61 protein-coding genes (1 of these 61 cut by a window edge) are annotated in these 57384 nt (G+C 37.1%); 30 read left to right on the top strand and 31 right to left on the bottom strand.

All coding sequences use genetic code 11. From position 1 onward, the window contains the following. Positions 1-234: 234 nt before the first annotated feature. Together IQ247_RS03325 and nifB are read right to left on the bottom strand one after the other, a co-directional pair. Positions 235-585, bottom strand: coding sequence for a DUF362 domain-containing protein (locus IQ247_RS03325; RefSeq protein WP_193917016.1), 351 nt, complete (start codon positions 583-585; stop codon positions 235-237). 222 nt (positions 586-807) lie between these two features. After that, positions 808-2265: a nitrogenase cofactor biosynthesis protein NifB gene (gene nifB / locus IQ247_RS03320; protein WP_193917014.1), complete on the bottom strand. Its 1458-nt coding sequence runs from the start codon at positions 2263-2265 to the stop codon at positions 808-810. Between the two features lie 1043 nt (positions 2266-3308). Between nifB and IQ247_RS03315 the strand changes: the two genes are divergently transcribed. The 7 genes from IQ247_RS03315 (at position 3309) to IQ247_RS03285 (ending at position 8383) form a co-directional block, all read left to right on the top strand. Beyond that, on the top strand, positions 3309-4250 hold the full coding sequence (locus IQ247_RS03315; RefSeq protein WP_193917012.1) for an NAD(P)-dependent alcohol dehydrogenase: 942 nt from the start codon (positions 3309-3311) through the stop codon (positions 4248-4250). Between the two features lie 811 nt (positions 4251-5061). After that, the gene (locus tag IQ247_RS03310; RefSeq protein ID WP_193917010.1) at positions 5062-5304 is read left to right on the top strand and encodes an Asr1405/Asl0597 family protein; all 243 of its coding nucleotides are present in this window, start codon (positions 5062-5064) and stop codon (positions 5302-5304) included. Between the two features lie 183 nt (positions 5305-5487). Then, positions 5488-5688 (top strand): DUF2949 domain-containing protein, encoded by a 201-nt coding sequence (locus tag IQ247_RS03305; protein WP_228059435.1) that lies wholly within the window; start codon positions 5488-5490, stop codon positions 5686-5688. Between the two features lie 400 nt (positions 5689-6088). After that, positions 6089-7228: a homocitrate synthase gene (gene nifV / locus IQ247_RS03300; RefSeq protein ID WP_193917033.1), complete on the top strand. Its 1140-nt coding sequence runs from the start codon at positions 6089-6091 to the stop codon at positions 7226-7228. Further along, positions 7215-7490 carry a nitrogen fixation protein NifZ gene (locus IQ247_RS03295; RefSeq protein ID WP_193917008.1) on the top strand — a complete coding sequence of 92 codons (276 nt, stop codon included), beginning with the start codon at positions 7215-7217 and terminating at the stop codon, positions 7488-7490. Before nifV ends, IQ247_RS03295 begins: the two co-directional genes overlap by 14 nt. Continuing rightward, positions 7490-7696, top strand: a complete 207-nt coding sequence (gene nifT, locus IQ247_RS03290; protein ID WP_193917006.1) for a putative nitrogen fixation protein NifT — start codon at positions 7490-7492, stop codon at positions 7694-7696. Before IQ247_RS03295 ends, nifT begins: the two co-directional genes overlap by 1 nt. Before the next feature lie 150 nt (positions 7697-7846). Then, entirely contained in the window at positions 7847-8383 is a 537-nt protein-coding gene (locus IQ247_RS03285) for a (2Fe-2S) ferredoxin domain-containing protein (protein WP_193917004.1), read from the top strand. A gap of 113 nt (positions 8384-8496) precedes the next feature. Here IQ247_RS03285 and IQ247_RS03280 read toward each other — a convergent pair whose 3' ends face one another. From IQ247_RS03280 to IQ247_RS03270, 3 genes are all read right to left on the bottom strand, one after another. Next, positions 8497-9078 (bottom strand): Uma2 family endonuclease, encoded by a 582-nt coding sequence (locus IQ247_RS03280; RefSeq protein ID WP_193917002.1) that lies wholly within the window; start codon positions 9076-9078, stop codon positions 8497-8499. A 384-nt stretch (positions 9079-9462) separates the two neighbouring features. Further along, positions 9463-9630, bottom strand: a complete 168-nt coding sequence (locus IQ247_RS03275; RefSeq protein WP_193917000.1) for a hypothetical protein — start codon at positions 9628-9630, stop codon at positions 9463-9465. Positions 9631-9718: 88 nt separating this feature from the next. Further along, positions 9719-11134 (bottom strand): peptidoglycan-binding domain-containing protein, encoded by a 1416-nt coding sequence (locus tag IQ247_RS03270; RefSeq protein ID WP_193916998.1) that lies wholly within the window; start codon positions 11132-11134, stop codon positions 9719-9721. Between the two features lie 200 nt (positions 11135-11334). Here IQ247_RS03270 and IQ247_RS03265 point away from each other — a divergent pair, with 200 nt between their 5' ends. Next, positions 11335-12471: a peptidoglycan-binding domain-containing protein gene (locus IQ247_RS03265; RefSeq protein WP_193916996.1), complete on the top strand. Its 1137-nt coding sequence runs from the start codon at positions 11335-11337 to the stop codon at positions 12469-12471. A 361-nt stretch (positions 12472-12832) separates the two neighbouring features. Here the strand turns inward: IQ247_RS03265 and IQ247_RS03260 are convergent, their stop codons facing one another. The 4 genes from IQ247_RS03260 to IQ247_RS03245 form a co-directional block, all read right to left on the bottom strand. Then, the gene (locus IQ247_RS03260; protein ID WP_193916993.1) at positions 12833-13051 is read right to left on the bottom strand and encodes a toxin-antitoxin system HicB family antitoxin; all 219 of its coding nucleotides are present in this window, start codon (positions 13049-13051) and stop codon (positions 12833-12835) included. Between the two features lie 224 nt (positions 13052-13275). Further along, complete coding sequence (locus IQ247_RS32305; protein ID WP_228059434.1) at positions 13276-13452, bottom strand: hypothetical protein; 177 nt, start codon at positions 13450-13452, stop codon at positions 13276-13278. Positions 13453-13664: 212 nt separating this feature from the next. Continuing rightward, positions 13665-14042, bottom strand: a complete 378-nt coding sequence (locus tag IQ247_RS03250) for a type II toxin-antitoxin system VapC family toxin (protein ID WP_193916991.1) — start codon at positions 14040-14042, stop codon at positions 13665-13667. Beyond that, a complete protein-coding gene (locus tag IQ247_RS03245) occupies positions 14032-14256 on the bottom strand; it encodes a hypothetical protein (RefSeq protein WP_193916989.1) in 225 nt (74 codons plus the stop codon). Before IQ247_RS03245 ends, IQ247_RS03250 begins: the two co-directional genes overlap by 11 nt. A 207-nt stretch (positions 14257-14463) precedes the next feature. Between IQ247_RS03245 and IQ247_RS03240 the strand changes: the two genes are divergently transcribed. From IQ247_RS03240 to IQ247_RS03210, 7 genes are all read left to right on the top strand, one after another. After that, positions 14464-14694, top strand: coding sequence for a DUF433 domain-containing protein (locus tag IQ247_RS03240; RefSeq protein ID WP_193916987.1), 231 nt, complete (start codon positions 14464-14466; stop codon positions 14692-14694). A 2-nt stretch (positions 14695-14696) separates the two neighbouring features. Beyond that, positions 14697-15047 carry a DUF5615 family PIN-like protein gene (locus IQ247_RS03235; RefSeq protein ID WP_193916985.1) on the top strand — a complete coding sequence of 117 codons (351 nt, stop codon included), beginning with the start codon at positions 14697-14699 and terminating at the stop codon, positions 15045-15047. 294 nt (positions 15048-15341) lie between these two features. Then, positions 15342-15503 carry a hypothetical protein gene (locus IQ247_RS03230; protein WP_193916983.1) on the top strand — a complete coding sequence of 54 codons (162 nt, stop codon included), beginning with the start codon at positions 15342-15344 and terminating at the stop codon, positions 15501-15503. A 205-nt stretch (positions 15504-15708) separates the two neighbouring features. Then, complete coding sequence (locus IQ247_RS03225) at positions 15709-17454, top strand: fatty acyl-AMP ligase (protein WP_193916981.1); 1746 nt, start codon at positions 15709-15711, stop codon at positions 17452-17454. Then, entirely contained in the window at positions 17439-18428 is a 990-nt protein-coding gene (locus IQ247_RS03220) for an acyl-CoA desaturase (protein ID WP_193916979.1), read from the top strand. The genes IQ247_RS03225 and IQ247_RS03220 overlap by 16 nt, the downstream gene beginning before the upstream one ends. Before the next feature lie 94 nt (positions 18429-18522). Further along, positions 18523-18879, top strand: coding sequence for an acyl carrier protein (locus IQ247_RS03215; RefSeq protein WP_228059433.1), 357 nt, complete (start codon positions 18523-18525; stop codon positions 18877-18879). Then, on the top strand, positions 18851-19648 hold the full coding sequence (locus IQ247_RS03210; RefSeq protein WP_193916977.1) for an alpha/beta fold hydrolase: 798 nt from the start codon (positions 18851-18853) through the stop codon (positions 19646-19648). Before IQ247_RS03215 ends, IQ247_RS03210 begins: the two co-directional genes overlap by 29 nt. Positions 19649-19914: 266 nt before the next feature. On the opposite strand, the gene IQ247_RS03205 is transcribed toward IQ247_RS03210, so the two are convergent. Further along, positions 19915-20220: a helix-turn-helix domain-containing protein gene (locus tag IQ247_RS03205; RefSeq protein ID WP_193916975.1), complete on the bottom strand. Its 306-nt coding sequence runs from the start codon at positions 20218-20220 to the stop codon at positions 19915-19917. Then, the gene (locus IQ247_RS03200) at positions 20217-20576 is read right to left on the bottom strand and encodes a type II toxin-antitoxin system RelE/ParE family toxin (RefSeq protein WP_193916973.1); all 360 of its coding nucleotides are present in this window, start codon (positions 20574-20576) and stop codon (positions 20217-20219) included. Before IQ247_RS03200 ends, IQ247_RS03205 begins: the two co-directional genes overlap by 4 nt. A gap of 449 nt (positions 20577-21025) precedes the next feature. On the opposite strand from IQ247_RS03200, the gene IQ247_RS03195 reads away from it, so the two are divergent. The 4 genes from IQ247_RS03195 to IQ247_RS03180 all read left to right on the top strand — a co-directional run bounded on the left by IQ247_RS03195 (position 21026) and on the right by IQ247_RS03180 (position 24608). Next, entirely contained in the window at positions 21026-21913 is an 888-nt protein-coding gene (locus IQ247_RS03195; RefSeq protein WP_193916971.1) for a 4-hydroxybenzoate solanesyltransferase, read from the top strand. 54 nt (positions 21914-21967) lie between these two features. Further along, positions 21968-22570 (top strand): chorismate lyase, encoded by a 603-nt coding sequence (locus tag IQ247_RS03190; RefSeq protein WP_193916969.1) that lies wholly within the window; start codon positions 21968-21970, stop codon positions 22568-22570. Between the two features lie 461 nt (positions 22571-23031). Beyond that, the gene (locus IQ247_RS03185) at positions 23032-24198 is read left to right on the top strand and encodes a GTPase (RefSeq protein WP_193916967.1); all 1167 of its coding nucleotides are present in this window, start codon (positions 23032-23034) and stop codon (positions 24196-24198) included. A 53-nt stretch (positions 24199-24251) separates the two neighbouring features. Further along, positions 24252-24608 (top strand): hypothetical protein, encoded by a 357-nt coding sequence (locus IQ247_RS03180; RefSeq protein ID WP_193916965.1) that lies wholly within the window; start codon positions 24252-24254, stop codon positions 24606-24608. Positions 24609-24640: 32 nt separating this feature from the next. Here IQ247_RS03180 and IQ247_RS03175 read toward each other — a convergent pair whose 3' ends face one another. From IQ247_RS03175 to IQ247_RS03150, 7 genes are all read right to left on the bottom strand, one after another. Next, complete coding sequence (locus tag IQ247_RS03175) at positions 24641-24943, bottom strand: hypothetical protein (protein ID WP_193916963.1); 303 nt, start codon at positions 24941-24943, stop codon at positions 24641-24643. A gap of 55 nt (positions 24944-24998) precedes the next feature. Further along, positions 24999-25526: a hypothetical protein gene (locus IQ247_RS03170; protein ID WP_193916961.1), complete on the bottom strand. Its 528-nt coding sequence runs from the start codon at positions 25524-25526 to the stop codon at positions 24999-25001. Between the two features lie 32 nt (positions 25527-25558). Then, positions 25559-26002 (bottom strand): Tse2 family ADP-ribosyltransferase toxin, encoded by a 444-nt coding sequence (locus IQ247_RS03165; RefSeq protein ID WP_193916959.1) that lies wholly within the window; start codon positions 26000-26002, stop codon positions 25559-25561. A gap of 71 nt (positions 26003-26073) precedes the next feature. Continuing rightward, positions 26074-29703: a WD40 domain-containing protein gene (locus IQ247_RS03160; protein ID WP_228059432.1), complete on the bottom strand. Its 3630-nt coding sequence runs from the start codon at positions 29701-29703 to the stop codon at positions 26074-26076. Positions 29704-30364: 661 nt separating this feature from the next. Continuing rightward, positions 30365-30496: a hypothetical protein gene (locus tag IQ247_RS33045; RefSeq protein ID WP_265579658.1), complete on the bottom strand. Its 132-nt coding sequence runs from the start codon at positions 30494-30496 to the stop codon at positions 30365-30367. 208 nt (positions 30497-30704) lie between these two features. Next, positions 30705-31316 (bottom strand): MarC family protein, encoded by a 612-nt coding sequence (locus tag IQ247_RS03155; RefSeq protein WP_193916955.1) that lies wholly within the window; start codon positions 31314-31316, stop codon positions 30705-30707. Positions 31317-31466: 150 nt separating this feature from the next. Then, on the bottom strand, positions 31467-32858 hold the full coding sequence (locus IQ247_RS03150; RefSeq protein ID WP_193916953.1) for a lysophospholipid acyltransferase family protein: 1392 nt from the start codon (positions 32856-32858) through the stop codon (positions 31467-31469). A gap of 384 nt (positions 32859-33242) precedes the next feature. Here IQ247_RS03150 and proS point away from each other — a divergent pair, with 384 nt between their 5' ends. Together proS and IQ247_RS03140 are read left to right on the top strand one after the other, a co-directional pair. Next, the gene (gene proS / locus IQ247_RS03145; protein ID WP_193916951.1) at positions 33243-35060 is read left to right on the top strand and encodes a proline--tRNA ligase; all 1818 of its coding nucleotides are present in this window, start codon (positions 33243-33245) and stop codon (positions 35058-35060) included. A 409-nt stretch (positions 35061-35469) separates the two neighbouring features. Then, positions 35470-36096: a GerMN domain-containing protein gene (locus tag IQ247_RS03140; protein ID WP_193916949.1), complete on the top strand. Its 627-nt coding sequence runs from the start codon at positions 35470-35472 to the stop codon at positions 36094-36096. Between the two features lie 65 nt (positions 36097-36161). Here IQ247_RS03140 and IQ247_RS03135 read toward each other — a convergent pair whose 3' ends face one another. The 6 genes from IQ247_RS03135 to IQ247_RS03110 all read right to left on the bottom strand — a co-directional run bounded on the left by IQ247_RS03135 (position 36162) and on the right by IQ247_RS03110 (position 39243). After that, on the bottom strand, positions 36162-36506 hold the full coding sequence (locus IQ247_RS03135) for an ArsR/SmtB family transcription factor (protein WP_193916947.1): 345 nt from the start codon (positions 36504-36506) through the stop codon (positions 36162-36164). Between the two features lie 68 nt (positions 36507-36574). Further along, positions 36575-37075, bottom strand: a complete 501-nt coding sequence (accB, locus tag IQ247_RS03130) for an acetyl-CoA carboxylase biotin carboxyl carrier protein (RefSeq protein WP_193916945.1) — start codon at positions 37073-37075, stop codon at positions 36575-36577. A gap of 135 nt (positions 37076-37210) precedes the next feature. Further along, positions 37211-37768: an elongation factor P gene (efp, locus tag IQ247_RS03125; protein WP_193917030.1), complete on the bottom strand. Its 558-nt coding sequence runs from the start codon at positions 37766-37768 to the stop codon at positions 37211-37213. A 165-nt stretch (positions 37769-37933) separates the two neighbouring features. Further along, the gene (gene purN / locus IQ247_RS03120) at positions 37934-38563 is read right to left on the bottom strand and encodes a phosphoribosylglycinamide formyltransferase (RefSeq protein ID WP_193916943.1); all 630 of its coding nucleotides are present in this window, start codon (positions 38561-38563) and stop codon (positions 37934-37936) included. 237 nt (positions 38564-38800) lie between these two features. After that, on the bottom strand, positions 38801-39022 hold the full coding sequence (locus tag IQ247_RS03115; protein WP_193916941.1) for a type II toxin-antitoxin system HicA family toxin: 222 nt from the start codon (positions 39020-39022) through the stop codon (positions 38801-38803). Next, on the bottom strand, positions 39019-39243 hold the full coding sequence (locus IQ247_RS03110) for a type II toxin-antitoxin system HicB family antitoxin (RefSeq protein ID WP_193916939.1): 225 nt from the start codon (positions 39241-39243) through the stop codon (positions 39019-39021). Before IQ247_RS03110 ends, IQ247_RS03115 begins: the two co-directional genes overlap by 4 nt. Positions 39244-39483: 240 nt before the next feature. Between IQ247_RS03110 and IQ247_RS03105 the strand changes: the two genes are divergently transcribed. Both IQ247_RS03105 and IQ247_RS03100 read left to right on the top strand, forming a co-directional pair. Beyond that, positions 39484-40386 (top strand): carbohydrate ABC transporter permease, encoded by a 903-nt coding sequence (locus IQ247_RS03105; RefSeq protein WP_193916937.1) that lies wholly within the window; start codon positions 39484-39486, stop codon positions 40384-40386. Between the two features lie 507 nt (positions 40387-40893). Next, the gene (locus tag IQ247_RS03100) at positions 40894-41550 is read left to right on the top strand and encodes a pentapeptide repeat-containing protein (RefSeq protein WP_193916935.1); all 657 of its coding nucleotides are present in this window, start codon (positions 40894-40896) and stop codon (positions 41548-41550) included. A 183-nt stretch (positions 41551-41733) separates the two neighbouring features. Here IQ247_RS03100 and IQ247_RS03095 read toward each other — a convergent pair whose 3' ends face one another. The 3 genes from IQ247_RS03095 to fraC all read right to left on the bottom strand — a co-directional run bounded on the left by IQ247_RS03095 (position 41734) and on the right by fraC (position 44275). Beyond that, a complete protein-coding gene (locus IQ247_RS03095) occupies positions 41734-42513 on the bottom strand; it encodes an ABC transporter permease (RefSeq protein WP_193916933.1) in 780 nt (259 codons plus the stop codon). 63 nt (positions 42514-42576) lie between these two features. Beyond that, a complete protein-coding gene (fraD, locus tag IQ247_RS03090) occupies positions 42577-43650 on the bottom strand; it encodes a septal junction protein FraD (protein ID WP_193916931.1) in 1074 nt (357 codons plus the stop codon). A gap of 55 nt (positions 43651-43705) precedes the next feature. Further along, complete coding sequence (fraC, locus tag IQ247_RS03085; RefSeq protein WP_193916929.1) at positions 43706-44275, bottom strand: filament integrity protein FraC; 570 nt, start codon at positions 44273-44275, stop codon at positions 43706-43708. A 280-nt stretch (positions 44276-44555) separates the two neighbouring features. Here fraC and IQ247_RS03080 point away from each other — a divergent pair, with 280 nt between their 5' ends. The 3 genes from IQ247_RS03080 (at position 44556) to IQ247_RS03070 (ending at position 48668) form a co-directional block, all read left to right on the top strand. After that, entirely contained in the window at positions 44556-45686 is a 1131-nt protein-coding gene (locus IQ247_RS03080; protein WP_193916927.1) for a cob(I)yrinic acid a,c-diamide adenosyltransferase, read from the top strand. A 96-nt stretch (positions 45687-45782) separates the two neighbouring features. Beyond that, entirely contained in the window at positions 45783-46004 is a 222-nt protein-coding gene (locus tag IQ247_RS03075) for a hypothetical protein (RefSeq protein ID WP_193917038.1), read from the top strand. A 114-nt stretch (positions 46005-46118) separates the two neighbouring features. Beyond that, on the top strand, positions 46119-48668 hold the full coding sequence (locus IQ247_RS03070) for a penicillin acylase family protein (protein ID WP_193916925.1): 2550 nt from the start codon (positions 46119-46121) through the stop codon (positions 48666-48668). Between the two features lie 230 nt (positions 48669-48898). Here the strand turns inward: IQ247_RS03070 and IQ247_RS03065 are convergent, their stop codons facing one another. Further along, a complete protein-coding gene (locus IQ247_RS03065) occupies positions 48899-49510 on the bottom strand; it encodes a glutathione S-transferase family protein (RefSeq protein WP_193916923.1) in 612 nt (203 codons plus the stop codon). A gap of 620 nt (positions 49511-50130) precedes the next feature. Between IQ247_RS03065 and IQ247_RS03060 the strand changes: the two genes are divergently transcribed. Both IQ247_RS03060 and IQ247_RS03055 read left to right on the top strand, forming a co-directional pair. Then, complete coding sequence (locus tag IQ247_RS03060) at positions 50131-51855, top strand: cation:proton antiporter (protein ID WP_193916921.1); 1725 nt, start codon at positions 50131-50133, stop codon at positions 51853-51855. A 67-nt stretch (positions 51856-51922) separates the two neighbouring features. Further along, positions 51923-52651, top strand: a complete 729-nt coding sequence (locus IQ247_RS03055; protein ID WP_193916919.1) for a Uma2 family endonuclease — start codon at positions 51923-51925, stop codon at positions 52649-52651. A 188-nt stretch (positions 52652-52839) separates the two neighbouring features. On the opposite strand, the gene IQ247_RS03050 is transcribed toward IQ247_RS03055, so the two are convergent. Together IQ247_RS03050 and IQ247_RS03045 are read right to left on the bottom strand one after the other, a co-directional pair. Continuing rightward, positions 52840-53817, bottom strand: coding sequence for a ferredoxin family protein (locus tag IQ247_RS03050; protein WP_193916917.1), 978 nt, complete (start codon positions 53815-53817; stop codon positions 52840-52842). Positions 53818-53855: 38 nt separating this feature from the next. Then, a complete protein-coding gene (locus IQ247_RS03045; RefSeq protein WP_193916914.1) occupies positions 53856-54206 on the bottom strand; it encodes a hypothetical protein in 351 nt (116 codons plus the stop codon). Positions 54207-55268: 1062 nt separating this feature from the next. Between IQ247_RS03045 and IQ247_RS03040 the strand changes: the two genes are divergently transcribed. After that, positions 55269-56045, top strand: coding sequence for a glucosamine-6-phosphate deaminase (locus IQ247_RS03040; protein ID WP_193916912.1), 777 nt, complete (start codon positions 55269-55271; stop codon positions 56043-56045). A gap of 365 nt (positions 56046-56410) precedes the next feature. On the opposite strand, the gene IQ247_RS03035 is transcribed toward IQ247_RS03040, so the two are convergent. Continuing rightward, entirely contained in the window at positions 56411-56770 is a 360-nt protein-coding gene (locus IQ247_RS03035; protein WP_228059431.1) for a slr1957 family protein, read from the bottom strand. A gap of 541 nt (positions 56771-57311) precedes the next feature. On the opposite strand from IQ247_RS03035, the gene IQ247_RS03030 reads away from it, so the two are divergent. Beyond that, a protein-coding gene (locus IQ247_RS03030; protein ID WP_322745404.1) for a 5-(carboxyamino)imidazole ribonucleotide synthase crosses the window boundary here: on the top strand, positions 57312-57384 show its start. It continues 1100 nt past the right edge of the window; the window shows 73 of its 1173 coding nt (coding positions 1-73); the start codon lies at positions 57312-57314; its stop codon lies beyond the right edge, outside the window.

Raw genomic sequence — 57384 nt, 5'->3', positions numbered from 1 at the left:
CTCTATTGAATACTTCAGAATTAATGGTGTTTCTTTTACGATATTTTTAATAGGGAATAGGGAGTAGGGAGTAGGGAATAGGGAATAGGAAATAGGAAATAGATAATTCTTATTAACTTCTAACTCCGGTGGTACTAACTCCCGTACAGACGTAGCACTGCTACGTCTCTACAACAACTCCGGTGGTACTAACTTTTAATTCTTAACTCCTCACTCCTAACTCCTCACTACTTCTTATGCTGCTTGATGTGAATTTTGTTGTAATTGCTCGGCGTATTTTTGGGAATAAGTGTTAAACCAGTTTTCCCAGTAATCTGTTTTATTTGTTTTATTAGTGACTTGGTTTTTGAGATTTTTGTAAGTATTAAACCAGTTTTCCCAATAATCAGATGTTACTTTGATACAGCCGTCGAATGTAGGACAACCTGCTTTACATTGGGGTACTGAGTAAATACTATCAACGCAATTTTTACACAGTTCGGGGTCTATCCAAGGACGGTCATCAACTATTTTAATAGCGTTAGTAGGACAGACAGTTTTACACAAATCGCAGGATATACAGTTGTTAGTAATTTTGTAAGCCATTTTTTCTACCTTATATTTATGTTCTTTGTTTGAGGTAATGGCACTGGGTAATGGAATGATTTTAGATTTGAGATTTTGGATTTGAGATTAATTTATATTCTTTCTATTTGATTTGTACAGTGGGAGCATCTTGCTCCTTAGAAATATGATCTTGCTCCCACTACGAACGATTTGTTTTCCTCAATAATCAATATAAATTGCTTTATCCAAAATCTAAAATCTCTATTGACTAATTGCTTGCTTGTAAAATTCTAAAGCAACCTTATCAATTACGTCGTAAGCTTCAACAGTTTGTATTCCTGCTTTGTGCAGTTCTTCTTTAGGACAGTCCCCAATTTTAGAAACCAATACTGCTTGGCAATCAGAAAGTGCTTTGATAATATTTTCTAAAGTTGCTTCTTCACCGTATCCGCCTTGGCAGAAATGGTCTACTTTACGATGTCCGATAAATTCAACTTTTCTACCATCTACTTCATAAATTTGAAATTCTTTAGCGTGTCCAAAGTGTTGGTTAACTAACCCACCACCTTTAGTTGCTACCGCTAAAAGCATCTTTTCGCCGGTAAGTTCTAAGTCGAAGACCTCAAGTTCTTGTTTAGCCGCTTCAAGTTCTTCTTGAGCTTTTTCAATGCCTTTGTGAACTTCTTGACGCTGTTCTAAATTGTATTCGGGAGCCATTTCCATGAATTTATCTTTAGTAAATTCTTGAGAACGGTCTTCTCCTAATAATCCTACTGCGTCTGCACGACATTGACGGCAATGACGCATCATTTTCATGTTACCAGAACATTTGTCTTGTACTTCTTTCAATTCTTTGGAAGTGGGACCGCGTTGTCCGTTTAATCCAAAGTGAGTACCGTGTTCTGGAGCGCTAATCAAGGGCATAATATTGTGAATAAATGCACCTCGTTCGCGGATAGCTTTATTTACCTCTGGAAGGTGATGGTCATTAATTCCGGGAATCAATACAGAGTTGACTTTGCACAGAATATCTGCTTCTCGCAGCATTTCTAAACCTTCCATCTGTCTTTCATGGAGAATTCTGGCTGCTTCAATTCCTCTGTAACGCTTGCGCTTATAGTGAACCCAAGGATAAATTTTGGCTCCGATTTCCGGGTCAACCATGTTAATTGTAATAGTTACATGGTCAACATTTAATTCCTTAATCCGGTCTACGTAGTCCGGTAGCATCAAACCATTTGTTGATAAACAAAGTTTAATGTCTGGTGCTTGGGAATTAATTAACTCAAAGGTGCGGAAAGTCTTTTCTGGGTTAGCTAAGGGGTCGCCGGGTCCTGCGATTCCCAACACTGTCATCTGAGGAATTTTACCTGCAACGATGAGAACTTTTTGTGCTGCTTCCTCTGGCGTGAGTAATTCGCTAACTACTCCGGGACGACTTTCGTTAGCACAATCGTATTTGCGGTTACAGTAGTTGCATTGAATGTTGCAAGCAGGAGCAACGGCAACGTGCATCCTTGCATAGTGGTGATGAGCTTCTTCGCTGTAACACGGATGTTTAGCAATCCGCTCTTTGGTTCTTTCATCGATTTCTATTTTTGTACTGCTCTTGTCGTCGCAGCCACTTCCACAACCACCTTTTTTAGCTTTCGCGGGTGTAGTTGTAGGTTCGCTCTCGGAAGGGGTGAAGATTCCTGTTGAAGTAGTCGGTGATGTCATTTTTTGCGTTCTGTCACTGGACATTATGCCAAGTGGGAGATGCCATCGCGGCTGCTTTTACCCAAGAATCGAAGTCGCGACTGGTTTGGGCTTTACCCGAAAAACTGGGTTAATCGGGGGGTGGAATCCCAGCTTCTCGGCTGGTGTGTGTCAACGCTTGAGATGACCGAGAGTCTACCTTTTTCAAGCTTTTACCGCCGCGACTTCTATTTTACAGGGCATGGTGCTATCTATCCCTCCACTCACCAACCGTGTCGAAGGTTTATTTGACCGGCGAAGGTGTTTGGCGATGTCTAAGTTATATCAGTGGCTTTTTCGTTCTGTTTGAAATCCTTTCAGCTAAGATTTATTAGGTTTATTAATTTTGCACTCAAAACTTAGAAGCTCGACTGTGAGAGGGTTATGAAGTTTTGAAAAAAAAATTCCGGGTGGGAGTACTAGTATTATTCCACTGGGGGGCTAGTATTTATGTAACGAGGTACTTGCATTGCTGCACTCGGCTAAACACAAGTCTTGCAAAGAGTTTCGGCGCTTTTTTAGCGAGGAATACAAACCATTACACTGCACTCGAAACCCTCACTTTATATAAAGACTGAAAAATCAACCATGGCGTTCGGCGCAGCCGTGCAGCCGATCGCAATATCCAATTGTGTAACTAACATATCACTTTTTTTTTGCACAGAAAACGCAAATAAGCTTTTCTTAATTTTTGCTTTACACACATTCGGGAGCAAGGCTAAAAACCAAGACAAACAAGGAATTAAGGTTGATTTTCCTCCTGGACTTAATGAAAATAATTAGCTATAAGTATCACCTTGTTCTTATATTCCCATAGTCTGGTTCTGATTGCAATTGCTCGGTTAAAAAATATTTACAACTGATAAAAGAGGTTTGCACTAATATCTTTATCGTTGCCAGTAAAAACTCAGCGTCCCTCAGCGCATACCTTTGCGTTCAAAAGTATATAATTCCGATAACCCATCAGACAAAGCAGCAGACGTGTCAAACTATAGATAAACCACTTGGGTGCGAGGATAAACATCATGAAAGCAATGGTGATTCGGGAGTACGGTAGTGCTGATGTTTTGCGCTATGAAGAGGTGGAAGCACCAAAAATCAAGCCTGGGGAACTATTAGTAAAAGTTCATGCTGCGGCAGTGAATCCGGTTGATTGGAAGATTCGTAAAGGAATGTTGAAAATCATCACAGGAAATAAGTTTCCGATGATTCTGGGATTTGATTTAGCGGGAGTTGTTTTAGAAGTCGGTTCTCAAGTATCTAATTTCCGAGTGGGAGATGAAATTTATGGCTCCCTTGGTGTACCCGGTGGTGCTTATGCTCAATTAGCAGCCGTACCGCAAAATGTTGCTGCTGTAAAACCCAAAAATATCAGCTTTGAGGAAGCAGCAGCTTTACCCGTCGCAGCCCTCACGGCTTTACAATCACTGCGAGACAAAGCCAATATTCAGTCAGGACAAAGTGTACTTATTAATGGTGCTTCCGGTGGAGTAGGCATTTTTGCAGTCCAAATTGCCAAAGCTTTAGGAACAGAAGTTACAGGAATTTGTAGTGCTAAAAATCTAGATTTTGTCAAGTCCCTTGGGGCAGATTTTCTGATTGACTATACACAACAAGATTTTACTCAAAATCAAACGCAATACGATATTATTCTGGATGCAGTTGGTAAGCAAACATTTGATAATTGTAAAAAAGTTCTCAAATCTAAGGGAGTTTATGTTACAACTCTACCGAATCTACAAAATATAATGGCGATCGCATTCACAAGTTTATTTGGAAATCAAAAAGCTAAATTTATCCTCGCTCAACCCAACACAGCTGATTTACTTTACCTCAACGAGTTGATTGAAACGGGTAAATTGCGAGTGGTTATTGACTGCACCTATCCTTTACAAGAATTAGCAGCGGCTCATCTTTATAGTGAAAGTGAACGAGCTAAAGGTAAAATTGCGATAAATTGTTCCTAATTTTAAACATTAGACATTTCCGAAAAAGAATGTAGAGACGCGAATCCTTGTGTCTCTACAAGGGTTTGATTGAAGGATATTTAATTTCCGGAAATGTCTATTGATTACATCCTCGTAAATTTCTCTCATTGTTAGAGTTAAGCCAATAGAATCTAAGTGTAACTGATTATTTTTACCTAAGATAACTAGTAACTACATATACAAAAATGTATTATATTAACTTGATTATCTAAGTTTTTGAGTACAGTTTGATGTTGTTTTTTAATTCACATTTTTCTGGGTAAAATTGCCTCAAATTATTGCTACACAAAATTTTAACACCGAGTACATTAATAATTGAACCTTGACCTGTAAAATACTAGAACCATTTACCATAAATACTAGTCCCCATACCCCAAAGAAAAAACGAAACCGAGTCATTATAAAGATAAAAGATTAGTGAGTACAAATTTAATAAAATTAAATAAATCCAATTGATAGTCACAAAACAAGTATTGATAATACCATCTGATATAAGCAGAAAAAGCAGATTGTAATTAACAATTTACCATCGGTGAATGAGGTTAATTGCTGATTGGTTTAATGCATTCCAAAATTTATATCTTGCACTGTAGAAACCTCTCATCGACATAATTACTAATTGTTTGACTTCCTTCTTACCCGCCGGGGGTTGCAAACCCCATTAAAATCGACTAAAAATATTTACAGTTTTACGTTAGTTATATTTTTATTTATATTTTTTATTCTGTAGTTAATTATGCGTAAAGTGCAAAATATAAGAAAAGGAACTTTTCACTAAGAAACGCTAATAATGTTACTACCATCAAGTTCTAATGTTCTGCATCAAATTGTGCAGATTCCACACTCCCAACGCTGGCAAATCTACCACCGCTTACAAGAGTTGAACATTCCTTGTTCTTGTTTGTCAGATGGTTCTTTACAGGTACAAATAAATAACACGATGGCGGCAATTTTGCTTCGCTCTACTGTAATTCAATTTACCGCATCTCGATTGTCATTAATTGATTGGTTGGAAAGATGTTGGCAACTTTGAAAACTTTGTACCTACTTAGTTTCTCAGTCTTTAATTATATAGAAACAATCTAGGAAAATAAAAGTTTATCTATTAAGGTTTCCTGAGATATAAAAGGTAGGTAACAAGGCTTCCATTTACTATAAAAATTATCAGTTAAATTAAGCCCTGTTTCTTCTCTTTATAAAAGAGGTTTCTTTTTAGATGATGCTAACACCTTACAGCGATAGAGAATTTATCAAGTTTTTAAAAAAGGAGCTTTTACTTACTAGTTGTGATATTTCTGTAGCAGTGCGAAAAAGCAGGTTAGATAAAGGACCATTGCCAATGCTACTTTGGCAGTACGGTTTAGTTGATATAGAGCAATTAGAAAGAATTTTTGATTGGTTAGAATCTCAATCTTAAAACAGTTGACAGTTACCCATTCCCAATTCCCTATTACCCAATCATCAAAAATGTTTTATACCTTAATTACTGGAATTAGTCTATTAATTTTTTCGACATTAGCGAAAACTTGCATGAGCTATATGCTACTTAAAGAAATGCCGGATATTCCTGATGAAGAAAAATATTAATTAATACCAAAATCTAGTTCTTTCTCATACAGAAATATTTTATTTCTTGAGTAAGAATAATTAAGGATGAATAGGTCGTTATGAAAAAGTTAATCATACTCTTTCATAATTGATAATTTACCAAAAACGATTCATGCCTTGTTATTAGTGTTTACTAATATTTACTCAAAGTTAAAGCCATAATCCCCATCATGGGTGTTAACAACAATCCCATAGAGGTACTTTTGGAGATGAATCAACCACCTGTCTTAATTAATGACACAACACTGCGCGATGGTGAACAAGCTGCGGGTGTTGCTTTCAACTTACAAGAAAAAGTTGCGATCGCGAAGTTTCTTGATGATGTTGGAGTACATGAAATAGAAGTCGGTATTCCAGCGATGGGTGAAGAAGAAACTCGTGCGATACAAGCAATTGCTAACTTGGATTTGCGAGCGAAACTCTTGGGTTGGAATCGGGCTGTAATCTCGGATATACAGGCTTCTATGGCTTGTGGATTAAAGCGGGTACATATTTGCATTCCTGTTTCAGGGGTACAAATTAGCACTAAATTCCAGGGACAATGGCGTATCACTTTACAACAACTTAGAGACAGTATCAACTTTGCTCTAGATAATGGATTGTGGGTTGCTGTTGGTGGAGAAGATGCTTCAAGAGCCGATAAAAATTTCTTGTTGGATGTGGCTCTATACGCTCAAGAATTGGGTGCTTCTCGGTTCCGGTTTTGCGATACGGTAGGAGTACTCGATCCTTTTGCGACTTATCATCGAGTAAGGAAAATAGTCGAAGCCTTAGCAATTCCCGTAGAAATCCACACTCATAATGATTTTGGTTTAGCGACAGCTAACGCTCTTGCTGGTATCGAAGCAGGGTGTTTAACTGCGAACACAACAGTAAATGGTTTAGGTGAAAGGGCAGGAAATGCAGCTTTAGAAGAAGTCGTCATGGCTTTGAAACGCATTTACAACTTGGATATAGGTATCGATACTCCAAAATTGCTCGATTTATCTCGATTGGTAGCAGCCGCATCTCGTTGTAATGTACCACCTTGGAAAGCAATTGTCGGTGAAAATACCTTTGCTCATGAATCTGGTATCCATGCTCATAGCGTACTGCAAAATCCGATGACTTATGAACCATTCAGCCCTGAAGAAGTCGGTTGGGAAAGACGCTTAGTAGTAGGAAAACATTCAGGGAGACACTTATTATCTCAAGTGTTAGAAGAAAACGGTATTAATCTTAATGCAGAGGAAACAAAGTCTGTTTTAGAAGCAGTACGAAAAGCGTCGGTGGAGAAAAAACGCAGTCTCACCACTCAAGAAGTATTGGATTTAGTACAACAGGGTAGATATTCCCATGCACTCAGATGAAGAAGAATTAGAACTTGATTTACCACCAGTTTTTGAACTTAGTGATAAAGTCAAAATTCTTAACCCAATTAAAAACGACGGTACTTATCCCGGGAAAAAATTAGGAGAAATTTTAATTCATCCCGGAGAAGTTGGTTATGTCATAAGTATAGGCACATATTTACAAAGAGCTTATATTTATGCCATCCGTTTTATGGACAAAGATATTGTAGTTGGTTGTCGAAAAGAAGAATTAGAACTTATAGAAAGAGTTGAACAATAATGAAAGTAATGTTACGTAAAAACGGTGCTGGTACTTTAGTCGTATATGTTCCCAAAAAAGATTTAGAAGAAGAAGTTGTTAAACAAGCATCGGGGGAATCTGGTCAAATTTTGACTTTAGCAAACGGTTGGGAATTAGAATTTTCTGATTTTCCTGATGCTCAAGAATTGCCTAAAACCGTCGAAGCGAAAAGAGTAAACAGTTAATAGGGAATAGGGAAGAGGGAAGAGGGAATAGGGAAATAATTGTATAACTAACTAAATAAACAATAAATACTACTATCTAACTCCTAGCTCCTAACTCCTAACTTTTAAGATTTATAATCCAAAATCTAAAATCTAAAATCCAAAATCAAAATGGGTGATAATTACCGGACTTTATCTGAATTTAATTTGAAAGGTGAATTTGTTGGTTTTATAGGAGACAAATTAGAAAAAGCCAAGCATCTACATTTAATAACTCCTAATGGTGAAATTCAAATTAAACTTCCTAAAATTTTACGAAAATCTGCGGCTTCATTCTTAGCACCTGGAAAGCAAATTAATGTTTTTGGAGTTACTAAGTTAAATTTAACCACTGGCAAAACTAAATTAAAAGTTTATGGGATAAAACCAATAGAAAGCTGCCCCAAACAAAATATTTCTCCTAAAACTAAACCCAAAATTTTAGTATGTCAAAAGCCAGGTTGCCGGAAAAGAGGCAGTCACAATATTTTACCAGAATTAGAAAAGATTTTGCGCGAAAGAGGTCTTTATGACAAAGTTGCTATCGAACATACTGGCTGTTTAAAATGTTGTAGTTCGCCCAATTGTATATTGAAATTGGGTAAAAAAGAATATCGCAAAATTCATCCAGAAGTAATTGCGACGATGTTAGAAAAACACTTGGGTTAATTCTAATTTATATTTTTGCGTAAACATAAATAACCAATGTAGAGACGTTGCAATGCAACGTCTTTCATAGTGTTTGGACATACCCATAATTAGTTTCAAGTTTCAGTAATTTTTTATGATTTTTGAACATTCCCTGCTGCTAACACTTGTTCTACGGTTAAATCTAATTGTGAAAAAGTCCGAGAAACGATTGTTTGATTACCAATAAATTCTGTATCTTCGTATAAACCTTCTTCGAGCAATAAAACCGTGACTTTTGATTCAATAGGATCTACAATCCAATATTCAGGTATTTCCAAAGCCGCATATTCAGAACGTTTATAACGATAATCCCGCTTTACTGATTCAGGGCTAACAACTTCTACAACTAGTAAAGGTGGAGACTGACATACAGCAGACTCATCTAAGAATTCCATTACTTGTTCCGATGTCACAACGTAAACATCAGATAATCGTGATTTTCTCCATCCAGTTCTAATTCCCGCTTCTCGAAAACACATCCAAGGTAACTTGAGCTTTTTAATTTGTGCTTTGAAAGAGTCTGCAAGAAAGTCCGAGATTAGTAGATGTCTAAAAGTTGGTGGATTCATTAATTCAAGTGTTCCATCAATAAGTTCGTAACGATTATCTGTACCATCATCATAGGTAAGGTACTCTTCAAATGAATATAAACTTTTTGTTGTGGTTTGAGTCATAGTCATAAATTATTAAAATAATTCTTTCTGTAATATATTTATTTGGATTCTATTTATTATAGATGACTACTAATACAGGTAAAAATAAATATTTCCCGTTCTCCTCGACATTTTCAACCAGGATTTTGCTACCACGTTACTACTCGTTGTAATAATCGTGAATTTAAACTCACTCGCTGGGAATGTCGCGAGGTGTTTCTGTAGATAAGTGGGTATGCAAAATTATTTGTGTCATTGCGAGCGACAGCGAAGCAATCGCAAGACTCTGAGATTGCTTCGCTATCGTTCGCAATGACAAATGTACAATTAATTAATAATTTTGCCTAAGTACTTATTGGGATTGCTGAGTCCTGACGGACACGCTTCGCTCGCAATGACGGTTATTTATGCGGACATGGTATTACGGCATCCATGACAGATTAAGCGATGATGGTATTCTTGCATCTTGCACTCCATGCGATAACCGCCTTGGAATAAATTCCCAGGCTCAAAAACAAAGTCTGATAAATCAGACTGGGCAAGATTTTTAGTGCGTTTCATTGTACTTTGCATATTAGCTTTGAAATTTATTTCAAGGTAGATTTGAGGGCTTACTCAGATCGGTATTACTCAATTAGTCACAGATTCGGGAACTTCGACATTAAATTTCCTCCGTCACTACTCTACGAATAATTTCAGTCACATCAGCAGCCATTCTTGCATCAAGTTCAGCCCATTTACCATTACCGGGATTTGTGACTCCTCGAATTGTCATTGCAAATGTTCTTAATTTACCTAATTGACTGCTAGATTTTAATCGCTCATCTATAAACTGTATGAAAGCGGTATAAGTAATTTCAAATGTATTTCTACTGCTGCTATACCCATAACCTAGTTTAGAAATAATCACGGGAGCGCTAATAGTTTTTTCTAAACCTAAAGTTTCTAAAGCTACTTCTGCATAGCGAGCTTTATCGTATCCCATTGCATGAATTATACCTTTAAGGCTGTGCCATTGCGCTCCTGGTAAGCGGGCTGATTGGTTAATATGTAAATGCCATCCCAGCATAGATATTAATCTAGTTAAATCGTAAGCTGAAATATAATTTTTATCTGATTCTAATGTTGTGGTAGCAGCATTTAAGACTTGCTTTCCTGTTAATTTATCAACTAAAGATGATTGAATAATAAAAGGTGGTTCACCGTATCCACTACGAAAATCTAGCTGTTGATTCCCCGTAATATTCTTCAGCCATTTTTCCAAACCTAATGGTGTTTGAAACAGCTTTAACATTGCTGCTGCGGAATTGGAACTGGCTAGTTTATTTCGATAACTAATAACATCTAAAATAATATCTAAAAACTGATTATTTTGATGATTAAAATAACAGCTTTCAATATTGAGCATCGCAAACTTGGAATTCGCTTCGCAAGCTACATTCAAAATTGGAATAATTTTGGTTGCGCTCCAGAATTGACGTTTGAATAAAGCATTTTTTCCCAACCAACGTGTTTGAATTTGTCCATTTTGAAAATTACCGAGACAAACACAAGCTTCTGTAATCTCAGAATTCAGAAAAGCTAATCCTTGATTTTCAATAGTGGGAACTGTTCCTCGTTGTGGATAATTACTGTACCCTGAATTTGCCAAGGTTTCGTATTTAACGGCTAAACGATGAGCGTATTCTTTAATTTCATTAATATAGGTTGAATTTTGAATATCTCGATGTAGAAATGCTGCAATATCATCATCTGAAAGTCGAGTTTTTTGACCTAAAGTAAGTAATTGTCGAAAAACCCATTCGCGATTCTTCGCTGTTTCTAAGATAAAAGGCAATTGCTTGGTAATCAACAACCTTTGAGCAAAATTTTCATCGAAGCGGAGTAACGGTAATTCTACAGCCTGACAAAACTGTCTAATAGCATTTTCAGTCATCGGGCCGTAATCACCATCTATTAATTTACCACCAGGATATAAACCTAAGCTTTTAAGATGAATTTGAATTTCTCGAATTAATTCTTTGTCGGCTTTTACTTGTTCTCTACTTAGTAAGTAGGTAATATTTTTCAGTTTCATCTATTGTGTAAATCTCCGATTGTCAAATTACTGACGATGACTACAGTTGTTTAGATACTGAATACAGAAAATAGTATGGGTAATCAAAAACAAATTTTGCCTAAAAACTCCGAAATCGATGAAACGATACGTGTAGTCACAACCACACAGAACTTTTATAAACAAACTACAAGTAATCATATTTTCGGAGTACTCTAACTATGCCTGTATCAATTAACGTCAAAAATTTTATTAAAGATGCTCGATTTACCGCTGCGGAATTAGTTAACTTAGAAAATAAGATTCAGAGCAGACAAACAACCTTAAAAGAAGCGGAAATCATCGCTACAAACTTTGCAGATACTCTAGAAGCTGGTGTTGGCAGCTGGTTAAATAAGTTATTACGCAGATTTGGTAGTAGCGTTAAAGTTGCACAACCTATAGTCAATCTTGCGGAGGATACCGCTTTACTCAACGCGCAAATAATCATACCAGATTCCGGACGTAATCATCCATCAGTTCGCAATATTCAACGTGGTTTGATTGCTTTAGCAAGTCGCACCCAAGTATTAGGTTATATGCTACCCGAATATGGAGCAGACGGAATTTATGGTGAAGAAACAAGCAAAGCGGTTATTGTATTTCAGCAAAATAACTTGGTTCCTGTAACTGGAAAAGTTGACGCAAATACTGCCAAACTATTAGATAAAGCGCTTCGTAAAACCAACGTACCCGGAAGCATCATTGCCACACCTCAAGACATAGTTAATGCTGCGATCGCACTTTGTACCGGAGATATTGCATTATATTACGGCGTTCCCCAACCTTGGATCAATAACGACCCCAAACATAACGTTCCTACCGATATCAAGTTTAACTACTTAATAAATCGTTGGAAATGCAACTTATTCGGCGGTAACGTATTGCGTAAAGGTGGTTACGAACCCCCCTATTACAAAGATAATACCGACGATGGAAAAGGCGAATATCCTAACGCTAACCAGTGGTATAAATGGACGGATAAATACGCTCTTAGACAAGCTAACCCGGTGCGTTTTGAATTAATTGCTGAAGTTCCAGTTATTTCCTTAACGCAAACCGAAGCTAGAAAAAGAATTCATCAATTATTTGCGACTATTAAACCCGGTGACTTTTTGATGGTAGACCATCAAGGTACTGGAGTTCAAGACGGTGGACATACTCGTGTTGTGACAAAAAGCGATTATCAAACCTTGGGTACAGTATCTTTTGCACAAGCTAGATACGAACAAGCGGTGATTTTGCAAGAAAGCGTTGAGGATTTAATCGAGAAAAACGAAGAGAATATTTGGTTGATGCGTCCGAATACGAGGATGTAATAGTGAAATTTACAAACCCGATTTTTTTTAAATTGGGTTTTTCCATATTTGAGATGAGGTATAAGATATGACGATATACTTTGCTTTTTTTCTTAAGTTGAAATTAACTTGCCAAACTAGCCTTGTGTAAATAAAGTAAAGTACGCAAACTGAAATTGTGACTTAATTCCATTCTTATTAAAAAAAATCAAAATGTACAACAAATAATTAGGATGAAATAATCAATTTTGTCTTTTCTCCTCTAAGCAGCTGTGTTAAATATGCGATCGCACTTCTGATCATGGAGTTGATGTGGCGATTAGCCGAAGGCAGCAGCGAAGCTATCGCACTGGTTAGTATTTATATAATCGCCCAACAAGCTCTATTCTGTCAGAGCATCAAGTTTATCCAGTATTCTTAATCCTTCTTCTGGGTTGCCAGTTGCAGCCATTGCTTTAAATCTTGTATGGGCATCAAATTCTGCTAGAGCTATGGTAGAAAGTTCTTCAATCAATTTATTGACACTGATGCCTTTGGCTTGAGCAAGTTCTTTCAATCTACTATGCTTATCGTCTGGTAAACGAATAGTTAAAGTTGGCAATTTCTGAAGTGAGGGGAAAAATTTGACAGTGAGTTGTTAGAAAGTTTTCAAACCAGTTTTGGATTCTGGTGTTAGGTTTAGCTGTTAAACCATAATAAATTTCTTCAATTGTAATTACACTTAAGTTAATAGATGTTACAGTAGTACTCCAGGCGATGACCCCTAAATTTGGCATTGGACGAGTTAATTCACTGATGATATTTGTGTCACAAAGATAACTCATCCTAGTCTTCCGTAAAAGGATTGTCGCGATCGCTTCGTGCTGGTATCTCTAAACTATAATTTTCTTGAGCGCATAACTGTTGAAGTTCTTTAAAGGCTTGACTTAGGGATGTTTTCGTAGTTTGTTGTCGCCAGCTTAAAAACTCTTGAAACAACTCAGGGTTTACAATAGCAGCCACTCATTCCTGTTGAGTATAAATTAGTTGAGGTTCTTGACTAGTTGCGTTAATGATTGAAGTTAGCTGTTTTTTAGCTTCTTCAAGTGTCCATTTCATTGGAAAAACCTCCAAGTTTTGGAAGAATTAAATATAAAGGCTGTTCTTAAGTTAGCTTATTTTTCCAAGCGATGTCTGGCGACAGTAAATAGCTTGAATATTTAAACCAGTTGCTACTACCAGTTAATGATTGTTAAACTTGTTACCTTTGTTAATTCACGATCATTAGTTACTAAGCTTGCTCTAACTTGAAGCCCAGTTGAAGCAATAATCGCATCTGGGAGTTTTACCCGATATTGCAACCGGATTTGAATAATCTGTTCGATTAATAAATTATTACTGGCTACTAAGTTAATTACTTCTACGCGCTTGAGAAATTGCTCAAATAACTGGCGATCGCTTTCACTCAACTCAGAAAATGCTAAAAATTCAATTTGACTGATGACGGAAATTCCTACCCATTCGGCATTTTGCAATAATCTTATCAACTGCTCGGAACCTTGTAATAAGGAAACGATGGCATTTGTATCCAGTAGATAACGTTTACCACTCATCCCGTAATATCCTTGTTTGGGTGATACTATCACCCTGCCAGCTTAAACGTCCCGCTAAATCAGAAAAATCATAGGTTTTTGCCTGAAGAGTATCTGGGATACTTGGATTTAAAACGACAACTACATCAACAGTCCCAGACGACAATTCAGTGGGAATATCAAGGTGTAAAATGCCCGAATCATTGACAACTGCTTCAAGCTTTATAACTTTCATTTTCTGAGATTCGATATATCTGTACCCTCATTATAAGTGGTAACAAGTAAGCACTAGCTGTTTGTTAGATAATGGGATTTAAACAAAAATTAAGCCCAAATGTAGCCGAAACCTGCTTTATACGCAACAAATACGTCACGGTTATGGGTCAGCCAATCAAAAAATCAGTAAGATATAAAATAAAAACAACACATTAAACTTAATTTTATGGATTTGCAATCCCGAATTACTATAGATCCTAACGTCCTTGTCGGCAAACCAATTATTAAAGGTACTCGTCTTGCTGTTGAGTTTATTATTGACCTTCTTGCTCAAGGCTGGACAAATGACGAAATTCTCCGCAACTACCCTGGTATTACCCTCGAAGATATTCAAGCTTGTTTGGGCTATGCTAGTGCCAGCCTTAAAGCTGAAAAAGTTTACGCTTTTCCTGGGTAATTATGCGCTTTCTAGCCAACGAAAATTTCCCAGGAGATGCTATAGAAGCACTTCGTGGTGGAGGTCATGATGTTACATGGATTCGCACTGATGCTCCTGGGATTGCTGATACCGAAGTTTTAAACCGCGCTCAAAGTGACGAGCGCATTCTCCTTACCTTTGATAAAGATTTTGGTGAACTCGCCTTTCGTTCACATATGAGGGCAACTTGTGGGATTATCTTATTTCGGATTAAAGCACCTTCTGGTAAAGTTGTTGCTCAAAAAGTGGTGACTGCCATAGCATCTCGCTCTGACTGGGTAGGACATTTCAGTGTGGTTGAAGATGAGCGTATCCGAATGCGAGTCCTCTGAAAAGATTGTTGATAAATAATATTTCCACGTTTTGGGCGCATTTAATATAGAAGCTATTCTCTAATTAGCATATTTTTGCAAGCGATATCTGGTGACAAGAAGCAGGGGTTCTACGCACTTCTGATGATGAGGTTAATTTAGGCGATGGCGTTCCGCCCAGCGTAGCTGATCGCGCTCGTTTTTTTTACGAAAGCCTTAAGTTGAAATTAACTTGGCTTAGTTGCCTTGTGTAATTAAGGAAAAGTACGCAAGCTGGAATATGTAACAACTACAGCAATCTGGAGATTAATCATAATGAACGGAAATTCTTTTGTACAAGCTCTAGGAATACTGGGTGCGACTGGAGTCATGATGTTTACGCTGTTTCAGCGTACACCAATGGTAGTAAAAGTCGGCACAGGTGTACTTGCTACAGGTGCAGCAGCAGTGGCAATAGCAAACAAAGACAAAGGATAGAAATATTTTTCACGGATTATATTGAGTTCGACGGGCAAAAAAAGTGCTGCAAATAAAGTAAAACATGGTATTGATTTCAGGGCTTTTTATGACAAATAGGAGCATTTAAATTAGGACATACTCGCCAGCTTTTGAGTATTAAAATTAGGAAATTTATGAGTTCCCTTTTAATCTCGAATCAAATGACTAAGAGGATATTTTCAAAGTGGAAAATAAAATTTTTAAACCTGACTTTTTAACTTTAGTTGACATATTACGCTACAGGGCAATTCACCAGCCTGAGCAAACAGCATACATTTTCCTTCAAGACGGAGAAAAAAATTTAGTCAGCATAACTTATCAAAAATTGAGTAAACGCACACAATTGATCGCACAAAATTTGCAATCAATATGCCCTGCTGGTTCAAATGCCTTACTGCTCTATCCGCCAGGATTAGATTTTATAGAAGCATTTTTTGCTTGTTTATATGCTGGGGTTGTTGCTATTCCTGCTTATCCGCCTCGTCTTAATCAATCTTTATCCAGACTGCAAGCAATTATTGTAGATGCACAGCCGACTCTAGTGCTTACCACGCAATTTTTAATGTCTAAACTACAACAAAAATTTAAGGAGTTTGAACATTTGCAAACTCTAGACTTGTTGGCAACTAATAACATTAACAATGACTTAGTACAAGAATGGCAACAACCAGTGATAAATAATGACACCCTAAGTTTTCTTCAATATACTTCGGGTTCCACAGGTAAACCAAAAGGAGTGATGGTAAGTCATGGCAATTTGTTGCACAATTTGGAGTGCATTAAGCAAGCTTTTGAACTCACTTCAGAAAGTGTATCTGTGACTTGGCTACCGAGTTTCCATGATATGGGTTTAATTGACGGTATTCTTGAACCTTTGTATACAGGGTATATCGGGATATTGATGCCACCTACATCTTTTCTTCAACAACCAATACGATGGCTACAAGCAATTTCAAACTACAAAGCAACTCATAGTGGAAGCCCTAACTTTGGATATGATCTTTGTATTCGCAAAATTACTCGAGAACAGCAACAAACTCTTGATTTAAGTACATGGCATAGTGCTTATAACGGCTCTGAACCGATTAAACAAGAAACTCTAGAGAATTTTACAGCTAAATTTCAATCAAATGGTTTTTGTGCCAAATACTTTTATCCTTGTTATGGTCTGGCTGAATCCACTTTAATAGTTTCTGGTGGGCTGATTAACAATGAGCCAATTTATTGCCAAATAAACGCAGATTCTTTGGAAAATAATCAAGCTGTAGTTACATCTAAAGAAGTAGAAAAAACTCGATTATTAGTTGGATGTGGAAGAGGATGGTTAGATACAAAAATTCTTATTGTTGATCCAGTCTCACTAAAAAATTGCGCTCCAGCTCAAATAGGCGAAATTTTAGTATCAGGTTCTAGTGTTGCTCAAGGTTACTGGAACCGTCCGCAGGAAACTAAAGAAATCTTTCAAGCTTATTTGGTAGATACAGGAGAAGGACCGTTTTTACGAACAGGAGACTTGGGATTTATTAAAGACGGGGAGTTGTATATTACAGGTCGTTTGAAGGATGTGATTATTATTCGAGGTCGTAATTATTATCCCCAAGATATAGAATTTACCGCAGAGCAAACCCATCCTGCACTAAGTTTTGGTTGTGGTGCAGCATTTGTAGCAGATTTTAAGGGTCAAGAGCGCTTGATTATAGCGAATGAAGTAGAACGCAGTTATCTCAAGAAGCTCAACATAACTGAAATTGAGGGTAATATCCGGGAAGCAGTAGCACGTGAACATGAACTACAAGTTTATGCTGTTCTATTACTAAAACCTGCAAGTATTCCAAAAACTTCTAGTGGAAAGATACAGCGTCATGCTTGTCGGAATAAATTTTTAAATGGAACTTTAAATTTGGTGAATACTCAATGTCAAAACAATTAGATTGTGAACAACAATTTGAAAATGTTCAAATTTCAAACACCTTGCTCAATAATAAATTTCAACCCATTGTATCTAATGATCGCATTAAAGCTACTAAACGGCGTTTTACTTTGACTATCAGCCTAGCATCCTTGACAGGGTGCCTAATTGCCATCTACCAGTTATTTACTTCAAGTGTTGGTTTATTAGAAATAAGTTTGCTATTATTCATGTACGTTATATGTGTACTAGGAATTACAGTAGGTTTTCATAGGCATTTTACGCACCAAGCCTTCAAAACTCGAACTCCAATTAGGGTTATACTTGCTATACTTGGTTGTATGGCTGGTCAAGGATCTGTTATTGCTTGGGTATCAATTCACAGATGTCATCATCAATATAGTGATAAACAAGGAGATCCCCATTCGCCTAATCTTCATGGTAAGGGTATTTTACAAAAGCTTAATGGACTGTGGTATTCTCATCTTGGCTGGTTATTTAACAGTGAATTACCAAATTCCTTAGTATTCGCAAAAGATTTATTGAAAGATCCTGTTATTTGCCAGATCAATAGGCTGTATGTTGCTTGGATACTACTTGGTCTTCTTATTCCAGCAATTATTGGCGGAATTTTAACTTGGAATTGGGTAGGGATATTCCAAGGGTTTGTTTGGGGTGGACTAGCAAGGCTTTTCTTAACATTCAATAGTGGTTATATTATTAATTCAATTGCTCATACTTATGGCAAAAGGCTTTTTAACACCTCTGAACAAAGTCAAAATAATATTTGGTTAGCTATCCCTACATTAGGAGAAGGATGGCACAATAACCACCATGCTTTTCCCATGAGCGCGAATTTTGGGTTGAAAATCTGGCAAATTGACTTGGGTTACTGGGTTATTAGAGTACTTCAATTAGTGGGTTTAGCAACAGACATTAAACTTCCTCAGCCAGAAATGATTGAATCCAAAAAAATTGTTTCGCATCCAGAGTAATTATAATATATGAAGAAGCAAGCTTGCTTGGAAATAATTACATTTGTTGAACTATTGAGTGTTAGAAATTTAGAACTATCAGAGAAGCAAAAAGATGGAAATACAAAAAAAATATCAATTTAGCTCTACAGATTCGATGATTAACGATACCAAAAATCAAGTAAATACAGGATTAATTAAGCTAGCAGAAGCTGATATAAAAGCCTGGTTAGTCTCTTACCTCGCAGAAATTTTAGAAATTAGTCAGGAAGAAATTGATACTAAAATTCCATTTAATCGCTATGGTATGGATTCTTCAGCAACAGTAGGCTTGGCTGGAGACCTAGAAAATTGGCTAGAACAAGAACTTGATGCTGCTTTAATATACGATTACCCAACTATTGAAGCTTTAACTCAGCATTTAGCTTCTTTAAGTAAAAGTTATGCCAAAAATTTACGTCAACGGGATTGATTTATTCTATAAAATCCAAGGAACGGGTACACCTTTAATATTAATCGCTGGGTTTGATTGTGATAACTCTTACTGGTCAGCAGTTTTACCAGCACTGGTAAATAATTATCAAGTGATTCGCTTAGATAACCGAGGGGTAGGAAGAAGTTCGGTGCCCGATAGTCCATATAGTATTAAACAGATGGCTGATGATACTGCTGCACTATTAAATTATTTGGGAATTACTAAAGTACATGTAGTAGGTCATTCAATGGGTGGACAAATTGCTCAAGAATTAACTTTAGTACACCCTGAAAAAGTCAAAAGTTTAATACTACTTTCATCTTGGGCAAAAGGGAATGCTAAATTTAATTCAATAATTGAAATCTTTGGTAACTTATCTATTCATTTGGAAGCAAAAATTTATCAAAAAACATTACTGCCTTGGATATATACTGAAAATTTTTACTCAAATGGAAGCATTGAAGATATTATTAATATCATTGAATATTGTCCATTACCAACACCCCACGGAATTTATCATCAAACCAGAGCAATTCTTGATAATGACACGAGTAACAGTCTGAGCAATATTCTTTGTCCAACATTAGTTGTTGTCGGTAAAGAAGACATTCTTACTCCTGTTACATTCTCTAAGGAACTTGTTAATGGTATTCCTAATGCCGAACTTGTCGTTATTGAATCCTCTGGTCATGGTTTGTTGATTGAGTCAGCAGATGCGGTGGTAAAACTAATGCTTCAATTTTTAGCAAAACACGCTTGTTCTTGAGCATTTTAAAAATCGGCAGAAATGTTCAATGAAATTGAAACAACTAGCATTAGTTTGCGGCATGGCTCTAGCAAGTTTTTTGACCATTAGCACTAAAGGACTGGCTCTTACTATAATTAGGGCTTACTGAAAAAGAAAGAAAAGCTTACATTATTTAGATTTTCATACCAAAGAAGTATATTAAGGTTGATGTGGGCGATGTCTACGACTGGCTACGCCTACGCACTTATAGCAAATCTGTCAAATGAGCGATCGCTAGTCGAGTATCAATCGAACTGAGAAATCACAACCTCTTGATCGGGAAAACGCGCGATGATTGTCAGACTGCCACCCAGAGATTTAATGTATCGAGAAAGCGTGGATATTTGAATATCATCCTGATGCTCAATTTTTGAAAGCGCCGATTGCACCACTCCCATATTATTTGCCACATCGCTTTGTGTATGCCCAAGAGACTCTCGAAGCTCAGAAAGTGTCAATTTGAGTAATGCAAGATTTGCTTGCATCTCACTTTCTAAGAGTTGTTCAGGAGTCATTTTTTTGCGAAGTTCATCAAATGGCTTGGTCTTCATAAGAATCCTTCTGTTTTTAATTCTTCTAAATGTTTGTCATACAACTTATCCGCTCTTGGCACATTATCCTCATACCAGCGATCATCTCCTCCCTTATTTCCGCCCAGAAGAAGGATGGCGATTCTCCTTGGATCAAATGCGTAGAGTATTCTGTACGGTTCTCCTTTGTGCTGCACCCTTAATTCTCTCATGTGGGAATGACGTGAGCCGTTTATTTTTGAACTGTAGGGAAAAGGAAGCTCTGCTCCCCGCGCCTCAAGTAATCGCACTACTGCATCAATCGCAACTTGGGTACTTTCGTCTAACTCAACCCACCACATTTCAAACTCATTTGTAAATTCTACCTCCCACTTCATTGTTACTTACACATATTTTAATAAAAAAATATCACCTTTAACTCATATTATTACTGTGTGTGCCGACAAGTAAAGAAAAAATATTCTTAAACTTAGCGATGTCTAGGACGGGCTACGCCTACGCACTTTTGGTGATGGGGTTGATGTAGGCGATATCTACGAATGGCTACGCCTACGCATTTTTGATGATGAGGTTAGTTTGGAAGATCGCAATTGTTTGTTTACGAAAGCCTTAAGTTGAAATTAACTTGCTAAAGTTGCCTTGTGTAAGTAAGGGAAAATATGCAAACTGGAGTACGTAATCACTACATCGCACTTTACAAAATTGTTATGTGCGTCAACTCCACTACTCGTCACGTTAGCTCCTCCAGCGAGTCTGCTTATGCTTGTCAGCAGGTAACGTCAATCTCAAAAGGTTCTGAAGAAAAATCCTTTAATCTGAATAAACTATGCTAACTCCGCAAGAATCTCAAGAAATAGAATTTAGCTGGCTTTCAATTATTAAACTTCTCAGATGGGATAAACCATCTGGACGCTTAATCTTATTAATTCCTGCTCTTTGGGCTATGTTTTTGGCAAATCGGGCAACACCACCAATACCACTGGCTTGCATCATAATTTTATTGACTTTGAGTATCAGCGCGGCTGGATGTGTAATTAATGATTTGTGGGATCAAGATATAGATGCACAAGTGGAAAGAACGCGTCAACGACCCTTAGCTTCTCATGCCCTGTCTACCAAAGTCGGAATTGTTGTTGCCTTCATATCTTTGGGATGTATTGTAATTCTTGCCCTCTATCTCAACTCCCTCTCATTCTGGTTGTCAATGGCAATGATACCAATAATGGTGTTATATCCGTTAGCAAAAAGGGCGTTTCCAGTACCTCAGTTAGTGCTAGGGATCGCTTGGGGTTTAATGGTTCTTATTAGCTGGACTGCAATCAGTGAGAAGTTAGAATTTTGCTCTTGGCTGTTGTGGGGCGCAACTGTACTATGGACTTTAGGATTTGACACTATATATGCCATATCTGACCGTGAGGATGATCGGAAAATTGGTGTTAAATCCAGCGCCCTGTTCTTTGGTGAATATGTTGTGATTGCTGTTGCAATTTTCTTTGCAGGTACAGTCTTACTGCTGGGTTGGCTGGCTGTATTGATGCAGTTGCAACTCATTTTCTGGATTACTCTATTTTTTGCAACCCTAGCCTGGATTTGGCAGTGTATTCGGCTGTATGACCCGGATTTGCCCAATTCTGTCTATGGTCAAATGTTTAAGGAAAACGTTTGGATTGGCTTTGTGTTACTGTTTGGAATGATTGCCGGGTTTGGCGTTTGATTACCATGAACGCCGTTTAAAGTTTTGAATTAAAACATATTTAGAAATTTACAAATGTCTTCAGAAAGTGTTTGCAATAGAATGTGGCACTGCTTAATCCCGGTTTGGCAAGGGGGGAAGGAAATAGTTCAAAAAGGTTTGCCCCATATTCAATTAGCACCGACCTGGCAATTACTTCTTTTAGGAGATGGTTCTTTAACACGACACCTGCAACTGCTAACAGGTGAACGCACTGAAGTTGACTTAATCGATATGTCTGAGATTGGGATAGACTCAGATGGTGCGCCTAAAGAGATCCAATTATTAGCAAGACCACGAGTTCGGCGGCAGGTGTGGCTGCGTACAGTTTCCGGACAACGATTAGCTTATGCTACTTCATGGTGGACAGCTAATCATATAAATGAGTATTTGCAGAAGAAGAATTTACCAGTTTGGGAAAATTTAACAAATCAACGCATAGAGTTTTATCGAGATGTGCAGGGAATTCACTACGGTAAATCAGTGGCTTTAGAGTTGGCTTTTGGTCAAACAGGGCCTTTTTGGGGTCGTCACTACCTATTTTGGCATCAAGGACAGCCTCTAACACTAATTTATGAGGTTTTTTCACCTTACTTAAGAAAATATATTGGTTCAGAATTGACATACTCCCCCGACTAAATTCTATGCATTAGCCGGATATTTCTTAACATTTAGGATAGCGATCGCATTCTTTGGAAGTGTGTCAAATGAGCGATCGCACTTCTGATGATGGGGTTGATATAGGCCATCACTCTTGTATATTTACAAAAGCCTTAAGTTGAAATTAACTTGCTAAAGTTGCCTTGTGCCAGTAAAGGAAATTACGCAAACTGGAATATGTTAACAACTACATCGCGCTTTACAGATAAATTCTGATGTGCGTAATCTACTACACTCCGAACGGAGAGCAAGGTATTGAGCAAGCGCGAATTTAATTTTCTAGGCTTAGTATATTTAGTTTTGATTTGTACGGATGTGAGAAGCGCAATCGCATTACTCAAATATAGGTAAAGTAGCGCTCGCAAACCATTGTAACGCTCTTTTCTAGCATAAATAACTTTGCATAATTTCCAAACTACAGTCAAGAGGTTAAAACTACTATGAAAAATGAAATTGAACAAGAACTTCAAAAAATTCAAGATAAGTTAAAACCTCCTAGCATTGCTATTCTTGGAAGAAGTGGTGCCGGCAAGAGTAGCTTGATTAAAGCCATTTTCAATTTAAATGATATTCAAATCGATACTGGTGCTGGTTTACCTAAAACGCAACATTACAGAAAATACCCACATCCAGAAGATGAAAACACTCCAGTTATTCTATACGATTCTCCTGGATTTGAAGCAGACAAAACTGATGTTTTTTTAGAAGAAACAATAACATTTTTGTCTGAGCGCATTCCAAGCAATCCTGATAATAATGAAAAAATACACTTAATTTGGTACTTAATTCATGCTGGTTTAGGCAGAATTGAACGTTTTGATGAAAAGGTAATTCAAACAGCTAGTTCATTAGGAATTCCTGTAATCATCATATTGAGTCAGTCTGATATTGCGAAAAAAAAAGAAACTGAACAACTTAATGAAGCTATTAACAAATTACAAATAACCAATACTTTTGATATTTTGAAAATATCATCTGAGCCACTTCATGGTGAGCCATTTGGTTTAGAAGAACTGGTTGATATCTCTATTAAAAAGATTCCTGAAATTTACACTAAAGCGTTTATTATTTCTCAAACAGTAAATATTAAAGAAAAAAGGAAAGTAGCTTGGATGATAGTATCAGCAGTAGCAGGAGCTTGTTTTGGTTCTGCTTTCATACCTGTTCCTGGAAGTAGCCCTGCTGCTGTTATAATCTCACAAACAAGTCTTTTGAAAGTAATTGCACAAGTCTATAATTTTAACAAAATTTTTGATGGTAAAACATATTTTGCTACATTTAGTATAAGTACTCTGTTAGCTATACTAGGTACTAGTATAGTTGATGCTGTCTCTACAACACTATTGCCTCTTCCTACTGCATTTTTCGCTCTTGAAACCGTATCAGCTACGGTTGCATCTTCATATATAGTTGCTGTGGGTTTAGCTTTAATATTCACATTTGAAAAGTTGTTGCTATCTAATCTAGAATCAAAAGATAGTCAAGAATCTATTAAAGATTTTTTCAAAAAAACCTTTAGCATAAAATTTAATGAATTCACAAATCATGATATTACAATTAGGGGAAAATCTGATTTAGATAATATTAGAAAAAAATATATAGAGTAAAAAAGTTAAGGTGATAAATTTATCTATTTTACCGACATTTTAGAGAATAAATAATGTTACCCAAAAAAACTCAAAGTCTAGTGAAGACTATAATTATTTACAATAATAAACAACAGGATGGATTTACAGTTAATCAAATGTTAATAGGTCTTATTGTTATTGGAGTTGTAGTAGGGGTTGCTATTACACTAGTATTACCAAGAGGGCAAAATTCTGATTTGATAAAGAAGGCTGCTACTGAAAATTTGATTAATTTTTCAAAACAAGCAGAATTAAAACCAGGTGAATGTGTTAATCAAGATTCTGATAATAATGGATATGTTGACTGTACTGCTAAGGACGAAAAGGCACAGTTAATCTCACTTGAATGTGCTTATGATAAGAGAGGGAAAAGCTGCAAAATTAAGTAATGTTTTAATTTTTAAGGCGATCGCATCTCACTTTAACTACGCGCAATCGCACTTCTGATAATAAATTTAAAGTAGATGATCGCCCCCTTACCACCTATCTCAAAAAAGCGATCGCCCCCATCTAAAAACCTACCCCACACCATCCCACCGCCCCCAAAGCCAAAAGAGCCGTAGGCATACATAGCCCGTCGTAGACATCGCTGCGCTGTTGTTAACCCACTCACCCCCGTCAGGTTCATCCCTTCATAAAGGCGATCAACTTTCAGGGTTTTAAACCATTCACCTGTTTCTACATCCCAAAGCTTTATCACTTCATCTTGACTAATATTAACCAAGATATTACCATGTCATAAAAATCCTAGGTGAATGGGTCAAAAGTTCCTACTGATACTATTGCAAAATTAGTAATTCATGAAGCTTATTTTTTAAATCTAATGATGTTATTAATGGTTTATAAACTTCACCCTCATAAGTTTTCCAAACATAGCCTAAACTAAAGGCTCTAAACATCCTTGATGAGCCAAGCTCCTGCCAAATGTTTTCGGCTATAACTAATCCTGGAAAATTTAGCTCAGAGGGGTTTTCAATTAATTCACTATAAGTTCTAAATTCATCTACTTCTATACCTACCAAAGCATAGCGAAAACTTGGAGCAGATTTTAGACGTTGATAAAGCATGAGACCTAACTCTGTCATCATAAACGCTGTCTCTGGAGTATCAATACCCAAAGAACTAATTCCACTCGGAACAATTCGACACCACCAATTTTCTTCTATATCCTGGAAAAGATTAACAATCAATTGTGAACGTTGACCATTAGCAAGAACCCATTCTATGTTATCAAAATGTCGGGAAAATTCCTTTGCGCTAGCCTCATCAGCACCACATTCAACTGATAAGCTAAATATAGTTGCCATAATCTACCTCCTAATAATTATAATTTAGCCGATCAAACTCTTTCCCAATAATCCCTTGTATTCGCAAGTGCAGCTTCATATTTTTCTAATAACATTGTAGTCATTGGTAGTATACTGACATGGGTAGGACTATTTTGAACCGCTTGAAGTTCTCCAGTAATTTTACTAGATTCTATTTGCCACAAAGGGTCGAGTCCAGTTCCTCCAAAAATAGCAGGTCTACGAAATGCTGGTAAACTTTCTATTGAAAGAGAAACAGACATACCTTTATTGTTTCTAATTCCAACAGTAACAATGTTGCCTGAATTATTGCGCTGTGGTTCTGCTAACAAATACCCTTGCTCGTCCAACCAATCTCTAGGAAGTTGTTCAACATCGATATCAATACCGAGTCTAACTCCTAATAAACGAGCGCTACGCCCTATTTTCGATTTTCCGTCTTTCTCAGCCATTCCTCGGTAGTAAAGTTTTGTCATTTAACCAATATTAAACTTTCAAATTTCCAGTACAGTTTTTTCTTTACCTAAAACTGGTTTAGATATGAAATTTAACTAATACCTTCCACAGCCCCCAAAGCCAAAAGAGCCGATCGCTGCGCTGCTGTTAACCCAGTCACACCTGAAATATTCATGCTTTCATAGAGGCGATCACTTCTCAATATTTTTGTACACTCTCCTGTATTAATATCCCAAAATCTTATCGTCTCATCAAGGCTACTACTTAATAATGTGTGATTGTGTGGACTCCAGGCTACAGACCATACTTCATTTGTATGTCCCTGTAATACTTTCAGACAAGTACTGAGTTTTCCATCCCACAACCTCACCGTGCCGTCTTGAGAGCCACTTGCTAAAAGTTGACCATCTAAACTCCAAGCTACAGACCAGACGCGATGGGTGTGACCGCGCAATACTAAGCAGCATTCACCTTGCGGCACATCCCACAAATAAATGCAGCCGTCATCACTGCCACTTGCCAAAGTCCGATTATTTGGGGAGAAACTGAGTGCCAATAATACATGATTTACACCATAACGTAAAACTTTGAGACAAGTACCTGTCAGGGAATTCCATAAGCGAATTGAACCGTCAAAACTGCAACTTGCTAAAAGCATTACCTCCGCATTATTACTTAAATCCGCTCTGGGTGCATAACTTACTGCACTCACCCAATTAACATGACCTTGTAATACTTTTAAGGTTTTACCTGTCGCAACATCCCACAACCTCACTGTACAGTCATGACTACCACTTGCGATCTTGCGACCATCTGGACTCCAAGATACATCCCAGACTCGATTAGTGTGACCACGCAACACTCTTAAAGCTTCACCTGTCTGGATATTCCATAACCGGACTGTAGCATCTGAACCGCCACTTGCCAGGAGTTGTAAGTCTTGACTGTTAACGGAGCTTGTGGGTGCATAGGAGAGTCCCATTATTCCACGGTGATGCCCTTGAAACTTCTTAAGTAACTCACCATTATAAAAATTCCACAACCTCACATTTGAGTCATCACTACCACTGGCAAAAGTTAAACCATCTGAACTCCAAGCTACTGAGCGTACTGAGTTACATTGCCCCTGTAATACCTTGAAACATTTACCGAGCTTGACATCCCAAAATCGTACACTAGAGTCGTGACTGCCACTGGCTAGAGTTAAACCATCTCGATTCCAAGCCACCGAATAAATTGCACTTGTGTGTCCCTGCAAAACTTTCAGACACCCACCAAGTTGTACATCCCATAATCGAATAGAAAACTCAGAATCGTTCCCACTTGTGATCTTACGACCATCAGGACTCCATGCTATCGACCAGATTATACCAGTGTGACACTCTAAAACCCTTAAGCATTTGCCTGTTTTTTGATCCCACAACCGAATTGAGGAGTCTTGACTACCACTTGCCAAGATGGAACCATCTAGGCTGAAGCTCAAAGAGCTGATCCAACCAGTGTGACCGTGTAACACTTGACGACACTGACCGTTGCTGACCTCCCATAACCGAATGGAGGAGTCAAGACTGCCACTTGCCAAGGTGGAACCATCTGGACTAAAGCTAACTGCCGATACAGCATGGGTGTGATCTGGAAATATGCTGACGCAGTTGCCTGTGTTAACATCCCACAAGCGAATAGTTTGATCATCACTACCACTCGCTAGAATTTGACCATCAGGATGCCAAGCTATTGACCAAATCGGTGCGGTGTGGCCTTGTAACACTTTTAAGCTGTTACCTGTTTGAGCATCCCACAATTGAACAGTATGATCATCACTACTACTACTTGCCAAAATACTGCTATGAGGACTGAAAGTAACAGTAGATATAGAACTATGATGCCCTGGAAGTGTTAAAAGAAGTTGATAATCCGACCTGCGACGTAAGTAAATGTGTCCATCAATATTATCTATGGCTAATAATTTGCCATCTGGACTAAATGCTATTGACCTCACACTACTTAAATTTTCCGCAAATACAGACTGATCAAAAGCAGTATTTTGGAAATTAACTCCACCTAAATTTACACACTGTAAATCTGCTTGCCTAATGGTCAAATTTGAGAAGTCATACCCCTGTAAATTTAATTGCAAATGTACTAACAAGTTGAGAATATTGCCCGCAGCATACCCAGTTAATATTGCAGCTTGATGTCTTTGCTGCTCTAATACATCCTGCAACAAAATTACCAGCTTTTGTTGACTGCCCATCTTTAACAACAATTGCTCAAGTAAGGGTTGCACAATTAATTGTTTTTGTGTTTCTCGGATGTAGTCTTTAGCCGTTGCCTTAATCAAAGCATGGCTTTGAAACAAGCGTACAGAAACAGATTTTTCTCCTAATTCTTGACAAACTTGTTCAACCAATCGCTGTGTCGTATATTCCATCACGACTGGTTGTAGAAAGAAATACTCACCGCTTTTTTCAATTAATGAGCGTTGCAATAGAGATTTAATTGCTGAAGGTACGAGACGTTTAGAAGCAGATGTGACTAAATCAGCAGCTAACTCGGCAAGGGATACTGGCTCTCGATTAATTGCCAGCCAATACATTACTTCCGCTTCTACTGGTGACAAACGCTGGAACTGACATGACAACAAGTCGCCAATGTCCTCAAAAATTAGTATTCCTTGTTCCATATACTCTAAAACAGGAGCAATCTTACCATTGAAAAGCTCTTGGGTTCCGGCTGCTACTACCTTGAGCGCTAAGGGATTGCCACCATAATGCTCGACTAGTACTTGCCATTCTCGTTCTGTACCCGTAAATTGTCCTTTTTGCTCAAATAACTGTTGTCCCTCAATAGGGTCTAATCCCTTTAATAGCAGAGATTTTACGCCTGTTTTCTCTCCTTCTAAGGGTATGAATTCTCTGGGCTTTTCCCTAGAAGTAATCAAAACACAACTTTGATGGGGTACTTCGCCAAAATACTTGAATAATTGACCGTAACCCTCGTATCCAGGGCGACATTGACCCGTTTGACCATTACTAGTTAAAATTGTCTCAACGTTGTCCAAAATAAGTAGACAGCGATGATTTGCCAGACATTCCATCAGCTTTGATAATTTATCATCAAAACTTTCGGGGATTACCATCTCTTTTCGCAGCGCCCACAGTAAAAATTGTAGGATGTTGGTTAATTGCTCCTCTACTGGTGGTGCATTTTGCAGGCTTCTCCAAACCACTAGCTCAAATTCGCTTTGAATTTGTAGCCCCAACTTCACTGCTAAAGTGCTTTTGCCAATACCACCAATTCCCAGCAGTCCAACTAAACGACAACGTTCTTCTAACACCCATTGTCGTAGCTGCAATAATTCTTCACTGCGACCATAAAATACAGATATATCGGGTGCTTCTCCCCAGTCAAACTGCGGGTTTTCTTTTCGAGCTTCTAGTTCCTCAGTAGCAAGACTTGGCTGAGTGTAATCGCTTTTTTCTAGTTCTAACTTAAATGTAGCGAAGGTAGATTGTAACGAACTCCGATCTACTGCTTCGCATCGTCCCAAAATTTTCGAGATAGTGTGGAGAGCTAAGCAAGTGCGATCGCTGAGTTCTTCTAAGGTAAAATTATTTCCACCGTTATCATCTAACTCGGCTGTAAATTTTGCAGATTGAAGTTTATCCCAGCCTTTGAGGGTGAGGATTACACCCCGATTCCGTCTGCTTGTTTTTTTCATCAAAGTCACCGAAAACGGAGTAGATGCATTTCTAAGGAGAAAATCAGATATTTATCATTAAAAAAAATCAATGAAAATATGCAAAAATCAAGTATCTAAATTTCTGCGTTAGCTTGAAAAATTCAAATTTTAACATTTTAATTATTGTTCATCTGGTTGTTATGGAACGGCTTTTTGAATTCCTAGTAGTTGGCAGCATCCCAAATGTGTAAAAATATAATTTGTCATTGCGAGCGGAATGAAATGGAGCGAAGCAATCACAACAACTATACTTTGCGATTGCTTCATTACGCTTCGCTTCATTCGCAATAACAACTAAAATTTCGATCAATTTGCAAAATTGGGATGCTCCCCTAGTAGTTATTCAAGCAATTATTATACTTTCCATAAATCAAGAATCATAATTATTTATTTTATAAAATTGTTATTCTTTATCAAAAGATACCAAGAGAGATTCAAAAGAATAAATCTATCTTAAGGTAGATACTTTAAATAAGATTTTTTTATATTTTTCCCCTAAAATAATATGGGTGGAAGTAAAATGAACTTATGCAATTTTAAAGAATATTAGTAAGGAAACTTTACAAGAGCAAATTTCCTCAGTCACTACTCTACGAATAATTTCGGTGACATCAGCAGCCATTCTTGCATCAAGTTCAGCTTATTTACCGTTACCGGGATTTGTGACTCCTCGAATTGTCATTGCAAATGTTCTCAATTTACCCAATTGACTGCTAGATTTGAAACGCTCGTCAATAAACTGTACGAAAGCTATAAGTAGTTGTGCCTTCATTAATTAGACATTCCGAAAAACCGAAAATCTTGCGATGAACCGCACCAAAAAGATTCTCCAAGCTGCTTTTTTCTTACTTTTTCAGCAAACCCTAATTAATTTGATAAAAATCAAAACATTGATGTTGGGAAAGAGTCACATTTATTCCCTTTGTCAACCACAAATATAATTCATGTGCCTTTAATGATCTGAAATTCTGCATTGCCCATTAGAACTTATTTACCCATGTCCGGATGCCCTGCGCGATCATTTCAATAGACACAGTTCCAACAAACAATGCCATGATACGTCCGGCAATCTCGATATACCTGTCAATCAGTCGTGCTTGTCGCGGACGCACAAAATCGTGCGCCGATTTGAGAACCAGTACAACCGCAACGAAGATAACCACTGCTGTCAGCACAACGGTACAAGCGGTAAGAGCATCGTGTCTTCTGCCAATAACAATGCTGGCTCCGATCGTACCTGGTCCAATAAGAATGGGCATCGCGATCGCACCAGCGAGGTGTTCTGATTCTCCTCTAAGCATTTCAATTGCTGTCGGACCGCGAAAAACAAACTGTAATCCGATCAGCAGAAAAACAAGACCCCCGAAGATTTGAAAAGATGCAAACTCTGCTTGTACAACATAGGAGAATACGAGATCCCCAAGAATGGCAAAACAGCAGAAGACTGCACTTGCAATCATTCCAGCCCGAATTAAGACATTAGTGAACTGCCTTTTGTCCAGTTTCTCTAACACATCGACAAGGTAAATGATGACTAGGAACGGGTTAAGAAGAACGAGCAACAGCCCTATAGATTTAACAATTTCCGCCATATATTTTTACATAAAGTTATTTTGACTACAATTTAACGGTTTTATCTTAGAAATGCTAGTTATATATTTAATTCATCTGTCATCTCAGTCAATGTATAATTTTTTATGATATGGAATTATTTTTTTTGCGGGGAAAAGAAATCATAATTTTCAAATTGTTAATTGTTCCATCGCTTTTTGCAAATCCCTCGTAAAATCCCCAACCGCAATTCTGGCATTTTTCCGACTAGCTTGATAATCCTCAAATCTATCAGAAATAGACAACGGTTCTCCAATAGTAATTCTCACTTTTTGTTTACCCAACTTCGGACGTTTGAACGGATTACTACCTTTAATTCGAGCTACCATATCCCATATAAGCAAAGTCGTTTCCGCGAATCTTTCTGCTGTTGGTTTCTCCCTTACATATTTACCCGTTACAGCAACAAAATTTTCCACCAAACGCATATGCCACATTCTTAAATTCGCTTCTTCAGCAACTCTATCAGCTAATCTTTTTTCGATAATAGATAATGCTTTAACATCCTTCAACTCTTCTCGAAAAATATAATTCCAACCCGCTTGTTCTACTCTCCGACAGCGGTCGTTAAAATTACCTTTGGGCTGTAAATAAAAGTAATCTTCTGACACTTTTAAAGCACTATCTAATAATGCTTTTAACCGTAACTTGATAGCTTCATTCCCGTCGCTGGTTTCGGGTTCTAGTATATTTAATTCTGGTGAATGATGGTAAAAACGTTTGTAAAAATCTTCCATAATCGACAATAAATGTACTGCTAAACCAATCAACCTTGGATAAAGTATTTCTTGTGGTAAGGCTGCATCAAATCCATTTTGATTTACAGATAAACCACTTGCTGCTTCTAATTCGCTTAATAATTTATCTATCGACTCCCATGGCGGATTAGTATAACTATATTTAATCCCAACTGGTAAAATAAAAACCTGCTCACTGCGTCTGGCTTTGTGCAAATCTTCCGCACACCAAAAGCCTAATTGAGCGATTCCCGGCTCTAAAGGACTGATTATCTCGCTCAGTCCATTTGTAGCCCCTTCCGGAGCCGCAGCCATGGGGAAATGTCCGTTTGCAAACAAATTCCTTGCCGACTTTAATCCCGTCCAATCGGCTTTACCTCGATATATCGGTGTACCACCCATACGCGAGAAAAACCAGCCAACATAGGAACCAGCCCACAGGGGAATTCCTCGATCGTAAATAAAATGGGTGTGAACGGGATACTTGAGCGGAATTCCTTCTTGTCGCGCTATTTTCGGTACGATATGAGAAAACAAGTAAGCTAGTGCAAAAGGATCTTCTGTTTGAGGATGACGGAATGCAATTAAAAAACGAATTTTTTTCTGCTGAAATTCATTGATTAATTTTACTAAAGTTTGGACATTTTCTGCTTCAATTTGACTAATGATGGTTCGCGAATTTATCCAAGCTGGTAATAACAACTGGGTAATTCTTAAAACAGCAGGATTAAACGCTGGAGAAATAAATTCTAGAGGTGGTTGTGCTTGATTAATACTGAGGGACAAAGTAATTTTCTCCTAGTTTTATAATTTCATTTGATGAATAAAAATATTTATAATCAAATACGGTTTAATGAAATTTGCCTGTTTATTTATTTGTCAATCATAAATTCATCGTGTTGAAAAAAACCAAGACGTTGGGGGATTCTCCCCCAAACCTCCGATTGGGGGACGGCTGCGTCCCCCAAACCCCCTCCAGAAGGGTCAATATAATTACCAATTCACAATTCACAATTGGTAATTAATTTTTTGGAGATGGGTAAACCCGTCCAAATTCTATTTGGAACAGCTTAACACTTAGGTTTACAATAAAGCTCTTTCCTGAGTATATTTGCTGAGTATATCAAATACAAATGATTAAATTTATTAAATCTGTAAAGGGGAGACACAATGCGACTGTCACAAATGTTATTCGTTACACTTAGAGATGACCCAGCGGATGCTGAAATTCCCAGCCATAAGCTACTTGTCCGCGCTGGTTATATTCGTCGCATCGGTAGCGGTATATATGCTTATTTACCTTTGATGTGGCGGGTTTTGCAAAAGATTTCCCAAATTGTTCGTGAGGAAATGAATGCTACTGGTGCAATGGAATGTCTTTTGCCTCAATTACAACCTGCGGAGTTATGGAAGGAGTCGGGACGTTGGGATACTTATACTAAGGCTGAGGGTATCATGTTTTCCCTTGTTGACCGTCGCGAACAAAATTTGGCATTAGGTCCCACTCATGAGGAAGTAATCACCACAATTGCACGGGATACGATTCGCTCTTACCGTCAGTTACCAGTTCATCTCTACCAAATTCAAACTAAATTCCGCGATGAAATTCGTCCCCGTTTCGGTTTAATGCGTAGTAGAGAATTTATCATGAAGGATGGCTATTCTTTCCATACTGATGAAGAAAGCTTGAAAAAAACTTATCAGGATATGTACTCTGCCTACAGCAATATGCTGCGGCGTTGTGCTTTACAATTTCGTGCTGTGGAAGCGGATTCTGGGGCTATTGGTGGTGCTGGTTCTACGGAATTTATGGTTTTAGCTGAAGCTGGGGAAGATCAAGTCCTCTATACCGATGACGGCAACTATGCTGCTAATGTGGAAAAAGCGGTTTCTTTACCGGACGATGCCGAAACTTCTAATTTTATAACTTACGAAAAACGAGAAACTCCCAATACTGAGACTATTGAGAAGCTTTGTAAAATACTCGATTGTTCTCCTACTCAAGTTGTCAAAAATGTGCTTTATCAAGCAGTTTATGATAATGGTGCAAATGTATTGATTTTGGTAAGCATCCGAGGCGACCAAGATGTAAATGAAGTTAAGTTATATAATGAATTAACTAAACTAGCTTCAACTTACAAAGCAAATACTATTATCGCTTTAGAGGTACCCAGTCCAGAAGCTCAGGAAAAATGGACGGCGAAGGCTTTACCTTTGGGTTATATTGCACCGGATATTGGCGACGATTATATTAAACCTTCAAAACAGATTCATCCCAAGTTTCTACGTTTGGTAGATAAAACAGCTGTGGATTTAAAGAACTTTGTTACTGGTGCTAATGAATCCGGTTATCACGTACTAGGAGCTAATTGGGGGGAACATTTTAAATTACCAGAAATAGTAGTAGATATACGTACAGCAAGAATTGGCGATCGCGCTTGTCACAATCCAGAGCAAACCTTAAAATCGGCTCGTGGGATTGAAGTGGGACATATTTTTCAATTAGGTAGCAAATATTCCCAAGCCATGGGAGCGACTTATACTACCGAACAAGGTAAGGATAAACCTTTAGAAATGGGTTGTTATGGTGTGGGAGTTTCGCGAATCGCTCAAGCTGCTGTAGAGCAATCCTACGACAAAGACGGAATTATTTGGCCTGTAGCGATTGCACCTTATCATGCAATTGTGACAATTCCTAACATTAAGGATGCTCAACAAGTGGAAGTTGCCGAAAAACTTTACACAGAATTAAATCAAGCCGGAATTGAAACTGTTTTAGACGATAGAAGCGAGCGTGCGGGAGCTAAATTTAAAGATGCCGATTTGATTGGTATTCCTTATCGGATTGTCACCGGAAGGGCGATCGCCGAGGGTAAAGTTGAAGTTGTGGAGCGCAAAAGTAGCGAATCATACGAAATTGCCATCGATGAAGTTGTATCTATTTTAAAGCAGAAAATAAAAGATCAGTTATCGGTTTTGATGGAGTAGATATCTTGTTAACCGTTACTCATCGTGCCAATATTTCCGCTGCGATAAATAACATTACGTTCGGAAAATGAGTCAAAACCTTTGTTAATAAAAGTAGAGATGGAACTCAATCCGCAACAAAGTTAGACAAATTAAGTTAATTGAAATCTTAGTAACTGTAAATGAGGAACAAGTTGCATCATAATTTGTTAAAGGAATAGTAAAAAACCTTAATCAAACACTGGATTTATATCAGGAAAGAACGTGACGGACTTCTAATAAGAATTCTAAAATTACATTATCAGACCGTCCAAACCAGAACTTGCGGCTTTCGTGCAAATTAAACCGTTATATAAAGAACATTCAGTGTTGTCTACCAAGCCCCTCACACAGATACGGGTACTATCGCAGCTAATATAGAAGGTATCAGATGACAGAGCAACCAAAAAATAATCGTATTTCTTCCGGTATCGCGGCAACTATTACAACTGCGGCTGTTGCAGTTGCAGGTGTCGTGGGTTATTTTACGATCAATAATCCCAGCGACACTTCAAATCCAAATCCCCCGATTGTAACTCAGCAACCAACAAATCCAGTAGAAACTCCAAAAGCTACTAACGAAAAAACTGCTACAGTTTATTGGATTCAAGAAAGTCAAGATGGTAACAATTTTGAATTAGTACCTCAAAGCATTCAAGTCCAAGCAGATGTTAATAATCCTTCAGAGTTTTTAGAAGCATCTTTTCAACGTTTATTAGCCGGACCAACAGAAGGAAGTGGTTCTTCTACAATACCTGAAGGTACCAAACTGTTGGATATTAAAGCTCAAGGAGACGAAGTTCGAGTTAACTTGTCGTCCGATTTTCAATTTGGTGGTGGTAGCGCTTCCATGATAGGTCGTGTAGGACAAGTTGTGTATACAGCAACAGCTTTAAATCCCAACGCTAAAGTCTACCTGGAATTGGACGGTGAACAAATTGAAGTGCTTGGTGGTGAAGGCTTAGATTTGCAACAGCCACTGACTCGTGACAATTACCAGAAAAACTTTGAGCTTTAATTAAATCAGTTAACAGTTAACAGTTATCAGGGTTAACTGATAACTGATAACTGATAACTGTTGAATCATCTACCGTTTAGAATCCGAAAACTACGAGCTTGTTGTTCTAACCTGCTAGCAAGACGTTCGCAAACCTGGTTACACAACTCAAAAATCATTTGGTCTTCCACTCGGTAGTAGGCACAAGTTCCTTCACTGCGGCGGCTGAGAATTCCCGCTTGCCACATTACCTTGAGGTGTTTTGATACATTAGCCTGAGAAGTATGGGTTGCTTCTACCAATTCCTGCACGCATTTTTCTTCATATCGAAGCAGATGCAATAATCGTAGGCGCATTGGTTCGCTCAACAGACTGAAGTATTCAGCTACTTGTTGCACCACATCTGAGGGTATAGGCAACGTTTGTTTCATCAGAATTAACCCGCCGCTAAGGTGACTAACTTTTTTTACAATTACACATTCGTTATATAGATTAATACTTAATCGGGGTTAATTCGCATCAAAGCTTGACCATATTCTACAGGAGAACCATTTTCTACCAGAATTTCCATCACTTGACCCGATAAATCCGCTTCAATTTCATTCATCAATTTCATAGCTTCAATGATACATACTGTATCACCACGACGAATGCGATCGCCAACTTCTACAAATGCCGATTCTCCCGGTGCGGGAGCGCGGTAAAAGGTTCCTACCATCGGCGAATAAACTTCTACTAGTTTGGAATCTTTAGCTGTAGAGCTAGGAGGATTATGTCCTCCTCCATTGCCAGGTTTTTCTACCGTCAGCGACAAGTCAGGGGCTGGAATGTTAATTGGGACTGATGGTACTGCAACTACTTCTGATGGTATTGGATGGGGGTGAATAGCACCCCTACGTACCGTTAGTTCAAAATTTTCGCTTTTAAGATTTACTTCTGAAATATCCGTTTGGGCAATAGTCGCCAAAAGTTGACGGATTTCGTTAAAGTCTAATGACACAGCTAAAATGTCCTCATAGAATCAGTTTATAGATAATCAATGGATATATGAGATTTTTTGAAAATGGTAGGGATTGATATCCCCCCACAGTAAGATGACAACGCCGTTTTTTCCAAAAATAAATTGAAGTTGTAGTTATTCCCTACCTAAATATTTATCTTCACGGGTATCGATACGGATACGTTCTCCTTGAGAAATAAATAAAGGAACCATTATAGATGCTCCAGTTGAGAGCTTCGCTGGTTTACTGCCTCCTGTTGCGGTATCACCTTTGACACCAGGATCGGTTTCTATAACTTCCAGCACTACAGAATTGGGTAATTCGACCTCTAGTACTTGCTCATTCCAGCGAACCACATTAACTTCCATACCTTCTGACAGATATTTAACGCGATCGCCAATTTGTGCGGAAGTTAAACGGCTTTCTTCATAAGTTTCCATATCCATGAAGACGAAATCATCTCCTTCTTTATAGGTATGCTGCATAGTACTTTTTTCCAAAGTAGCTTGAGGTACCGTTTCTCCAGCGCGGAAGGTTTTTTCTACAGTATTACCAGTCGTCACACTTTTAAGTTTCGTCCGCACAAAAGCAGAACCTTTACCTGGCTTAACGTGGAGGAATTCTACCACTCGCCATACCGAACCATCTATTACAATTGAAACACCAGAGCGAAAGTCGTTACTCGAAATCATGATATTTTCATATGATGGGAAGACAATCGGCATTTATTGTACCCCCCTATCGCAAAAATAGGATAATTTGTAATTAAATATTGGGGAACAGGTCGAAGGTTAAAGATCAAAGGTCAAAGGTGTAATAACCACTCTCAACTGCCAACTGTCAACTGTCAACTCTTCTCACTCCTTCGCTGCTAAATTAATCGCTATGGGCAAAATTCGATGTTCTTGAATTTGAATTCTTTTATGAAGCGTGTCTGGGTTATCATTGGGTAGCACTGGTACGGCTGCTTGCATGATAATTTTACCGCTATCCATTTCTAAGGAGACCAGATGCACTGTACAACCAGTAATCTTAACTCCAGCTTCTATTGCTTGTTCTATTGCACCGACTCCTTTAAAGCTGGGTAGCAAGCTGGGATGAATATTAATTATTTTGTCGGGAAATGCATCAATTAATGTTTGAGTTACCAAGCGCATCCAGCCAGCCATAATCACCCATTCCACGTGATGGAAACGCAATGTTTGAACAATTTGCTGATCTAACTGTTCTCGGTGCTTGTAGTCACGATGATTGATGAGTATGGCAGGAATATCCCATTTATCTGCTCGTACTGCTACATAAGCATCGGGATTATTATAAATTAAAACTTGAATTTGAGCGTTTAATTGTCCGTTTTCAATGGCTTGAGCAATTGCTTCAAAATTACTTCCATTACCTGAAGCCATTATTCCCAATTTTAAAGGTTTTGATACCTGTGACTGTGTGGGGATATCAGGAGATACCAAACTTGGGGAGAGAGAATTCATGTTTTTGTAAAATTTTCAAAAATAAGTAATAGGTAAAATCTTAAATCTTTTCTTGCCTATTCCCTATAGCAAATTTCAGTTGAGTCCAATACACTAAAACCTCACCCCCTTCCCCTCTCCTGTCGGGAGGAGAGGGGTGCCCGGAGGACGGGGTGAGATAAAATTTGTATTCCACCCAAGCGAAAACTGCTATATTTCTCCGTTTTCTATTAATTTTGTCTAATTACTTCTAATTACTTATAACAGTTCAATGAATTCGTCAACACTCAAGTCAATTTGCCGAATAATTGCACGCAAAGTGCCTCGATCGAGTTCTTTATGATCTGGTACTGAGACTGTGGTTCTAGGTTCTTCACGTACTAAAATTATATGACTTCCGCGCTGACGGTCTACAGCAAAGCCTATCTGCTCAAGTGCTTTAACACAGTCTGCACCTGAAATAACAGGTAACTTACTCATACCAGAACGACCTCAATCGTATCATTTGGAATGGGTTCACCTCGGTCTTGCAATACTTCAATATAAAGAGCGATCGCTTCTTCAATATTGGCTAAAGCTTCTTCACGAGTTTTTCCCTGACTAATGCATCCTGACAAGCTGGGTACTTCCACGATAAAGTATCCATCCTCACCAGGATATAGAAGTACTTTGCGTTTGGATTCAGTTTGCGGGTTAGCCATAGTAATAGTAATTGATCAATACTGTTCGGTCATTTAATTCAAATACTAACATTCTCGCAGGGGAGAAAAGCTACATTGCTTGAAGCTTTGTTGTGGAGACGTTTCGGGATGCACATTATTACTACTAATGCACCAACGCAACTGCAATTTCGGCTGGAAACTTTGCTACCGTAAATACAAAATCGACTAGCGACACCTACTTAGGTAAAATACCTTTACCGGCTTCTATCATCGCATTCTATGCAGAAAAATACTAAAACTTCCCAAACTTCTTTCAAAAATCTACTAGACAACGAAACCTTTGCAGCTTGGTTTTTTCTCGCTCCCGCACTTGCACTACTGTTTGTTTTTGTCATTGGACCAATTGGCTATTTATTTTACCTCAGCTTTACCAATGGCAGTTTTACTAAAGAAGGTATGACTTGGGTTGGGTTAAAAAATTATCTACGTTTAATACTTAATCCTGATTTTTATCAAGTAATGTGGAATACTTTGTATTTCACAGTCGCTACGGTGATACCTAGTATTGTTATCCCTTTAGGATTAGCTGTGCTATTAAACCGAAATATCATTTTGCGGGGATTTTTACGAACTGCTTATTTTTTACCTTCAATTGTTTCTTTAGTCGCTGCTGGTTTGGGATTTCGCTGGCTATTTCAAAATGAAGGTCCTGTGAATGCCTTGCTTTCGGGTATTGGTATTCAACCTATTCCTTGGTTGAGCAGTACTGTATGGGCAATGCCTGTAATAATTTTATTAAGTATTTGGAAGCAGCTTGGTTTCAATATGGTGGTTTTTCTAGCTGGTTTGCAAGCTATTCCAGTTAGTCGTTATGAAGCCGCAGAACTTGATGGTGCTAGCGGTTGGGAACAATTTTGGTACGTTACTTTACCGGGATTGCGGCCGACTTTGATATTTACAACGATAACCACTGTTATTTTCACTTTACGCAGTTTTGAGCAGGTTTATGTCATTACTGGTGGTGGTCCTCTCAATTCTACAAATTTACTGGTTTATTATATTTATCAAGAAGCTTTCGGTCAGTTTGATTTCGGTTATGCAGCAGCAGCAGCAACTGTACTACTTGCGATCGCAATGGTGTTGGTTTATTTTCAGTTAAGGACTTGGGGTGAAGATAGTTAATTTGTGATTTTTTTGTGGGGCTTTAGCCCTGTTGAATTAAAAGATTTAAATAAATTATCATACAAGTTATTTTTTGCATTTTGGTTAATAAAATATTAAGTTTAAATTATATTTTGAATTTGAAGTTTTTGTTTTTTTTTACGCAGAGTCACACTGAGGTTTACGCGGAGGTACGCAGAGTTTTTAATGTAAACGGTAAAGAGATACAGCGCGATATTCAGAAGGAATTGCATCGCGAACGTAAATGAAAATCAGCAGTCATAATATGGTGACTTTTTATATTTATATATATGAAAGCTATCAGGTTTTGGTGATTTTATCAGGATGCTTTGACAAATGATTTGACTATAAAACAGCTATTTTCAATTGTTTGCGGATTCTTTGATCATTTTTTTGCAAAAAATTTAAAATTGATTATTCTAATCTTTTCGTTTTAGGGTGTAACCTCGAAATACAGTAATTGTCAGGATGGCGATTTAACAAATTTTACACTCAAAGGAAAATATTATGGATAATCGTGCTGACAAACAGGAATTCGTATTAAGTCAAATTACCGATAGTTTTGGACAAAGAGACTTTAGCGGATACGATTTAAGTGGAATCGATTTAAGAGAAGTTGATTTAACCGGAGTCAATTTGACAGGAGCAGATTTACGTAATGCTAATTTCAGCGGAGCAATTCTCAAGAAAGCTAAATTAGATAATGCAAATTTAACTCAAGCTTGTTTGCGAGAAACTTATATGCATGAAGCATCTTTTCGTGAAGCTAATTTAACTAATGTAGATTTCAGGCAAGCTTCTTTATGTGGTGCAATATTTTCAGGTGCAAATTTATATGGTAGCAATTTACGAGAAGCTTCTTTGTGCGATACAGATTTACAAAAAGCTAACTTAAGTCAAGTTCAACTAATTGAAGCATCTTTGATTGAAGCGAATTTGTTCAAAGCTAATCTTCAACAAGCCAGATTATGTGGTGCCAATTTATTAGAAGCGAATTTGAATCAAGCTGACCTAACTAATGCTGACCTCGCTTGGGCTAATTTAACTCAAGCTAACTTAAGAGAAGCAAATTTGCAACGCACAAACTTAAGAAACGCTAACTTAGACCAAGCAATTATGCCTGATGGTAGAATCAAAGAAATTCAAATTTTTTGTTTTAGTTGATCAACAAATCAGTTAACAGTTATCAGTTATCAATTAACTGATAACTGAAGAACCGGCTTTTTCAAAAAATCGGCTTGATCAATATCTCAAATAATTGCTCTACTTGACATTTTTGAGGAAATAGAAAAATTTTATTTTTTCGCGTAACTCCTAACTCCGGTGGTACTAACTCCGATAGTTCTTCTAAAATTCCTTTTGCGAAAAAATCACAGAAGCTAAAGCTAGAATCATTGCGGTATAAATCAAACCGTATCCAGCATTTATAAATAGCGTTGTGGAATCGGGTAATGCTGATAAACCATAAACAGCTTCATTTTTTAAATCTAAACGGGATAAATCGGGTAAAAGTAAATATAAACCTTGAGTTATTTTCTCTAAACCGGGATTTTCACTGATTCGAGCTAGATTAAGTAAATCTTGGGTGATATTTCCCATTAAATAAACTGCAAACGTTAAAGCTGTTGCTAATATTGAAGCTGTAAATACACCAAAAGTAATTGCGATCGCCCCGATTAAAGATAATTGTAATATCAGGAAAATAGCATTAACTATAATACTTGTGGCAGAATAACTGATATTATTTACTTGTAGAAATATTAAATAAATAGCACTCATTGCGGCGACAATTAATCCTAAAACAGCCGATAAGCCGAAATATTTCCCCATAATAAATTCATTTCCACTGACGGGTTTAGCAATTAACATTAAAATCGTGCGTTTTTCGATTTCTTTGTTAATTAATCCTGTACCTACAAATACCGCAATAATTAGACTCAGGACGTTCATTACTGCTAAACCCAAGTCTAAAAACATTTTATCTTCAGTAGCTGCTGCTATTTGCGGTAGAAAAAAAACTGCAATTGTCAAAATAATTGCGTAAAAACCGATGATATACAAAATACGATCGCGCACCACTTCCAAGAAAGCATTATTCGCGATCGCAAATATTCGATTCACATTCATAGTAATTCAAGAATTAGTCATTTTCACATATCAGTTATCAGTTATCAATTGCTAATTGTCAATTTATCGCTGTTGTTGGGGAGGATTTCCGAAACCAGAGCGAATTTGCGGTAAACACTCGATTTCTGCAACAGTGATTTTCTCATTTTGAGGACTGAGGGTGTCAACAGGTTCTGTAATGGGTTCAATTTGACATGACTTCTGGAGATAATATCCATCGGGTACAGCACTCGGACCATCCCATACACTAAATAAATTTAAGATGTAAGAACTGGGATTTTTTGGATCAAGATTGTCTACAGTTGCTTGAGTACTCCATAAATCTTTTTCTTCAAATTCAGCTAAATGAATTGCAATTACTGCTTCTCCGAGCTTGTTAACCTCTTGATTTGCATTCTTTAACCATAGTTCGACGTTAGACCAAGATTTTCCTCTTAATGCTGTTTCTACCGCTTGCTGAAGTTTGTCTAAAATTAAAACCCCGTTTTTGGGAGTTTTATCTCCAGGTTCCAAAAACGTCAATAAATCACTGCGTTGAGTAATTTCCTTGTCATCAACCTTCTCAGAAACTGGATATTTAGCGCTGGGATATTCGCTGATCCATCTATCTGTAACTACATAAACATTTAACCAGCAACTTAATAAAATAGAGCAACCAATTAAAACTATCAAACTTTCACGGTCTTCTAATTTTGGTAGCTGAGTTTTAACATCGGTACCGCTTCCTTCAAAAAACTCCGGAATAGCAGTAATTAATGCGGATATTGTCGGCCAAAAAATAATTGTTCGAGCTACAACTGCATCGTCTTGCCGAAAAGCGAAAATACTGACTATACCTCCTGTGATTACTGCTCCCACAGGCATAATAGTACCGGGTATATACAAAGGTTTATCCGTGGTATACCAAGAAGTACCAGCAATTAGAAATACCCAACCAAAAAATGCGATAATATCTTGAATCGGACTATCAGCTAAAGATGACATCAACCAAGAAAATACACTCAAATAAATTAATGTCTGCCAAGAAAAAGCTCTTGGTGGTATAAAGAAATTTTTAATCCGGTTAAAAATATCCTTAAAAAAATCAAGTATAGCCGCTAATCCAATCAACTCTAGGGTATCATCTACTAAACCCATTTTTTTCTCCTATTTATTCCCAAACATCAATAATATTTAGCCTAATTATCAGTGATTACGATAAATTTGTACGAGCGAAGATCCGAAATAATATAACTAAGGTAATCGCACTATAGCTGAGTGAATTAGCTATTAATGTAGTAGTCAACAAACTTGTACTTTGAAGTGCTTTTCTGCCCCGGCGCGTTTTTCGCCATAAAAGAATCGAGTCTTCTGGCTCTGGTTCTGCCTTTTTGTCATCAGGTTCGCTTAATGCGATAATCAACAATCTTAACAATCCGAACTTGACCATCAAAGTCCCAAAAAAAGTGATAAAAGCAGCAAGAATTATATTGCCATAAATATTATCTTCTAGGCGATTGTAAAGTAAAAAATTTAGTAACCCTAATTTATAATTACGGAAAAAAGTACTTGGCTCTATCAAAAAGAAAACTATCCAACCAATCGCATTGGAAAACACATTTATGGAGATTGCGTAAAAAGCACTGGTTCTTTTATCGAACTTTAATCTCTTATTCAAAATATATGCTTCTATCGGAATCGCTACCAATAAAAATAAAAAGTCAAATATGATTAGCCCAAAAGGAAAGGCTCGGAAATAGTCAGAAAAGTCAAAGTTTGGCATATGCTTGTTACCAAATCCTGTGTAATATGATGTACTACAATTGTAATTTAATGGCTGTATCAAAAAATAATATTAAACGGAATTTACGTGTTTTACCATTTTTTACAGCAGAACTAGCATAAAGATAAATAATTGTTTAATGCAAGGCAGGTTTGAGTGAGAATCTTCTATTTTAATTTTTATTGAATTTTATAAGTTTTTATGAGTTTTTATCTCTTCCTGATGGTACATGAAGTTCGGTAAGATAAAAGACTGCCACATTAGAGCTAGTAGGGTTGAGATGACAAGGAACGGCATCGGTATTCGCACAGCACAACTACGTCCCACAAGGCTTAAAGGTCAAATTCACGTTTACGATGGGGCGGGTAAAGGTAAATCTCAAGCTGCTTTAGGAGTAGTTTTACGTTCAATTGGTTTAGGTATCAATAACTCAAATAACTACAATCGGGTGTTGTTGCTGCGGTTTCTCAAAGGTCCGGAAAGGGATTACGATGAAGATGGGGCAATTGCAGCTTTGCAACGCGGTTTTCCCCATCTAATTGACCAAGTACGCACTGGTAGGGCAGAATTTTTTGATAAAAATGAAATTATCCCCTTCGATAAACAAGAAGCAATCAGAGGTTGGGATGTTGCCAAAGGTGCTATTGCCGGAGGGTTGTATTCGGTTGTTGTATTAGATGAAATCAACCCTGTATTAGATTTGGGTTTACTAGAAGTCGATGAAGTCGTAAAAACCTTACAATCCAAACCTCAAGAATTGGAAATCATTGCTACCGGGAGAGGTGCGCCCCAACAACTCTTAGATATTGCCGATTTACATTCAGAAATGAAGCCCCACTCCACAGCAAAACTATATGGATTGGAAGGCATCGAAATTTATACGGGTTCTGGTAAAGGCAAATCCACCAGCGCTTTAGGTAAAGCTTTAAAAGCCATAGGTAGAGGAATAAATCATCCCGGTTCGACTCGTGTATTAATTATGCAGTGGCTCAAAGGCGGCAGTGGATACACTGAAGATGAAGCCATTTCCGCACTACAACAATCTTATCCCGAAGTCGTAGACCATCAACGCTGCGGTAGGGATGCTATAGTATGGCGCAATTCTCGGCAAGAATTGGACTATGTAGAAGCCGAAAGAGGTTGGGAAATCGCCAAAACAGCTATTGCTTCCGGATTATATAAAACCATCATTCTTGACGAACTCAATCCCACTGTAGATTTAGAATTACTACCAGTGGAGCCGATTATGGAAATATTACTTCGCAAACCCCGTCATACAGAAGTCATTATCACAGGACGTTGCCAAAATCAACCAGAATACTTTGAATTAGCCAGCGTTCATTCTGAAGTTTACTGTCACAAACATTATGCTAATCATGGAGTAGAACCCAAACGTGGAGTTGATTTTTAACAGTTATCAGTTATCAGTTAACAGTTAAATTCCTGAATTTAAGTCCCCCTTCATCAACTTGTAAGTACTGATAACTGCTACAGAAGTCGGGTTGTTATGAGAATTCTAAGCGTGTTATGGATATTTATAGTAAAAACCCGACTTCTTACCCCACGTATTATCAACAACCATCAACCAACTACTAACAACCAACTACTAACAACTAAAAAGATGGAAAATACCAACATACTCGATTTAGTTACAGCAGGACTTGCATTATCAATTCTCATCGGAGGTTTTTTAATGATGTTCACTAACGTTTTTACTACCAAACGTTAATCTTGTTTTTTCTACCCATCCCTTGCAAATTACCGTTCAACAATGCCTACAAACCTGTATAATATCGTTTATTTAACCGTAATTATACAGTTGGCAAGTTGATGGATAAATTAAATGAATTATCTTAAAAAAGATGGGTTTGGAGCAGTATTTAAGAATATTGGAATATTATTTCTAGTATTAATTATAACTTTAGTAGGATTAACTACTTACACATTTAGAAAATCTTTTCCTCAAGAAAACGGCACAATTGCGATTCGGGGACTTGAAAATCAAGTCAAAGTCCTACGAGATGAATGGGGAATCCCGCAAATTTATGCTACATCTTCTCATGATTTATTCTTAGCACAAGGTTACGTCCACGCTCAAGACCGCTTTTGGCAAATGGATTTTTGGCGACATATTGGTGCTGGAAGACTTTCAGAAATGTTTGGGGAGTCGCAGTTAGACAAGGATAAATTTTTAAGGACGATGGGATGGAAGCACATAGCACAGCAGGAATTTGCTACATTAAATGCCGAGACAAAGGCAAATTTACAAGCTTATGCAGAAGGTGTAAATATTTATTTGGCAAGTCATCAAGGTAGCGCTTTAAGCTTAGAATATGCCGTATTAAAACTGATACATCGCCAATATCGTCCGGAACCTTGGCAGCCAATAGATTCTATCCTTTGGGGTAAAGTTATGGCTTATGACCTGAGTACAAATTTGGGTGATGAGATTGAACGTAGTATTCTGTTAAAAGATTTTTCTCAACAACGGGTAGAGGAACTTTTTCCGGTTTATCCTGATGATTTTCCCGTAATTGTACCTGAATTCAAAGTAGCTAAAAAAGCAGAAGAAACAAAAACAAAACAAAATATAAATTTACTCGCTCTCCCAGATATTACCCCTGATTTGAAATCGATTGCTAGTAATGTAGCTGCAATGGAAGAAATTCTCGGTGGCACCCGAATAGGTGTAGGTTCCAACAGTTGGACTATTTCCGGGAAACGCACGGTAACGGGTAAACCGATTTTAGCCGATGACCCCCATTTAGCGGTGCAAATGCCTTCAATTTGGTATGAAGTCGGTTTACACTGTATTTCCACAAGTAATTCAATAAGCAACAATTGTCCTTATAATGTTACGGGTTTTTCCTTTGCGGGAGTACCGGGGGTAATTGTCGGTCATAATCACCGCATCGCTTGGGGTGTAACTAATGTGATGTCCGATACCATGGATTTGTATGTAGAAAAAATCAATCCCGAAAACCCCAATCAATATGAAATCAATGGTAAGTGGGTGGATATGCAACTTGTCAACGAAGAAATTCAAGTTGCGGACTCCGAACCAGTAAATCAAATTGTCCGCTACACTCAACACGGTGCGATTCTTTCCGATGTTCTACCTTCGTTACAAAAATTTCCTAAATCATCAGTAAAAGTCCCGACAAATTACGCTGTTTCGCTACGCTGGACTGTTTTAGAACCTTCCCAGCTAATTACTGCTATCCAAGAAATAAATCGCGCTGAAAATTGGTCGCAATTTCGTAGAGCTGCCAGTAAATTTGATATTGCGGCTCAGAATTTAGTATACGCAGATGTTGATGGAAATATTGGCTACCAAATGACTGGTAAAACTCCTATACGCAAAAAAGGAGATGGACGCTATCCGGTAGCTGGTTGGAATGATGAATACGAATGGATTGGTTATATTGATTTTGAAGAATCACCTCATAGTTTTAATCCATCGCGAGGATATATTGTTACCGCGAATAATGCCATAGTTGATCAAAGTTACCCCTATGTGATTACTAAAGATTGGGTTCACGGGTATCGTGCAAAACGTATTGAAGAAATGATTTCTGATACCAATAAACTATTAACTTTGGCTGATATTGAGTCTATCCAAGGTGATACCCTTGATATTAATGCACGGGATTTGATCCCAATATTTAAGTCGATTGATTTTGATGATTCCCAAACCGAAAATGCGCGTCAATTGTTACTCAACTGGGATTTTCAACTGAAGATAGAATCACCAGCATCCGCAATTTTCGAGACATTCTGGAAAAAATTATTAGCGTTGACATTCCACGATGAATTACCCCTAGATTATCATCCCGATGGTGGCGATCGCTGGTATGCAGTTGTGAAAAATTTAATGGAACAACCAGATAATTTATGGTGGGATAATCGCAACACACCACAAGTGGAAAACCGGGATGAGATATTTAAACAAGCATTAGTAGAAGCAGTAGCAGAATTAGAAAATAGTTTAGGTCACAATCCCGAAAAATGGACTTGGGGAAAGCTCCATCAAATCAACTTTCGCAATGTTACTTTAGGTAAATCGGGAGTTGCTTTGATTGAAAGACTATTTAATCGGGGAACATTTGCAACAGCCGGAGATGGAGAAACTGTCAATGCTAACCGTTGGAAAGCTAATCAATCATCTTTTGAAGTTACCCATATTCCTTCATTACGGATGATTGTAGATTTAGCCTCATTCGACAACTCCCAAGCAATTCACAGTACCGGACAATCGGGACACGCATTTAATCCTCACTATACTGATATGATTGAACCGTGGCGCGATATTAAATATCATTCCATGCTTTGGGAAGATGACAAAATTGATCGAAATACAAAATCAGCTCTTTTATTAGTACCTGGGGAATAAAGTGTGTCGGTAAGAAGTCGGGTTTTGATCACAGTTATCTTCTGTTAGAGATATTTCAGGAGAAAAACCCGACTTCTTCATAGTTGGAACTCACGTTAAGTAAATTTAAATTTTGTTACATATATTATACAAAACAGCTAAAATTTACACTTTTACCTCAGTACAAAATTTCAAATAAACACTCAACTTAACTTATTCCCAATTACCAATTACCAATTCCCCATTTATTGTTATCCTTGATTAATTCCAATATGCCCCGGTTGCATTTTGACTCTTTCTATCCAAGCTTGAATCGCTTTGAATCTACTTAAATCAAATCCTCCTTCATCTGCAACATGGGTATAAGCAAATAAAGCAATATCGGCAATTGTATAACGTTCTCCAACAAAGAAACTTTTCCCAGTTAAATGATTGGACATTACTTCAAGGGCTCGATAACCACCCTCATGCTTTTCTTTTAATGCTTCTTGATATTCCTCTGCTTTACCTAAAATAGAAATCCAATATCTAGATGTAGCGATAAATGGTTCGTGACTGTACTGTTCAAAGAATAGCCATTGTAATACCTGTGCTTTTAAAAAACGGTCATAAGGTAAAAATTCCGTTCCTTCACTTAGATACATTAATATTGCATTTGACTCTGCTAAGTATTTACCCTCACCAATTTCTAGAACTGGTATTTTACCGTTCGGATTTCTGCTTAAAAATTCTGGACTTCTAGTTTCTCCTTCTAATATATTTATCTCTATTCTGTCAAATGGCATACCAATTTGTGTTAATAACAAACGTATCTTATAGCCATTACCTGATGGTAAGAAATCATACAAACGCAGGGTTTCCATGCTGAAAAGTATCAAAATGAAATAATTATTCAATGTAAGATTAAAGTTACAATATATTGTCCAAAAAACAGAATATAAATTATATTTATTTTATAATATAAACAATTATATCAATATTTTGTTAAAAAATAAAAAAGACACATCCCCTGTTTCTTTACCTATCTAGCAATGTGAGTGTTAGATAAAATACGATGTCTATGAAATATTTTTAACTTGAAATTTTGAAATATACCGATATTTTTTTGACTATATATAGAAATCCAGTTTGATGTTTGAATAAGATTAGGTATTTGTAGTAGTCCGAAACCCTGAAAATGGTAGGATAAATTGTATTTTAGTAAAGACTTGCATTTCCTGATCAGCAAAGAGTCAAGAAACTGATTTTCCCAGAATTTTAATGCAGCAAATTTAACAATTGAGTTGATATTCTCCAACAATATGTTATTAATTAAACACACTGCGATATCAAGCCAAGTTTAACGCGAAAATTCAAGTCGTATTTTGCCTTTTAGTTTTGTAGAGTAATTAACTGTATATATAATTGCGATAGGTTCCGCCGATACCTTCATACATATAGCGCTAACGTGATAATAAGAATAGCGTACCAAAAAAGGAAAAACATGGCAGCATCAGGGCATAGTTTAATTGTGGATTTTACCACAGTTTTGGGAGCATCGGCGCTGGGTGGATATATCGCTAACAAGCTGCGTCAACCTGTTTTATTAGGATATCTTGCTAGTGGATTGATTGTCGGTCCTTTTGGCTTTAAATTATTAAACGATGTCAATTTAATCAAATCGTTAGCGGAATTTGGCGTTGCTTTTCTCCTGTTCGCTTTGGGTGTAGAGTTTTCTTTTGCCGAGGTTAAACGAGTTAAGGATATTGCTATTAGTGGTAGTTTATTACAAATCGCATTAACCACTATCTTTGTAACTCTAATTACTGTTGCTTTTGGTTGGGCTTCGGGATTGCCACAAGGAATATTTTTAGGTGTGGTGTTTTCCCTTTCTTCTACAGCGGTAGTATTGAAAACACTTACCGAAAAAGGAGAAACTTATACAGTCCACGGTCAAATTATGTTGGCGATTTTAATCGTTCAAGATTTGGCTTTGGGTATCATGTTAGCGATTTTGCCAGCATTGAAACAACCGGAAAATATTGCTCCGGCTTTGTTTTTAGCTGTAGTTAAAGTTATTGCATTTGGGGCGATCGCATTTATTTTAAGTCGTTGGGTTGTACCGGGTTTAATTCGTAATATTGCAGCAACTGAAAGTGACGAATTATTCTTAATAACTATCATAGCTTTATGTTTAGGAGTGGCTTTAATTACAGCGGCTCTCGGTCTTTCTATTGAAATGGGTGCTTTTGTCGCGGGTTTAATGATATCAGAAATAGACTATGCAGACCATGCTTTAGCCAAAGTTTTACCGTTACGTGACACTTTTGCTAGCCTTTTTTTCGCTTCAATTGGAATGCTGATTGACCCAACTATTTTGATTAATAATTTCTGGTTAATTTTAGGGTTAGTAACATTAATAATGGTAGGTAAAGCCGCAATTGTATTTCCCATTGTCCTCAAATTTGGTTATTCTGTGAGAACAGCAGTAATTACTGCTCTTGGTATTAATCAAATAGGTGAATTTTCCTTCGTATTAGAATTAACTGGTTTAGAATTAAAACTGATTTCTGAAGAAGTTTATCTTTTACTTTTAGGTACTACGGCAATTACTTTAGTTGTGACTCCTATTTTATTAGAAAGAGCGCCCAAATTAGCAGATAAACTCACACAAATACCATTTATCTTCAAATATCTGCGGCGTTTTGAAGCACCTAAAAGCTTCTCTATTCCAGATACCATAAACTCTCATGTAGTTGTCGCAGGTTATGGTAGAGTTGGACAAGTTGTAGTCAAAATATTACAAAATCAAGGTTATCCACTCATTGTGATTGATAATTGCGAACCCGCAATTCAAAGACTTAGAAGCAAAAAAATTCCTTACTTATTTGGTGATGCTGATTCTGAATTAGTTTTAGAAAAAGCTCATTTAGAAAAAGCAAAAGCCTTAGTAATTGCCTTACCCGACGCTGCCAGCACTAGAATACTATTAGAACACGCTTTGTCAATAGCTCCTGGGTTAGATATTATTGCGCGATCGCACTCTGATAAAGAAATAGATATTCTGACTCAAATGGGTGCAAAAGAAGTAGTACAACCAGAATTTGAAGCAGCATTAGAATTAGGAACTCATTTACTCAAAACCTTGGGTGCAAAAGAATATCAAATTTACGATATCATCAATAAAATTCGTATCGATAAGTATTTGAGTATTAGACCGGATAGGTAAGTTAATTATCAATGCCCGTTAACCTAAATAGTGATAAAATAAGATTAAGTCTTTGTGGGCGGTATTTATGGCAACCCAAATCAGTAAATCCAAGTGTTCAACTGAACTGGTGGTATCCTGGGAAGCTTTACCCGAAGATTTTCAACTTGAAGATGAACCAGTGGAAAATACTGGGCAGCCACTTTTAGCAGGTGCATTGCGGGAAAGTTTAGAAATATCCGGGTTTATTCAACCCCAAATGTTAATTGCATCCAATTTTGGACTTTGTGCAACAATTAACGGGCAATTTGTTGCCAAAGCACCAGACTGGGTTTATATTCCATCAGTAAAATCGATTTTACCAGACCGTAAAAGTTATACACCATTGTTAGAAGGTGATATTCCTGCGGTGGTAATGGAATTCTTATCAGAAACCCAAGGTGAAGAATATTCTGTTAAACGAACCTATCCACCAGGAAAATGGTTTTTCTACGAACAAATTTTAAAAGTACCTGTTTATATTATTTTTGATTCAAATGGGGGTTTATTAGAATTTTATCAGCTACAAAACGGACGATATGAATTACAATTGCCCAACCCCGATGGTCGTCATTTTATCACTTCGATGAACTTATTTTTAGGAACTTGGCAAGGTACAAAAGAAGCTCGAACTGGATATTGGTTGCGCTGGTGGGATGAAGCTGATAAACTGTTGCCTTGGGCAGTAGAATTAATTGAACAAGAACGTCAACAAAAAGAAAAGTTAATCGCTTACTTGTTATCTCAAGGTATTGACCCAAATAATTTACCTGATTGAGTCAAATATATTTTTATGGGACGAATTATGGGACTAAAAAATTATAGTCCATTGAGAAACTTAATCTAAAGTATAGACAACACCATTGGATAGAACACCCGGTAACAAAAAGTGCTTTCCTTGGAATTAAACGAAGAGAATTAATATCCATGGGAGCTAGTAATATGATGACAAGCAGTAAACTCAAACTAACTTGCTACTTTGACCAACTCTCTAGAAGCTAACCACATATTCGCAACAGCATATCTAACTAATACAGTTTCGTGCTTGGCATTGCAAGAAGTTTTGAGTGTTTGTGTCTTGCTATTATCTTTAACAAGTTTAGCCTGATAGATATAAACCGAACCGTCGGGTTTTTCAAAAGTTAACTCTGCGAGTACACTACTCTTATCCAAACTTTGTTCGATAATTCTACCTGCTGCTTTGTAATTAAACCAATCCCATCCGTAACGCAGAATTAACTCTCTTTCGACAATTTGAATCGACTTTGGTAGAATTCCCCAACCTCGATAAATATCCTTAAAGCACTTAATATCACCAGTATGAGTCAATATTGACTTAAATGACTCTTGGTCAAGATTGCCATAATACCTTCCTTGTGGCAAGTCTATCATTGTCGGTGCAAATCGATGTCCCCCGAAATGGCTGGATTTCCAAATCCGCACATTATCCAAGCCTAAACTCGAAATAATATTATTAGCGTGGAAATAAAACGGATTTCCGTATCTTGCACAACATTTATCGTGACTACCATGAGTACAAACTAATATATCTCTTGTGGTAGTTGCATCTATTTCATATTTGAGATTTTTTCTCCATAACCATTTTTTGATAGTTGCTGCTGCTTGTTCGATATTTTCCAGCTTAAATTCTCGCTTCGAGTAACCTTTACCTTCTCCTTTTTCTTGGTGATAAATCAGAAGCGTTGTAGAGTTTACTTTATGCGATAAATCATTAGCAATTAACTGAAATTTAATCGGTAGTTTAGCTGAAGCAGCCTCTTCCATCAATAACCGCAAATTATCCGGAACCCATTTAGAACTAAAAGCATCCGAATTCCACGGAGGTGGACATTCTATCAATACATAAGTCTGATTATTGGTTGCAGTACCAATAATATCTTCCCCTACTTCTCGTGAATTATCAGAACAAAAATTTGTACTCATTTATTTTATATGGGTCGTGTATTTTTACAAACAGGATATTACACATAGATAGTTTGACTATCCACTCCCTGAAGAATCATCCTTACAAAATCAGATTTCTCAATAATAATTCTGCTGCAATACTTTAAACTGCAAACAGAAATACTTATGTAGTAATCAAATTGATTAATTAACCGTTTTCCTAATAGGACTTTTATAACACTTTCTTGATGAAAATTCTCTTGTCCTAAAAAAAATGCTACCAACAGCTGAATAAATTTTGCAAAAGATAAAATTTTACCTCTATAGATAGTTATAAATTCATGAGTTTTATGTATTCTTTCTACGTTCTTCATTTGAGCCTTGGGGTTTTCACTGATTATTTGCCTTGCTTCTTGCCAGTTATACATATTTTTTCTGTTGCCTTTATACAGGTTGATTTTTTGCAAAAAACTTATCTATACCTTTAATACTTCAGCTTACAAGTGAATACCGGGAAACATCATCATAGAAATCAAAAGTATATGTAAATTCTTGATTAAAACCATTGTCAAAAAAGCTACTTTAACCGTAAATCAACCTCCACGTTTTCATCATCCAAGAATTTTCAAAGCTTTTTGTTTATATGTTTTTACTATATCTAACTTTACCAAGATATTGCAAAATATTCTCAATAATTTTAGAAAAAAATAGATTGTATGAAAAGCATCACCAAAAAGCAGGATTTCTACTCAGAGTGGGAAGCTTTGAGATTTTTGGCAATAGTCTAAAAGTAGTAGTTTTACACCAAGCATTTATTGTCAGAATGAGAAAAGTTTTACAGGTCTACTTAACTCATGCTTGCTTAAACTGATGTAATCCCAAATTTTCTCCCGAATTGGGAGTTAAACTTTATATCCGAATGTAACCGATGCCTGTATAAAATGCAAGTACTTGATAATAATTACAGACTTTGTTTGCATATGTTCTAGATTATATTTAAGATAAATCTAAGTAAGCTTCCGGGAATCCACTGAAGCTTAATTAGGGTGCTACTCAATGATTAATAGTCTGAAACCGTTGAAATACAACAATTTGAGGATTTAATTAACTATTTCTGAATATAAATTTAAACTCAATTTAACTTCATAATGGTGACTATAAATCTTTGTTTTTTATCCATAGGAATTTTTAATTTTATAGATAATAATTCTCATATGGATTCTGAGTGCAAATCTCTAAAATCATCTCAATCAAATAAAATTGCTCATAACATAATTTATTCTAATGAACTGTAAATAAATATAAACATTTATCAAATAGGTTAGATTATTTTGTGGTTTCCCGCAATAATTGCTGCATTCGAGCCGACAAAAAACTATGATGAATTCTTATAAAATCTGACAACCTATGGTAACTAGCGCGTGTATGGGTAGACTTGAAAAATCTACCTTTACTCGTTTACTTAATTCAACAAAATTCTTTGTTATCAAATGTCAAACGCTACAAAAGATTTTCGCGTTGATAGCCTAGGAGTTCAGATTTACGATTCGGAAACTGAACTCGCTTTATCCGTCTCTTCCATCGTTCAACAAGATTTACAGCAAATTATTAATCACAAGCAAACTGCGACAATATTGTTTGCAACAGGTAATTCTCAACTTAAATTTTTGGATGCTTTAACTAATTTAAGTGATATTGATTGGTCGCGAATTATATGTTTTCATTTAGATGAATATTTAGGTATATCAGCCGAGCATTCTTCCAGTTTCCGATATTATCTCCGAGAACGTGTCGAAAAGCGTGTTTCACCACAAAAATTTCACTACATAGAAGGTGATACTTTGCAGCCTTTACAAGAGTGCGATCGCTATTCTAAATTACTCACAGCACAACCGATTGACCTGTGTTTTTTGGGGATAGGGGAAAACGGACATTTAGCTTTTAATGAACCATCTGTGGCAGATTTTAATGACCGCTATATGGTAAAACTAGTTAAGTTAGATGCAGTCAACCATCAGCAACAGGTAGATAGTGGTTATTTTCCTAATTTAGAAAGTGTACCTAAATATGCTTTTACCCTTACTATACCGATAATTTGTGCGGCGAAAAAAATTATCTGTCTTGCACCAGGAAAACGTAAAGCTAAATTAATTAAACAATTATTAGAAGGAAATATTACTAGAGAATTTCCAGCTTCTATTCTCCGCAATCAACCCCAAGCTAATTTGTTCTTAGATACAGATGCTGCAAGTTTAATTAACAGTTAAGACACTCAAAGACAGGAGTGAGGAGTGAGTAATTATTGATAACTATTCCCCTCATTCCCTATTAGACATCTGGTGGAAATTAATTATGCGTCATCCAGAAACCTTGTAGAGACGCGAAATTTCGCGTCTCTACATTCTTTTTCGGAGATGTCTATTATATAGCATTATATTATAAAGCAATGCGTGGGATGGGCATCCCTGCCCGTCCGAATCTCCCTCATAAACATAAAAAAAGATTATTTTTTCTGTGCTATTTAAATATTCATATTAGTTTAATTATTTTAACGGAATTCCTATTTGTAATATTGCTGGGGAAAAGGTTCCCCCAAAAAAAAAACTGATGTCCTACAATAGCTCCGCACTCTTCAATACGCATCTTCAACTTCCAATTGAGCAACAGTCACAGCATTAAATGCAAAGGCTGCAACCATTGGTATCGGACATCTCAACCAATAAGTAACACCTGCCGCGATCATTGTGGCAATTACTGCTGCAATCGACCAAATACGCTCTTCACAAGTTAATCCGTTCTCTGCTTTAATTGTTCTCAAAACTTTTGTGGGAATTGGTTCTGGCATTACTGCACCTGGAGGAAAAGCCCAGAAGTTATTACAGCGTTCGATATACAAATCAGTCCAGCCATTATCTTGACACCATTGGACAATCCATTCATCTTTGTAATGTTTCATCGGATTGTTAGCAATTCGATTTAAATTTTTCAGCATAACTTGCCAATAATAATAAATAAAAACTTCTCGATTATTACTTATAGTTCACAATTCTGTAGGACAAGATTTGTAACTATCAAATGTAACGCTTTGTTAAGACAATATTTTATCGACTCATGTCTATGAAAATATCAAACAAAGCTTTCACTAATTACAAGAATAACAGGACTTCTTTTATTCTTTTATTAAATGATAATAAACTTTATTTATTCCTTTGAAGGTAAACTTTTCTCAAGATTTTGAGAGTAAAGCAACGATTTATTTAAACAAATGTAAAGTTAATTTTGGCAAATAAATCAGTCAGAATGCTCAATTATCAATCAGCGTGAGAAACTTGTTTCCTGGTATAAGTCCAAGATATGAGATTATATACTACGGAATTTAAGGTAAACTTGACGGGAGTTGATATCAGAGATGGCTGACTCGCAGTAACATTTGTTAATACAAACATGATTAGGAAGTGTAGATTAGAACACTTTGCGAACAAGCTAACGTTAACAACTCTAAAAATGGTGTAGAAACTCATTATTCGTGATAGATGCAAATGAAGCGTGTTGGTGTAATTGGTGGCGGACAGTTAGCATTAATGATGGGTGCTGCGGCGAACAAAT

Origin of the sequence: Plectonema cf. radiosum LEGE 06105, from assembly GCF_015207665.1 — a bacterium.
GTDB lineage: Bacteria > Cyanobacteriota > Cyanobacteriia > Cyanobacteriales > Nostocaceae > Rivularia > Rivularia radiosa_A.
Note: the sequence above shows the minus strand (reverse complement) of the source record. Positions and strands in the feature narration are given on the sequence as shown.

Bases quoted from the DNA above. Each gene is read 5' to 3' on its own strand.
- IQ247_RS03325 (WP_193917016.1), bottom strand. From the start codon at position 585: ATGGCTTACAAAATTACTAACAACTGTATATCCTGCGATTTGTGTAAA.
- nifB (WP_193917014.1), bottom strand. From the start codon at position 2,265: ATGACATCACCGACTACTTCAACAGGAATCTTCACCCCTTCCGAGAGC.
- IQ247_RS03315 (WP_193917012.1), top strand. From the start codon at position 3,309: ATGAAAGCAATGGTGATTCGGGAGTACGGTAGTGCTGATGTTTTGCGC.
- IQ247_RS03310 (WP_193917010.1), top strand. From the start codon at position 5,062: ATGTTACTACCATCAAGTTCTAATGTTCTGCATCAAATTGTGCAGATT.
- IQ247_RS03305 (WP_228059435.1), top strand. From the start codon at position 5,488: ATGATGCTAACACCTTACAGCGATAGAGAATTTATCAAGTTTTTAAAA.
- nifV (WP_193917033.1), top strand. From the start codon at position 6,089: ATGAATCAACCACCTGTCTTAATTAATGACACAACACTGCGCGATGGT.
- IQ247_RS03295 (WP_193917008.1), top strand. From the start codon at position 7,215: ATGCACTCAGATGAAGAAGAATTAGAACTTGATTTACCACCAGTTTTT.
- nifT (WP_193917006.1), top strand. From the start codon at position 7,490: ATGAAAGTAATGTTACGTAAAAACGGTGCTGGTACTTTAGTCGTATAT.
- IQ247_RS03285 (WP_193917004.1), top strand. From the start codon at position 7,847: ATGGGTGATAATTACCGGACTTTATCTGAATTTAATTTGAAAGGTGAA.
- IQ247_RS03280 (WP_193917002.1), bottom strand. From the start codon at position 9,078: ATGACTCAAACCACAACAAAAAGTTTATATTCATTTGAAGAGTACCTT.
- IQ247_RS03275 (WP_193917000.1), bottom strand. From the start codon at position 9,630: ATGCAAAGTACAATGAAACGCACTAAAAATCTTGCCCAGTCTGATTTA.
- IQ247_RS03270 (WP_193916998.1), bottom strand. From the start codon at position 11,134: ATGAAACTGAAAAATATTACCTACTTACTAAGTAGAGAACAAGTAAAA.
- IQ247_RS03265 (WP_193916996.1), top strand. From the start codon at position 11,335: ATGCCTGTATCAATTAACGTCAAAAATTTTATTAAAGATGCTCGATTT.
- IQ247_RS03250 (WP_193916991.1), bottom strand. From the start codon at position 14,042: ATGAGTGGTAAACGTTATCTACTGGATACAAATGCCATCGTTTCCTTA.
- IQ247_RS03245 (WP_193916989.1), bottom strand. From the start codon at position 14,256: ATGAAAGTTATAAAGCTTGAAGCAGTTGTCAATGATTCGGGCATTTTA.
- IQ247_RS03240 (WP_193916987.1), top strand. From the start codon at position 14,464: ATGGATTTGCAATCCCGAATTACTATAGATCCTAACGTCCTTGTCGGC.
- IQ247_RS03235 (WP_193916985.1), top strand. From the start codon at position 14,697: ATGCGCTTTCTAGCCAACGAAAATTTCCCAGGAGATGCTATAGAAGCA.
- IQ247_RS03230 (WP_193916983.1), top strand. From the start codon at position 15,342: ATGAACGGAAATTCTTTTGTACAAGCTCTAGGAATACTGGGTGCGACT.
- IQ247_RS03220 (WP_193916979.1), top strand. From the start codon at position 17,439: ATGTCAAAACAATTAGATTGTGAACAACAATTTGAAAATGTTCAAATT.
- IQ247_RS03215 (WP_228059433.1), top strand. From the start codon at position 18,523: ATGGAAATACAAAAAAAATATCAATTTAGCTCTACAGATTCGATGATT.
- IQ247_RS03210 (WP_193916977.1), top strand. From the start codon at position 18,851: ATGCCAAAAATTTACGTCAACGGGATTGATTTATTCTATAAAATCCAA.
- IQ247_RS03205 (WP_193916975.1), bottom strand. From the start codon at position 20,220: ATGAAGACCAAGCCATTTGATGAACTTCGCAAAAAAATGACTCCTGAA.
- IQ247_RS03200 (WP_193916973.1), bottom strand. From the start codon at position 20,576: ATGAAGTGGGAGGTAGAATTTACAAATGAGTTTGAAATGTGGTGGGTT.
- IQ247_RS03195 (WP_193916971.1), top strand. From the start codon at position 21,026: ATGCTAACTCCGCAAGAATCTCAAGAAATAGAATTTAGCTGGCTTTCA.
- IQ247_RS03190 (WP_193916969.1), top strand. From the start codon at position 21,968: ATGTCTTCAGAAAGTGTTTGCAATAGAATGTGGCACTGCTTAATCCCG.
- IQ247_RS03185 (WP_193916967.1), top strand. From the start codon at position 23,032: ATGAAAAATGAAATTGAACAAGAACTTCAAAAAATTCAAGATAAGTTA.
- IQ247_RS03180 (WP_193916965.1), top strand. From the start codon at position 24,252: ATGTTACCCAAAAAAACTCAAAGTCTAGTGAAGACTATAATTATTTAC.
- IQ247_RS03170 (WP_193916961.1), bottom strand. From the start codon at position 25,526: ATGGCAACTATATTTAGCTTATCAGTTGAATGTGGTGCTGATGAGGCT.
- IQ247_RS03165 (WP_193916959.1), bottom strand. From the start codon at position 26,002: ATGACAAAACTTTACTACCGAGGAATGGCTGAGAAAGACGGAAAATCG.
- IQ247_RS03160 (WP_228059432.1), bottom strand. From the start codon at position 29,703: ATGAAAAAAACAAGCAGACGGAATCGGGGTGTAATCCTCACCCTCAAA.
- IQ247_RS33045 (WP_265579658.1), bottom strand. From the start codon at position 30,496: ATGAAGGCACAACTACTTATAGCTTTCGTACAGTTTATTGACGAGCGT.
- IQ247_RS03155 (WP_193916955.1), bottom strand. From the start codon at position 31,316: ATGGCGGAAATTGTTAAATCTATAGGGCTGTTGCTCGTTCTTCTTAAC.
- proS (WP_193916951.1), top strand. From the start codon at position 33,243: ATGCGACTGTCACAAATGTTATTCGTTACACTTAGAGATGACCCAGCG.
- IQ247_RS03140 (WP_193916949.1), top strand. From the start codon at position 35,470: ATGACAGAGCAACCAAAAAATAATCGTATTTCTTCCGGTATCGCGGCA.
- IQ247_RS03135 (WP_193916947.1), bottom strand. From the start codon at position 36,506: ATGAAACAAACGTTGCCTATACCCTCAGATGTGGTGCAACAAGTAGCT.
- efp (WP_193917030.1), bottom strand. From the start codon at position 37,768: ATGATTTCGAGTAACGACTTTCGCTCTGGTGTTTCAATTGTAATAGAT.
- purN (WP_193916943.1), bottom strand. From the start codon at position 38,563: ATGAATTCTCTCTCCCCAAGTTTGGTATCTCCTGATATCCCCACACAG.
- IQ247_RS03115 (WP_193916941.1), bottom strand. From the start codon at position 39,022: ATGAGTAAGTTACCTGTTATTTCAGGTGCAGACTGTGTTAAAGCACTT.
- IQ247_RS03110 (WP_193916939.1), bottom strand. From the start codon at position 39,243: ATGGCTAACCCGCAAACTGAATCCAAACGCAAAGTACTTCTATATCCT.
- IQ247_RS03105 (WP_193916937.1), top strand. From the start codon at position 39,484: ATGCAGAAAAATACTAAAACTTCCCAAACTTCTTTCAAAAATCTACTA.
- IQ247_RS03100 (WP_193916935.1), top strand. From the start codon at position 40,894: ATGGATAATCGTGCTGACAAACAGGAATTCGTATTAAGTCAAATTACC.
- IQ247_RS03095 (WP_193916933.1), bottom strand. From the start codon at position 42,513: ATGAATGTGAATCGAATATTTGCGATCGCGAATAATGCTTTCTTGGAA.
- fraD (WP_193916931.1), bottom strand. From the start codon at position 43,650: ATGGGTTTAGTAGATGATACCCTAGAGTTGATTGGATTAGCGGCTATA.
- fraC (WP_193916929.1), bottom strand. From the start codon at position 44,275: ATGCCAAACTTTGACTTTTCTGACTATTTCCGAGCCTTTCCTTTTGGG.
- IQ247_RS03080 (WP_193916927.1), top strand. From the start codon at position 44,556: ATGACAAGGAACGGCATCGGTATTCGCACAGCACAACTACGTCCCACA.
- IQ247_RS03075 (WP_193917038.1), top strand. From the start codon at position 45,783: ATGAGAATTCTAAGCGTGTTATGGATATTTATAGTAAAAACCCGACTT.
- IQ247_RS03070 (WP_193916925.1), top strand. From the start codon at position 46,119: ATGAATTATCTTAAAAAAGATGGGTTTGGAGCAGTATTTAAGAATATT.
- IQ247_RS03065 (WP_193916923.1), bottom strand. From the start codon at position 49,510: ATGGAAACCCTGCGTTTGTATGATTTCTTACCATCAGGTAATGGCTAT.
- IQ247_RS03060 (WP_193916921.1), top strand. From the start codon at position 50,131: ATGGCAGCATCAGGGCATAGTTTAATTGTGGATTTTACCACAGTTTTG.
- IQ247_RS03055 (WP_193916919.1), top strand. From the start codon at position 51,923: ATGGCAACCCAAATCAGTAAATCCAAGTGTTCAACTGAACTGGTGGTA.
- IQ247_RS03050 (WP_193916917.1), bottom strand. From the start codon at position 53,817: ATGAGTACAAATTTTTGTTCTGATAATTCACGAGAAGTAGGGGAAGAT.
- IQ247_RS03045 (WP_193916914.1), bottom strand. From the start codon at position 54,206: ATGTATAACTGGCAAGAAGCAAGGCAAATAATCAGTGAAAACCCCAAG.
- IQ247_RS03040 (WP_193916912.1), top strand. From the start codon at position 55,269: ATGTCAAACGCTACAAAAGATTTTCGCGTTGATAGCCTAGGAGTTCAG.
- IQ247_RS03035 (WP_228059431.1), bottom strand. From the start codon at position 56,770: ATGCTGAAAAATTTAAATCGAATTGCTAACAATCCGATGAAACATTAC.